General features: G+C 27.2%; 38 protein-coding genes, 1 tRNA gene and 1 other RNA gene (2 of these 40 cut by a window edge). 20 read left to right on the forward strand and 20 right to left on the reverse strand.

Annotated elements, in window-relative coordinates; translation table 4 throughout:
• Positions 1-700, reverse strand: the 5' portion of a protein-coding gene (gene asnA, locus ACWXVQ_RS00300) for an aspartate--ammonia ligase (protein WP_456013160.1). 281 nt of this gene lie to the left of the window's left edge; only the first 700 of its 981 coding nucleotides appear in the window; the start codon lies at positions 698-700; its stop codon lies beyond the left edge, outside the window.
• 71 nt (positions 701-771) lie between these two features.
• Positions 772-1,968 (reverse strand): phosphoglycerate kinase, encoded by a 1,197-nt coding sequence (locus tag ACWXVQ_RS00305; protein WP_438340731.1) that lies wholly within the window; start codon positions 1,966-1,968, stop codon positions 772-774.
• Positions 1,969-2,095: 127 nt separating this feature from the next.
• On the opposite strand from ACWXVQ_RS00305, the gene ACWXVQ_RS00310 reads away from it, so the two are divergent.
• The 3 genes from ACWXVQ_RS00310 to tuf all read left to right on the forward strand — a co-directional run bounded on the left by ACWXVQ_RS00310 (position 2,096) and on the right by tuf (position 4,596).
• Positions 2,096-2,494 (forward strand): hypothetical protein, encoded by a 399-nt coding sequence (locus tag ACWXVQ_RS00310; RefSeq protein WP_456013162.1) that lies wholly within the window; start codon positions 2,096-2,098, stop codon positions 2,492-2,494.
• Between the two features lie 18 nt (positions 2,495-2,512).
• Positions 2,513-3,085: a diadenylate cyclase gene (locus tag ACWXVQ_RS00315; RefSeq protein ID WP_438340733.1), complete on the forward strand. Its 573-nt coding sequence runs from the start codon at positions 2,513-2,515 to the stop codon at positions 3,083-3,085.
• Positions 3,086-3,402: 317 nt separating this feature from the next.
• Entirely contained in the window at positions 3,403-4,596 is a 1,194-nt protein-coding gene (gene tuf, locus ACWXVQ_RS00320) for an elongation factor Tu (protein ID WP_438340734.1), read from the forward strand.
• Between the two features lie 53 nt (positions 4,597-4,649).
• Here the strand turns inward: tuf and rmuC are convergent, their stop codons facing one another.
• Positions 4,650-6,044, reverse strand: coding sequence for a DNA recombination protein RmuC (gene rmuC / locus ACWXVQ_RS00325; protein WP_456013164.1), 1,395 nt, complete (start codon positions 6,042-6,044; stop codon positions 4,650-4,652).
• 122 nt (positions 6,045-6,166) lie between these two features.
• On the opposite strand from rmuC, the gene ACWXVQ_RS00330 reads away from it, so the two are divergent.
• From ACWXVQ_RS00330 to ACWXVQ_RS00380, 11 genes are all read left to right on the forward strand, one after another.
• Positions 6,167-6,913, forward strand: coding sequence for a hypothetical protein (locus ACWXVQ_RS00330; RefSeq protein WP_456013165.1), 747 nt, complete (start codon positions 6,167-6,169; stop codon positions 6,911-6,913).
• Complete coding sequence (locus ACWXVQ_RS00335) at positions 6,913-7,809, forward strand: Cof-type HAD-IIB family hydrolase (protein WP_456013166.1); 897 nt, start codon at positions 6,913-6,915, stop codon at positions 7,807-7,809. Before ACWXVQ_RS00330 ends, ACWXVQ_RS00335 begins: the two co-directional genes overlap by 1 nt.
• Position 7,810: 1 nt before the next feature.
• On the forward strand, positions 7,811-9,064 hold the full coding sequence (locus ACWXVQ_RS00340) for a hypothetical protein (RefSeq protein WP_456013167.1): 1,254 nt from the start codon (positions 7,811-7,813) through the stop codon (positions 9,062-9,064).
• 259 nt (positions 9,065-9,323) lie between these two features.
• Entirely contained in the window at positions 9,324-12,161 is a 2,838-nt protein-coding gene (gene uvrA, locus ACWXVQ_RS00345; protein WP_456013169.1) for an excinuclease ABC subunit UvrA, read from the forward strand.
• Positions 12,162-12,228: 67 nt separating this feature from the next.
• Positions 12,229-13,185 carry a prolipoprotein diacylglyceryl transferase gene (gene lgt, locus ACWXVQ_RS00350; protein ID WP_456013171.1) on the forward strand — a complete coding sequence of 319 codons (957 nt, stop codon included), beginning with the start codon at positions 12,229-12,231 and terminating at the stop codon, positions 13,183-13,185.
• Positions 13,186-13,220: 35 nt separating this feature from the next.
• Entirely contained in the window at positions 13,221-14,135 is a 915-nt protein-coding gene (locus ACWXVQ_RS00355; RefSeq protein WP_456013173.1) for an NAD(P)/FAD-dependent oxidoreductase, read from the forward strand.
• Positions 14,136-14,140: 5 nt separating this feature from the next.
• On the forward strand, positions 14,141-15,688 hold the full coding sequence (locus ACWXVQ_RS00360) for a hypothetical protein (protein ID WP_456013175.1): 1,548 nt from the start codon (positions 14,141-14,143) through the stop codon (positions 15,686-15,688).
• A gap of 12 nt (positions 15,689-15,700) precedes the next feature.
• Positions 15,701-17,254: a hypothetical protein gene (locus tag ACWXVQ_RS00365; RefSeq protein ID WP_456013176.1), complete on the forward strand. Its 1,554-nt coding sequence runs from the start codon at positions 15,701-15,703 to the stop codon at positions 17,252-17,254.
• Between the two features lie 205 nt (positions 17,255-17,459).
• A complete protein-coding gene (gene rpsD / locus ACWXVQ_RS00370; protein ID WP_438340744.1) occupies positions 17,460-18,062 on the forward strand; it encodes a 30S ribosomal protein S4 in 603 nt (200 codons plus the stop codon).
• A 127-nt stretch (positions 18,063-18,189) separates the two neighbouring features.
• Positions 18,190-18,285, forward strand: an RNA gene (gene ffs, locus ACWXVQ_RS00375) — signal recognition particle sRNA small type.
• A 10-nt stretch (positions 18,286-18,295) separates the two neighbouring features.
• Positions 18,296-18,913, forward strand: a complete 618-nt coding sequence (locus ACWXVQ_RS00380; protein WP_456013177.1) for a hypothetical protein — start codon at positions 18,296-18,298, stop codon at positions 18,911-18,913.
• Between the two features lie 696 nt (positions 18,914-19,609).
• Here ACWXVQ_RS00380 and ACWXVQ_RS00385 read toward each other — a convergent pair.
• Positions 19,610-30,832, reverse strand: coding sequence for a hypothetical protein (locus ACWXVQ_RS00385; RefSeq protein WP_456013178.1), 11,223 nt, complete (start codon positions 30,830-30,832; stop codon positions 19,610-19,612).
• 195 nt (positions 30,833-31,027) lie between these two features.
• Between ACWXVQ_RS00385 and ACWXVQ_RS00390 the strand changes: the two genes are divergently transcribed.
• Entirely contained in the window at positions 31,028-31,942 is a 915-nt protein-coding gene (locus ACWXVQ_RS00390; RefSeq protein WP_438340751.1) for a gamma-glutamylcyclotransferase, read from the forward strand.
• Positions 31,943-31,945: 3 nt separating this feature from the next.
• The gene (gene uvrC, locus ACWXVQ_RS00395) at positions 31,946-33,640 is read left to right on the forward strand and encodes an excinuclease ABC subunit UvrC (RefSeq protein ID WP_455966017.1); all 1,695 of its coding nucleotides are present in this window, start codon (positions 31,946-31,948) and stop codon (positions 33,638-33,640) included.
• Positions 33,641-33,702: 62 nt separating this feature from the next.
• Here uvrC and ACWXVQ_RS00400 read toward each other — a convergent pair whose 3' ends face one another.
• Positions 33,703-35,397: a S41 family peptidase gene (locus ACWXVQ_RS00400; RefSeq protein WP_455966015.1), complete on the reverse strand. Its 1,695-nt coding sequence runs from the start codon at positions 35,395-35,397 to the stop codon at positions 33,703-33,705.
• Positions 35,398-35,855: 458 nt separating this feature from the next.
• Between ACWXVQ_RS00400 and ACWXVQ_RS00405 the strand changes: the two genes are divergently transcribed.
• A tRNA-Arg gene (locus tag ACWXVQ_RS00405) sits at positions 35,856-35,931 on the forward strand.
• Between the two features lie 132 nt (positions 35,932-36,063).
• On the opposite strand, the gene ACWXVQ_RS00410 is transcribed toward ACWXVQ_RS00405, so the two are convergent.
• From ACWXVQ_RS00410 to ACWXVQ_RS00445, 8 genes are all read right to left on the reverse strand, one after another.
• Positions 36,064-39,354, reverse strand: coding sequence for a hypothetical protein (locus ACWXVQ_RS00410; protein WP_456013180.1), 3,291 nt, complete (start codon positions 39,352-39,354; stop codon positions 36,064-36,066).
• Positions 39,355-39,620: 266 nt separating this feature from the next.
• A complete protein-coding gene (locus ACWXVQ_RS00415; RefSeq protein ID WP_456013181.1) occupies positions 39,621-41,750 on the reverse strand; it encodes an MSC_0620 family F1-like ATPase-associated subunit in 2,130 nt (709 codons plus the stop codon).
• Positions 41,734-42,207, reverse strand: a complete 474-nt coding sequence (locus ACWXVQ_RS00420; protein WP_438340756.1) for an MSC_0621 family F1-like ATPase epsilon subunit — start codon at positions 42,205-42,207, stop codon at positions 41,734-41,736. The genes ACWXVQ_RS00415 and ACWXVQ_RS00420 overlap by 17 nt, the downstream gene beginning before the upstream one ends.
• Positions 42,207-43,115, reverse strand: a complete 909-nt coding sequence (locus tag ACWXVQ_RS00425) for an MSC_0622 family F1-like ATPase gamma subunit (protein WP_455993965.1) — start codon at positions 43,113-43,115, stop codon at positions 42,207-42,209. The genes ACWXVQ_RS00420 and ACWXVQ_RS00425 overlap by 1 nt, the downstream gene beginning before the upstream one ends.
• Before the next feature lies 1 nt (position 43,116).
• Positions 43,117-43,626, reverse strand: coding sequence for an MSC_0623 family F1-like ATPase-associated protein (locus tag ACWXVQ_RS00430; RefSeq protein WP_456013183.1), 510 nt, complete (start codon positions 43,624-43,626; stop codon positions 43,117-43,119).
• A complete protein-coding gene (locus ACWXVQ_RS00435) occupies positions 43,613-45,094 on the reverse strand; it encodes an MSC_0624 family F1-like ATPase-associated membrane protein (RefSeq protein WP_456013185.1) in 1,482 nt (493 codons plus the stop codon). The genes ACWXVQ_RS00430 and ACWXVQ_RS00435 overlap by 14 nt, the downstream gene beginning before the upstream one ends.
• Positions 45,094-47,892 carry an Ig-specific serine endopeptidase MIP gene (gene mip / locus ACWXVQ_RS00440; RefSeq protein ID WP_456013187.1) on the reverse strand — a complete coding sequence of 933 codons (2,799 nt, stop codon included), beginning with the start codon at positions 47,890-47,892 and terminating at the stop codon, positions 45,094-45,096. The genes ACWXVQ_RS00435 and mip overlap by 1 nt, the downstream gene beginning before the upstream one ends.
• Positions 47,893-48,032: 140 nt before the next feature.
• Complete coding sequence (locus ACWXVQ_RS00445; protein ID WP_456013189.1) at positions 48,033-48,911, reverse strand: DegV family protein; 879 nt, start codon at positions 48,909-48,911, stop codon at positions 48,033-48,035.
• Positions 48,912-49,182: 271 nt separating this feature from the next.
• Between ACWXVQ_RS00445 and tyrS the strand changes: the two genes are divergently transcribed.
• Entirely contained in the window at positions 49,183-50,415 is a 1,233-nt protein-coding gene (gene tyrS / locus ACWXVQ_RS00450; RefSeq protein WP_444705085.1) for a tyrosine--tRNA ligase, read from the forward strand.
• Positions 50,416-51,112: 697 nt separating this feature from the next.
• Here the strand turns inward: tyrS and rplS are convergent.
• From rplS to rpsP, 3 genes are read right to left on the reverse strand one after another with little or no spacing between them, the layout of a single operon-like run.
• The gene (rplS, locus tag ACWXVQ_RS00455) at positions 51,113-51,463 is read right to left on the reverse strand and encodes a 50S ribosomal protein L19 (protein ID WP_438340763.1); all 351 of its coding nucleotides are present in this window, start codon (positions 51,461-51,463) and stop codon (positions 51,113-51,115) included.
• Positions 51,453-52,130, reverse strand: a complete 678-nt coding sequence (gene trmD / locus ACWXVQ_RS00460) for a tRNA (guanosine(37)-N1)-methyltransferase TrmD (RefSeq protein ID WP_438340764.1) — start codon at positions 52,128-52,130, stop codon at positions 51,453-51,455. The genes rplS and trmD overlap by 11 nt, the downstream gene beginning before the upstream one ends.
• A 2-nt stretch (positions 52,131-52,132) precedes the next feature.
• A complete protein-coding gene (gene rpsP / locus ACWXVQ_RS00465) occupies positions 52,133-52,393 on the reverse strand; it encodes a 30S ribosomal protein S16 (protein ID WP_438340765.1) in 261 nt (86 codons plus the stop codon).
• Between the two features lie 194 nt (positions 52,394-52,587).
• On the opposite strand from rpsP, the gene ACWXVQ_RS00470 reads away from it, so the two are divergent.
• Both ACWXVQ_RS00470 and ACWXVQ_RS00475 read left to right on the forward strand, forming a co-directional pair.
• A complete protein-coding gene (locus ACWXVQ_RS00470; RefSeq protein WP_438340766.1) occupies positions 52,588-52,992 on the forward strand; it encodes a cytidine deaminase in 405 nt (134 codons plus the stop codon).
• 12 nt (positions 52,993-53,004) lie between these two features.
• On the forward strand, positions 53,005-54,057 hold the full coding sequence (locus ACWXVQ_RS00475; RefSeq protein ID WP_455966316.1) for a helix-turn-helix transcriptional regulator: 1,053 nt from the start codon (positions 53,005-53,007) through the stop codon (positions 54,055-54,057).
• Between the two features lie 77 nt (positions 54,058-54,134).
• Here ACWXVQ_RS00475 and ACWXVQ_RS00480 read toward each other — a convergent pair whose 3' ends face one another.
• The 4 genes in view from ACWXVQ_RS00480 to ACWXVQ_RS00495 are tightly spaced (at most 37 nt apart) and all read right to left on the reverse strand, a layout consistent with a single transcriptional unit that may run on beyond the window.
• A complete protein-coding gene (locus tag ACWXVQ_RS00480) occupies positions 54,135-54,716 on the reverse strand; it encodes a hypothetical protein (protein WP_456013191.1) in 582 nt (193 codons plus the stop codon).
• Positions 54,717-54,753: 37 nt separating this feature from the next.
• Positions 54,754-55,227 (reverse strand): hypothetical protein, encoded by a 474-nt coding sequence (locus ACWXVQ_RS00485; protein WP_438340769.1) that lies wholly within the window; start codon positions 55,225-55,227, stop codon positions 54,754-54,756.
• A gap of 10 nt (positions 55,228-55,237) precedes the next feature.
• On the reverse strand, positions 55,238-57,586 hold the full coding sequence (locus ACWXVQ_RS00490) for an OppA family ABC transporter substrate-binding lipoprotein (RefSeq protein WP_456013193.1): 2,349 nt from the start codon (positions 57,584-57,586) through the stop codon (positions 55,238-55,240).
• Positions 57,587-57,608: 22 nt separating this feature from the next.
• A protein-coding gene (locus ACWXVQ_RS00495) for a hypothetical protein (protein ID WP_455966310.1) crosses the window boundary here: on the reverse strand, positions 57,609-57,671 show its final stretch. 888 nt of this gene lie beyond the right edge of the window; only the last 63 of its 951 coding nucleotides appear in the window; its start codon lies beyond the right edge, outside the window — the gene reads right to left on this strand; its stop codon occupies positions 57,609-57,611.

Raw genomic sequence — 57,671 nt, forward strand, 5'->3', positions numbered from 1 at the left:
TTGGATCATAGACAATTAAATCACCATTAAGCATCCAATCATCATAGTCCTTAGCTCTTTTTGAATGTGGCTTATTATCATTTAATAGATAACCAATTTGGTAAATAAAAATAGCTTTGTGTTCTTTTGCTATCTCGTATTCTCTCTCCTCAGGCGAAATATTTGGATAGAGATTATATAGTTCATTTGAACTAATAAAGAAAATTTTTTCTGGAAGTTTTGTTGCGAAAATTTGATAAATTTTATTAATTGTTTTTTCTGTTTCTTTAAGGCATTTATATATTTTTTTAACAACCTTTTTAAGAAAATTAATATTACGATCCTTTTTATTTATAACTAATTCTCAATCTCATTGGTCGACATAAAAAGAATGGGTTTTATCAATATTTTCTTGTTGTCTTATTGCGTTCATATCAGTATAGATACCTTCATAAACGTTAAAATTATATCTTGCCAGGGCATCTCTTTTTCATTTTGCTAGTGAGTGAACAATTTCGATATCTTCATTAATATTTTTAGGTCTAAATATAACTGGTTTTTCTCCTGAGAGACCATCATTTAAGCCACTACTACTTCTTAGAAACATAGGTGCCGATACTCTTGTAAGATTTAAGGCTTTTCTTAATTTATGTGAAAAAACGTCTTTTAGTTTTTCAATCGCAAACTGAGTTTCTTTTAATGTTAAACATGTTTTTTTCATAAAAGAATTTTAACAAATTAAACAAAAAAGTCCATTGAAAAATGAACTCTCTTTTAATTTATATTAAACTATTACTCTTTATCTTGAATTGCTTCAAAACCGGGCATTTTATTACCTTGAATGAATTCGATAGAAGCTCCGCCACCGGTTGAAATAAAACTGAATTTTGATTGGTATCCTAGTTTGTTAATAGCAGTTACTGAATCACCGCCACCGACAACAGAGTAAGCTCTTTCATTATTTGCAATAGCTATAGCAATACCTTTTGTTCCATTTTCAAAGTTTTTGAATTCAGTTACTCCCGCAGGTCCGTTTCAAAATATTGTTTTTGCGGAAGCGATAATTTCGTTAAATAGCTCAACTGATTGTGGGCCAATATCTAATCCCATATATCCATCAGGAATGTTGATATTATCTTTTGTTGTAAATAAAGGAGTTTTATCAGCAAATTCATCAGTGTAAGCATTGTCAATTGGTAAAACAATTTTGTCCTTATATTCAATTAAATATTGTTTTGCCATTTCTACTTTGTCATCTTCACAAATTGATGTTCCCACTTTGTGACCCAACGCTTTTTGGAAGGTATATGCCATTCCACCAACAACTAGAACTTTATCAGCAACATTGAATAATTTTTCAAGTACCTTGATTTTGTCACTAACTTTTGCTCCTCCAATAATAGCAACATATGGTCTTTCGAATCCATCTAATATTTTAGATAAGTGTAAAACTTCATTGTTCATTAATAAACCAAGTGCTGATTCCTTGATGAATTTTGCAATACCTGCCGTTGAAGCATGAGCACGATGTGAAGCACCAAAGGCATCATTAACATAAACATCTCCTAGGCTAGCTCAATATTTTGCTAATTCTTCATTGTTTCCCGACTCAGCCTTATCATTTAAATCCTCAAAACGAGTGTTTTCTAAGAAAATAATTTCTCCTGGTTTTAGGTTTGAAGCTGCCTTTTTAACTTCTTCACCTCTAGTTTCAGGAATAAAGTCCACTTTTTTGCCTAGAATTTCAGAAAACTTTTCTACAACAACCTTCAACGATTTATTTAATTTGTCTTCAGGAGCTTTTATTCTTCCTAAATGTGAAAGCATAATTAGTGATGCGCCATGGTCTAAAATGTACTTGATTGTTGGCAATGCTGCATCGATTCTTTTCGTGTCCATAACCATTCCGTTAGAAACAGGGACATTAAAATCAACTCTTAGAATTACTTTTTTTCCTTTAAGTTCAATATCCTTGATTGTTTTTTTCATTTTATCTCCTATATTTTTTAGTAATTTAATATAAAATTTTTATTAATATATGTGTAATTATAATAAAATAATCTTAATTAATAATCAAACATATTAAAATGATGATTTATTGATTGTTAGGAGAAAGATGGCTCAAAAACAAAAAGATACAAGAACCCTGAATTATGATCCTGAGAGCGATAATATCTCAAGAATCATTACTGAATTTCAGTCATATAAGAAGAATGCTAAATTTTTTAAGTATTATTCTGAGATGGAAATTTTTAATTATTTTCAAAAGATGAGATTTATGAATATTATGGATGAAAGAAATAAGGAAATAATTAAGCAAGCCCAGAATAGACAAACACAATTGCAAATGAAGTATCAAACATATATTGAGTTCGATAGATGATCTGATTCTCCACAGGCAACACAAGCAAAACCAATTAGTAAACTAAGAAGAATTTTGGCAATTATTTTTGTAATAATTATTCAAATCATTGTCTTGATAATAATTATTAAATTAGCAAATGGTAATTCATAAAATTAGATGAGGTTTTTAATGGTTGAATATATTATTTTATTTTTTGTAATCTTTATTTCGGTTGTTTTATCAGTTAATTATATTATTAACATTGTAAATGCTAAGAAGAAAAATAAGTCTATTAAAAAGAGTCTTGGAAGCTCAACTAAAATTAGAATAATTTATCAATTGAGAGAAGCGCTAGAGAAGCTTTCGGCAACAAAAACTGGTGCAATTATAACAATTGAAAATAATGATAATTTAGACCCACTAAGAACAGATGGAATTATTTTGGATGCGAATATTTCTTCTTCGATCTTAATTTCTATTTTTAATAAACATAGCCCCTTACATGATGGCGCGGTTATTATAAGAAATAATAAAATTTACTATGTTGCTACATTTTATAAAATAACTAAGAAGTCAATTGATAATAAATATGGTGCAAGACATCGCGCCGGAATGGGAATTTCTGAAATGAGTGATGCTTCAACATTAATTGTTAGCGAAGAAAACGGTGGTATAACGCTTGCTGAAAATGGCGTACTACAGTCTGTTCCTTTAGAACAATTGCAAATAGTTTTAGGTAGAATTTTAAGAGATTCTAATTAATAGCTATTAATTTAGTATTATTATATTTTGTGATTTTTTGATAATTAAAAATGAAAAAACGACTTAAATTAAATTGAAAAATTTATATTACTTTTTTAAAGTTTTTATAATAAAAGTTTAAAAAAATTTTAAAAATTTTTATTTTTGTTAAAATTATTTCATTACTTATTTACTTTAAAATTCAATGTTAAACGTCTTAATTTGGACAGGACATAGATGAAAGGCTATGCTTAGGTGGTTAAACGCGTTTAATCTTAAAGATTTTAATATCTATAAAAAAATTAAAAATTTATATAGTTAACTCGAAAGGAAAGAAAATGGCAAAAGTAGATTTTGACCGTTCAAAAGCTCACGTTAACGTTGGAACAATTGGTCACGTTGACCATGGTAAAACAACATTAACAGCTGCGATAGCAACAGTTTTATCTAAAAAAGGTTTATCAGAAGCTAGAGATTACGCTTCAATCGATAATGCCCCAGAAGAAAAAGCACGTGGTATTACAATTAACACCTCACACATCGAATACCAAACAGAAAAGCGTCACTATGCACACGTTGACTGTCCAGGTCACGCTGACTATGTTAAAAATATGATTACAGGTGCCGCTCAAATGGATGGTGCAATATTAGTAGTTGCTGCTACTGATGGTCCTATGCCTCAAACACGTGAACACATTTTATTGGCAAAACAAGTTGGTGTTCCTAAAATTGTTGTTTTCCTAAACAAAATTGATATGTTTAGTGATGATGAAAGAGAAGAAATGATTGGTTTAGTTGAAATGGATATCCGTGGATTGCTAAACGAATATGGTTTCGATGGAGACAATACACCTGTTATTGCTGGTTCAGCTCTTAAAGCATTACAAGGCGACGCCGCTTATGAGCAACAAATTATGGACTTAATGGATGCTGTTGATACATACATTGAAGAACCAAAACGTGAAACAGAAAAACCATTCTTAATGGCTATTGAAGACGTTTTCACAATTACAGGACGTGGAACAGTTGCAACTGGTAGAGTTGAACGTGGTGTTTTATCACTTAACGAAGAAGTTGAAATTGTTGGATTAAAGCCAACTAAGAAAACAGTTGTTACCGGTATCGAAATGTTTAGAAAGAACCTAAAAGAAGCTCAAGCTGGGGATAATGCTGGTTTATTACTACGTGGTATTGATAGATCAGAAATTGAACGTGGACAAGTTTTAGCAAAACCTAAAACAATCGTTCCTCACACAGAATTTGAAGCTACAGTTTATGTTCTTAAAAAAGAAGAAGGTGGACGTCACACACCTTTCTTCCAAAACTATAAACCACAATTCTACTTCCGTACAACAGACGTTACAGGTGGAATTGCATTCATCGGACAACGTGAAATGGTTATGCCAGGGGATACAGTTGAATTAAAAGTTACTTTAATTGCACCTATTGCTGTTGAAGAAGGAACAAGATTCTCAATCCGTGAAGGTGGTAGAACTGTTGGTGCCGGAACTGTAACAAAGATTACAAAATAATTTTAGTTTGAAAAATATGCTGCACAATATGTGCAACATATTTTTTTATTTTTTTAAATGTCATCAGAAATTAGGGCATTTATTTTATTTTTCTTCTTTTCAGTGGTTTCCTTTATAACGGGGGCAGGAATGCCTAATTCATTAGAGTTTTTGCTAATTTTATTAATGACTTCGTTTGTATATTTATATGCTTTTCCAATCTTTTTAGATGCTTGTCCAATAGAATCTAAACCATCAATAATATTGTTATTAACAGCATTGTATTTATTTTGAATTTCGATAAATAAATCTTTAATTTTTTCAATATCTTTTGCAACTCTATAATTTTGGTTTTGAACAGAGTAACTATATATAAAAGCCATCATAAAACTTGGGCCTATTATTAATATTTTATAATCATTGAATATTGCGGGTATAAAGTTATTGTCTTGAATTAATGTTAGGTGTATGCTCTCAGATGGCAGAAATAATATGGCAAAAGGTGTAGTATTATGATATGGCTTGATATATTTATCTCTAATACTTTTAGCCATTTCTTTAAGTTTATCTTTTAATTTTTTAAGAGCATCCTTTTTATCTACTTCATTTTCCTTATCAATATATTTATTTCATGTATCTAAAGGAAATTTGCTATCAATCGGAATAATGATTTCTTGTTCTTTGGCATCAATAATATTTTTTGACCTAATAACAAAATCTACTTTTTCATCACTTTTTGGATCAATTTTATATTGCTCAAATCAGAGATTATTTTTAAGTGACGGAAAATGGTTTTCTAAAATTTGTCTTAATGAGAATTCGCCAAAATTTCCTACAGTTTTATTGTTCGAGAAGGCTTTGTTAAGATCAATAACACTTTTTTGAATAGTGCTAAATTCAGTCATGCCTTTGTTCATTTCATCCATCGAGCTCTTGATATTATTAAAATGTTCATTGATTTGTTTTGTTAATTTATCTTCAAAGTGTTTATCTATTTTTGTTTTAATTTCTTCAAATCACTCACGATTTCTTTTAGTTATATCTTCAAGTCTTGTATTAACATTTTCTCTTAAAACATTTGATAATTTATTTAGATCTTCATTTTGAACCTTATTGCTTTCTTTTATAACACTAGCTATTCGAACCAAATTATTGTTGATTATTTCATTATAAGACTTTCCAAATTCATTTATTGTTTTGTTTAATTCATTTTTTAAATTATTTATTTTATCACCAATGATTTCAGCTAAAAAAGCTTTTTGATTTAGTTCTAACTTATCTAATTTTATTTCAATATGGTTATTAATTTCATTTAGATGGTTTTGGATTTCATTTTTTATAATTTCCTCAGTTTTTGTTTTTGCCTTTTCAGCTCTTAATCTTTGTGTGATTAAATAAGATAATGTGGAAACTATTCCTATTAGTGCTAATGCACTAATTACAATCAAGGCAATTAAAAGATTATTCATATTTTTACCTCCTTATTTTTAGAATAATGCTATTAATAATTTAAACATAAATAATGTAATATTTTTTGGTTATTTCAAATATTCAAAAAATAGCCTTAATTATTATAAAATTTATTGTAATTATGAAGAAAATGCAAAAAAAAATATTTCTATCATCATTAGTTACATTACCTGTTTTTGCAACTGCACCATTAGTTGTTTCATGTAAAAATAAAAATCAAGTTGAAGAAGATAAAAGCCTTGAATTTAGTGCTATTAAACAAAAATATGAAAAGCTTAATTGAGATGATTTTCTTTTGGCTAAAAAAGTAAAAGATGAAAATATTTCTTATAAGGATTATACTTATGAATCATTCTTTGAGTGGGGTAGTGAAAAAGGGTTAAACGCCTTGGATAAAATAGAAATAAATGGTGAAAGTTCTGATTTAACATCAAAAGAGTCACAAGCGTTGGATAATAATATAACTGCTAAAAAATATATTTCTAAGGATTTTATTGATCTTGTTGATAACTATAATAAAACAAAAAATGATGATGAAAAATTGATAGTAATTTTGAGAAGTCAAAAACTCCCCTTGCCTGAAGCAGCCATATTAGTTTGAACTTGGTTAACAAAGAAAAAATATTTAAAAGAAGCCAAAAAAATTGAGGAATTAAAAAATATTAGTAGCAACAAGATTGTTCTATATGGCCATTGGTTTTATAATAGAGAATATGATAAAAATAATGATAGCAATAAAAAGTGGAAAATTGTTGGATATGTTGTCCCCACAATTAGCTTTAGTGCATTATTTTTATATATAATAATAGCAATATTGGTTAAGCGCAAGAAAATAGCTTTTAAAGCTAAGAAAGGAAGAGCTAAATAATGTATGCAATAATTAATAACAAAAAACCTGTTATTTTTAGTGATGTAGATGGTACGCTGTATCGAAATTTTGATTTAAGACCAGATACCGAATATGATATTAGGTTTGCTATTGATAATGGTGCTGATTTTAACATATGCACCGGAAATCCGGTGCAAGAGCGCATGTTAAATTTAGCTAAAAGACTAAATGTGAGATATCTTCTTTGTTCATCTGGTGCTGAAATATATGACGTGAAAAAAGCAGAGATTATTAAGAGTTGAAATATTGAATTCTCTTATTTAGAAGAAGTAATTAAAATTGCAAATGAGTTAAATTTACAAGTTATTTTTTGAGATGACAAAAATTATTTTTATCTAAAAGATGAAAAGATTATAATTGACGAGGTTATAAATTATCATTTTGTTAGTGACAAAAATAAGAAAATGATACCTAAATTATGGAAAGGTGAGTTTATAAAACCTATTAAAATTGAGTTGTATGCCATTGACGATCAGCCATCAACAACACTATATGAAAAAATATATGATAGTATCAAACACCTAAAAGATAAAATGGAAATTATTGTGACCCATTGCAATATAGAAATTAATTCGTTAGGAGTTAATAAAGGAAGTGCCGTTAGATGAATGGTTGAAAATATTTATAGCAATGAAGAAGTAATGCTAAAAGAAGCTATGACTATCGGAGATAGTAATAATGATACCCCGATGTTAAAACTTACTGATTATTCATATGCAATGGATAATTCATCTAATGAAGTATTAAAAACTGCTAAACTTTTTACAAGTGATGTAGCACAAAATGGGTTAGGAGAAGCTATTTTGGACTATTTATATCGATTAAAGAATATTACAAGAAAATATATGTTTCATGAATTTATAAAGGAGAAGTAAAATGAAGGTAACAAGAATTGGACAAAATTATATTTTAAAGGTTAATAATATTAATAAATTATCTCCTTTTTTTAATGAAACTAATGTCAAACTAGTTGACTTTTTGGGCGAAGATCAGCCGTTAGAACTAATTATATCTGATAATTTAACATTTGAGGAATTGGGTAGATTAATTCTATCTTTCTATGGATATAATAAGAATCCATATTATCCAATCTTTGATACAAGTGAATTCGATGAGAAAGAACTTAGAGAAATAACTTTTGAAACAAGAGCTCAAAAAGGCTTGATTGTCAATGTTGATGACTTTTTATTCAAAAAAATAGAATATCTTGATAAGAAATCAAATTATTTTACAGCAATATTATCCGATTTTTCGGTTGTTTCGTTTGAATTTACTCTTAAGAAGGGCATTAAATACGCCGGAGTATCATTGGCCGAAAGATTTAGCGCTATGCTAAAACAAAACACAGATGCGGTATTAAAACATTCATTAAAATTTAATAAAACAAATAGGGTCGAAAATAGTAAAAACACAAGCGTTTTTGGTATGCAACTAGCAAAATCTTTATATGATAATAATTACGTATATGCTTTCCATAGTTCTCTTGTTCCTTCCTTTGGGGAAGTTTCAGCTACGACGGAATTTTTTGATTTCGGTCTTCTTTCAAGATTAGAACTTTCAACCATATCTAAAGAAATTTCATCAATTTTTGAATGAAGAAGTAAAGATAAAATATATCAGTCATACTTTGAATACATTGCCCCTAGTTTAAATGACCATGAGTTGCTTAATATGGGTTCAATAGGTAATTTTTTTGGTTCGAAAGAATTATCAGAATCTGAACATAATGATGTAAAGAAAATTCAAGAAATTCTAAGTAATCCTGAAAAATATGCAAAATCTGAGAAAGAAATGATTGAAAAAGTTAAGAATGGTGATTTAGACTTGCCTTTTGATACTTCAAAAATTCAAACTCGTGATGATTTGAGATACGCATTTATAGAAAGTTTCGTTGAACCTTTAATTGATATGGGAATTGATGAAGCAGAAATCGTTCAAACATTGAAGGAATTTGTTGCTCAGGTTAAACAAGGAACTTTTGTTCCTGGTGTGCCCGCAATGAACATTACGGACTTTGAAGATGAGTCATTTATAAGAACTGTGCTTGAAATATATAGAGAAAAGAAGTCAGGAAGAGAAAAAACAAGAGAGCAAGAACAAGAAACAGTAGATGAAGATGAAATAAATTAGGTTAGTTCTTATAATATATTATTTTCATTATTTGCTTGTATTATAGAAATATAAAAAAATGGGCCTTAATTAAGCTAAAAATGGTCTATTTTTTTAAATATGATAATAAATATTCTTAATTTAAAATGGTAAACATTCATTATTAAATAATTAGAAATCAAACAATCCATCATGAATATCGCATTTTATTATAGATATTCATTTTTTAATTTTTTATTTACTATTTAAAAACACTAATTTATTAATATAATTCTATATTATGAAACATAATAATATTATTATTAAAAATGCAAGAGAAAATAATTTAAAAAATGTTAATCTTGAAATACCAAGAAATAAATTTGTCGTTTTCACCGGGCTTTCAGGGTCTGGAAAGAGTTCGCTAGCATTCAACACCATCTATGAAGAGGGGAGAAGAAGGTATGTTGATAGCTTATCAAATTATGCTAAACAATTTTTAGGTGGAACAAAAAAACCTGATGTGGATAGTATTGAAGGATTGAGCCCTGCCATTTCTATTGAGCAAAAAACGGTCCACAATAATCCTCGTAGTATTGTTGGCACAGTAACGGAAATTTATGATTTTTTGAGATTGTTATACGCAAGAATAGCAAAACCTTATTGTCCAAATCATAAAATTGAAATTACAGCGCAAAAAAGCCGAGATATTATTAATTATGTTTTGTCGCAAAATGAGGGTTCTAAAATATTTATATTATCTCCAATAATTAATAATCAAAAGGGCTCTTTTGCTACTACGTTAGCAAAACTAAAAAAGGACGGTTTTCTCAGAATAAAAGCTAATGGTACTATTTTGGAACTAGAAAAAGACCCAATTTTGGATAAGAATAAAAGGTGAAACATCGACTTAATCATTGACCGCTTTAGTTTATCAAATGATAAAGAAACAATGTCACGTGTTGCTGAGGCTGTCGAGATTGCTTTATTTTATTCTAATGGATTGGTGACTATTGAGGTTGTTGGAGGACAAATAAACACATATTCAACAACACATAGCTGTAAATACGGCGATTTTAATATGCCAAAAATTGAACCACGACTTTTTTCATTTAACTCACCAAATGGAATGTGTTATAAATGCAAGGGACTTGGTGTCTTGCAAAAAGCATCATGAGATTTAATATGTCCAGATAAAACAATGTCAATAAATGAAGGTGCAATATTAATTTATAAAAATATTATTAATTCTCGCAATCTTGAGTGGCAGGAATTTGATAGAATGTTAGGATACTATGGTATTCCAAAAGACGTGCCAATAGGTGATTTATCTAAGGAACATATAAATATTTTAAAATATGGCTCGATGGAGGAAATTTCCTATACTATTATTTCTGAAAATGGAATTAAATATGAACGTAACAAAAGGATTGAAGGTGTTTGTGAAAAAATTGAGCGTAAATACCTTGATACTTCATCAAATGAAATGCGAATGTATTATTCTCGTTATTTGTCTGATACTCAATGTGATGAATGTTACGGAAAAAGATTGAATAAATTTGCCCTTGCTACTAAAATTAATGGTTTGGATATATATGAATTATGCAATATGTCCATTGAAGAACTTAAAGAATTTATTAATAATATAATAATGACTGACCTCGAAAAAGAAATAACTAATCTTATTTTGCAAGAAATAAACCATAGAATAGATTTTCTTATCAATGTTGGATTACAATATTTAACCCTAAATAGAAAAGCAGAAACGCTTTCTGGCGGTGAAGCTCAAAGAATTAGGTTAGCAACACAGATTGGTGCTAATTTAACAGGCGTTTTATATGTTTTGGATGAACCCTCAATTGGTTTGCACCAAAAAGATAATGAAAAATTACTGAATTCATTGCGAAAAATGGTTAATTTAGGTAATTCCTTGATTGTTGTTGAACATGACGAAGATACAATAAGACATGCTGATTTTATAGTTGATATTGGTCCAAAAGCTGGTGAATACGGTGGAGAAATTGTTGCTAGTGGCAATATTCAAAAAATAATGAGTACAAATGAGAGCATTACTGGCCAATATCTTGCAAAAAAGCTTGAAATTAAGGTGCCAAAATCAAGGCGTTCTGGTAATGGTAAAGTATTAACATTAAAAAAAGCTACTGCTAATAATCTAAAAAATATAACGCTAAAATTTCCGTTAGGTAAATTTATTGCAATTACTGGTGTTTCTGGGTCTGGTAAATCTTCCTTAATTAATCAAGAATTGGTTAAGGAATTGGAAAACACGATGAATAGAAAGGCTTATTATAGCCTTGTTAAAAACGAAAAAATTAATGGATTTTTAGAAGTCGATAAGTTAATTAAAATTGACCAAAGTGCAATTGGGAGAACACCAAGATCTAATCCTGCTACATATACTGGTGTATTTGATGATATTAGAGAAATATTTGCTAATTTAGAAGAATCAAAAATTAGAGGATTTACTAAATCAAGATTTTCATTTAATATACCCGGAGGTAGATGCGATAAATGTGAGGGTGATGGAGTTATTAAAATTGAAATGCATTTTTTACCCGATGTATATGTGACATGTGATCACTGTGATGGTCAAAGATATAATTATGAAACTCTTGAAGTAAAATATCATGGAAAGTCAATAAATGATGTGCTAAATATGACTATCGAAAAGGCATATACATTCTTTATTCAAAAATCTAAAATTAGAGATCAATTGCAAACATTAATTGATGTGGGTTTAGGATACATAAAACTCGGACAAAATGCAACAACATTATCTGGTGGCGAAGCACAACGAGTTAAATTAGCAACTTATTTGCAAAAGAAACCTACTGGTAAATCGTTATATATTTTAGATGAACCAACAACTGGCCTTCATTCTTATGACGTACAAAATTTATTGAATGTTTTGAATAGAATTGTCGATAATGGCGATACAGTTATAGTTATTGAACATAACCTCGATGTAATTAAGAGTGCCGACTATATTATTGATTTGGGCCCTGATGGAGGTAAGTATGGAGGCAATATCGTTGCAACTGGAACACCTGAACAAGTTGCTGATGTTAGCTACTCATATACTGGTCAGTATTTAAGTAAGATATTAAAATCATCATAAAAATTTATTAAATTAAAATATAATTTTATATAAATTATATATAAGTAATTCTTTATTATTTTTTATTATGAAGGGAGAAAGTATGAAGGATTATGCAGGCGTTAGTCTTCAAGTTGGCCCTTTTCACGTATATTCTTTAACTTTAATGTTAGGTATGATATGTGCAATACTGACAGTTGCTTATTTCTGAAGAAGAGAAAAATATTCCTTTGAGCAATTAGCAATTCTGATTTTTATTGCTCTGCCTACCGCTATTGTTGGTGCGAGATTTATCTTTGTCATTCAACAACTAATTGAACATAGAGGATGACCAAATGGGCCTTGATATACAATATTTTATGTATGACAAGGTGGTTTATCTATTCATGGTGGGGTTATTACTGCTACAATTTGTTGTGTATTATACATTGTATTTTCAAAAAATCCAAAGAGGATAAATTTAAGAAAAGCATTTTCTATTATTTTACCTGCCGTTTTCATTGGTCAAGCTATCGGTCGTTGAGGAAACTTTGCTAATCATGAAGTTTATGGACAAATTATGTCTGAAACATCGTTTGCATTTAAGATATTACCTAAGTTGATTAGAGACCATATGTTTATTAATGGACACTATCGTCTTCCATTATTCCTATATGAATCAATTGCTAACTTATTTGCTTATATCTTGCTTGTTTGAATTTTAAACAATTACAACTGATTAAGACCCGGAACCACTGGGGCATTATATATTATTTTTTATGGAATTCTACGTTTCGGAATGGAACCATTACGTCAAGATAATTATGGTATCTATAAGGTAATTTCAGCTTTATATATGGTCGTTGGTACGGTTTTATTAATTCTATTCGAATTTGTAATTAAGCTAAACTTTAATGTTTATAAGGTGTATAAATATAAGAAAGAATGAACTCATAAAATATTCTACTTTATTGTTTATGAACCTAAAAATGGCAACAAAGGTCTATTAAGAAGAGATCTATTAAGTCGTAAAGAAGCAGAGGATCAAAAAATAACGTTAGCCTAAAAAACTAATGTTTATTTTTTTAAAAAAGGAGAAAAATGAAAAAAGTATTTGATGTTTTAATTATTGGTGCAGGTCCGGCTGGTTTAACAGCAGCTTTATATTTATCTAGAAATGAGTATAATGTAGCTTTTATTGAATCATCTGTTCCCGGCGGTAAAATCGCCCAACAATCTAAGATTGAAAACTATCCTGGTTTTGATTTTATAAGTGGTTTTGAATTAGCAACAAGTATGTTAAATCAAGCAAGAAAAAATGGGGCCAAATATATTTATGGAAAAGTTGTAGAAATTAGGAACATTAGCGATAATGAAAAATTAGTTATTTTAGAAAACGGCGATGAGTATTATGCACAAGTTGTTGTTATTGCTAGTGGAATGGCTAATTTAGTACCAATATCAATTGAAAATATTGAGAAGTTTAGGGGACGTGGAGTTTCTTATTGTGCTGTATGTGATGGCGCCTTATATAAAAATGAACCATGTGCAATTATTGGTGGTGGAAACTCAGCATTTGAAGAATCGACTTTTTTAGCAGCAACCGCATCAGAGGTGCACATTTTTGTAAGAGACATAGTTAGAGCTGAAGCAAAAATTATTAACGATGCAAAAAAGCATGCAAATATTTATATTCATTATAACTCTGAAATATTAAAACTTCAAGGTGAAGATAAATTAGAAAGTATTATTGTCAAAATTGATGGAAATATTCAAGAAATGAATATTAAGGCAGTTTTTCCTTATATTGGTTTTAAGGCTGCGACATCGTTTATTTCTAACAAAGAAATGTTAGATGAGCGTGGTTTTATAATAGTTGATAAAAATATGGAGACGCAATCCAAAAATATCTTTGCTGTTGGTGATGTTGTAGCTAAGGATATCAGACAAATTACAACTGCAACTAATGACGGCACTATTGCGGCAAGAGTTATTTCCTCACGTATTATCAAATAATAAGTATGTCAAAGAAAACAATTTTTAAAATTATTCCTACGATTTTTTCGCCACTTAGCGTGGCTTTTTGTAATTCTTGTCAAGTCAGCGAAGATGATAATGTTAATTTAATGGTTCCGTTTGTAGAAACCCATGAAAAAAAAGCATTTGCCACTATTGTAGAGTTAGTTAATAAATTTAATGATACCCTTGATTCAAAATATGCCAATCACAAGATTAGAATTCGCAACTCATTTGACAAAAAAAACATTAATAATAAAGTTATTTTAGAGCTAAATATCAAAGATAGTAGAACACCTTCCTTAATTCTTTCCTACCCTTCTATTGTTTCGGCTATTCATTATAATAACCGATTAGTTGAACTAACCGATATTGCAAAAAAGAGTAATATTGAGAAAAAGATTTTAGATTATAATAATCGTCTTGGTTTTGATAATCGAAATGAAATTTTTAGCCTACCTGTTGGTATTAGTTCAGAGATGCTTATTGTCAATAAAAGATTATTAATTAATTATTTTTATTTAATTTATGACAAAATCAAAGAATCATCAGAACCTTTTTTAGCTAGATTTAAAAATTTTAAAATTATTAATATAATAAGAAGTTTTATACCAACTATTGCAGATAAAAAAAATGAGGAATTAATTAATTATTTAAGTAATAAAATACTTTGCTATGATGATATGTTTAATGAGTTTGTTGATCTTATAAAAAAAATGGAAATTAATGAGGATAATACAAGTATTTTATTTGTTAAACATATCGAAAATTATATTTTTGAGACCTTATTTAAAAAAGCTGGATCTGACTTTAATAATTATTTTCTTAAATACAATCAAGATTTTAAAATAGATTATGCCAATATTTTTAAAATAAATAGGAATGAGTATGAGGAATTTAGAGAAACTCTTATGAGCTTCTATACTGCCCTAAAATCAAAAAAAATTGATATTGATGTTACAAAAAAAATAACTATTGAAGGGCTACAAGACCAACTTTTTACGTTAATAACAACCAGAGCATATAAGTATAATTTAAAATATTTCTTAAATCATCAGGATGATTTTTTGATTTTAGATGTGCCTCATCGTAAAACTAAAGAAGATAAAAAAGGCTCATTTTTTATCCAAGGTTTATTTCTCTCTGCAATAAAATCGGCTGTAGGCGCGAAAAATGAGGTCATAAATCTTTTTTTAGATTGAATGTATAATCAAAATAATAAGCATGAGCAAATTGTTGATGGGAGGCCTCTTTATTTAACGCCAATTGAATATTTGAGCTATCAACTTGATTATATTTTTCCCACAAAAAATTTTAAAAATGAGATAAAAAAACACAACTATTCAAATATTGCGAATGATTTAGTTTTAAAAAATATCTTTGATAATGACCTGATCCCCTTTAGTGATCTCATCGATATAAAAGAATCTAAATTTAGGGAATATATTAAAATATTAGTTGAGAATAACCTTATTGAAAAAATAAGAAGGGATATATCACCAAAACAAGCAATAGATGAATTTCTTGTTAAGCTAGAAGAACTTATAAAATAAAGGATAAAAAATATGAAGCTGAAATTATTTCCTAATTTCTATGAATCTACAAACAATAAAATAAATAGCAATTTCGTTAGTAGAAACAATCACATTATTGCTAAAATTAAGGCAGGATATGATAACTTTAATGAGGTTACTATTAAATTATTAGGATTTGCTATTAAGAATGTTTTATCTAATGTTAGCAAGGATAAAAAATCAATTTTAATTGCAAATGATGGCAGCCATAAATTTTTAGCTTTTTTTGAAAATGAATTAATTGAAAAAATCAATGGTGATCATATAGACTCATATGGTTATGAGAAAAATGAACCTGTTAGCAGAGCATTTTGTTCATTTACAAACAGTGTTAGCGAAGCTTTTGTGGTCATCATATATCTTCATAAATATGATAATAATAATTTTGCTATTTCGTTATATGGTAAGAATAATGAACCATTAAATCATAAAATAATTGAATATATTCTAGACGAATATACAAAAGTATCAATAGACTTAGTTAAGGATAGCAATACGCAAATGCGTAATTTAAATTTTAGGAAAATATTAAAAGAATACACTGATTTTCTTTTAAGTAAAAACTTTACTAAAAACGCTAATCATATTCTCAAAATAGGTGTAATTTCCAGTGCACTACAAGATTCATTTGTTAAGAAAATTCTTGGAAAAAATGATATTGCTTATACAGTTTTAAAAGATACATTTAAGCTTGATAAGCCTAATTATTTGAAATTTTCAATTTTTAAACTTGCATTACTTAAAAATGTCGATTATATTTTTAAATTTTCGTTTGACTATGAAAAGGTCTATTTATATAGAAGAAATAATAAACAAAAATATTTTATTCAATATGATTTGGTTGATATCTCTGACCTTGTGATAAATTATTTATCCTTTATTAATAATTACACAAATACAAACAATGACTTTAAAAATCTAAAAAGTATTGCTACATCAAATCTTTGTAAGAAGGAGAATATTACAAACATAGCTAATAAATATAAAATTAACCTTGGTTTTAGTTGAAAATTTGATTCAAAAAATATAGAAAAACCTGATTTTATGTTTTTTAATGAAGATTATCAGGTTTATTTTAGCAATGATAAAAAAATCAAGTATGATGCATTTTTATTTTTTAATATTTTAGTTGATATGTTAAATTATTATCAAACTCAAGAAATGAGATATGATGATATATGTGACCAAAATTTGGACCTATCAAATAAATTGATTATTAGTGAATTTGTTTATGATTGTCATCCATCAAATGTTGTTGACTTTGAGACTAAATTATATATGCAGGATTCAATTGCCCAATTAAAAGTTAGCACAATTGAAGATGTTAGAAAAAATTTTAAGGATAGTGATACAAAGTATGTTGCAAAGTTTAATTTTGAGCAAAGAGAATGAATGGCTATTAAATACGATGCTAAATACGAAAAATTAATTTTTGTGATTCAAGAAAAAAATAATACTAGAGGTAATATTGCAAAAAAAATCAAGAAGTTTATGTATAAATTTACAATTAAATATGATAAACCATTGATTAATTTGGCTGAATAAATATTTCTGCGAAAATAATTAGTTATTGACAATAAAAATAAGGTATAATTGTAAAGCATTGACAACAGCATAAATAATATTATTTAAAAGTTTTTTCTTTGTTTTATAAATTTGATAGTAAGGAAGCTGTTTAACCGAAATCATTAGAGAAAAAAATATAAATTAAGAATTATTTAATTGTCTTTGCATATTGAAAGGAAAAAATATGTCAAGATTCTTAGGATCAATTTTTAAAAAATCTAGAAGATATGGGACATCGCTTCTAGAAAATAATAAAGAATTCACAAAGGGTAAGAAGAGAATGACTGCACCTGGTCAACATGGTGCCAAAAGATCAAAACCTTCTGATTACCAATTGCATATGTATGAAAAGCAAAAAGTTAGATTTATGTATGGTTTAAATGAAAGACAATTCAAAAATCTATTTACTATTGCCGCTAGAAAAGATGGTGTTACAGGTATTAATTTATTGCAACTAGTCGAATCTAGACTAGACAACCTAGTATTTAGAGCAGGATTCGCTCGTACTAGAGCTCAGGCTAGACAATTTGTAAACCATAATCACGTAGTTGTTGATGGACATAAGGCAAACATACCTTCGATGATTATTAAACCAGGTTCTGTAATCGAACTTAAATCTTCATTAGAAAATAATGCAAATGTTAAAGACGCTCTTGAAGTTATGACAACCGCTGCATGATTAACTCGTGATGGGAATAAGTTTACATATACAAGAATGCCAGAAAGAAATGAGTTTGCAAAAGAAATTGATGAATCATTAATTGTTGAATATTACAACAGACGTTAAAATTTGCGCTTCGGCGCATTTTATAATTCATTTTGGGACATTTGTTAATGTTGCAAATAATGTAGTTTATTCGAAGCGTTTTTTTGTATTAATTTAATATAATAAAATGCTTGCAAATATAGTATAATAATAAAGCCATGAGAACGGTAACCTTGTAAATTGGTCAGGATAGAGATATAGCAGCCATATCGAGAAGTGCAGTGTCTTGTGGTTTTTATTTTAAGGAGAAAGAAATGATTTGCACACGTTTATTAAGTCCTATAAAAAATCAAGAAGATTATGATATATTACCAATTCTTGATTTAGGTGATTTTGTTATTTATAAAAAAATTGCAAGATCTCCATTTTATAATTCTATTGATTATGAATCATACATAAGCAATGAAGAAACTCAATATAATTTCTACTTTGAGGAAAGTTTATATTTCATTTGTTCTTATGAATTGTTTTATAGTCAGTTTAATAAAGATGCTGTTTTTGTTAAAAATATCACTGCCAATAAAAAAATTTCTTATTTTAAATTAAAGCAGTTAAAAAAAATTCGTGAAATAATAAACAATGATGGAAAAGGCGGAACATTAATTACGTTTAAATATAAAGAAAATAATTTTTGACCATTTTATGTTTTTTGCGATCAAGAAATTGCTGAGAAAGAATTTAAATATCTATTAGAAACAGTATATAAATGTGACGTTAATGCAAATATTCAGCTTCATGAAAATTATTTTATTAAAATAAAAACCGCAAATGATGCTTTTTTAAACAAAGAATCATCAGTTTATCATTATGTCCATAATATTATTGGGATTAATATTGAAAAAGCCATTTATGACTTGGAATCAATAAATTAAAAAGTCCAAATGGACTTTTTAATTTATTATTTTTGGTACCTTATTCCTAATTGAGGGTCTGTTTTTAATCAGTTACAAATTATTTTTGAAAAAGAAGATTAAATAATTAAAACATCCAAACAACATATTTGGAAGAAAATTTATCAAATTTTGTCATGTTGTTTGGTTGTTTTTGCATAATAAATTTAGATTTGTGCAATTGCTATACTCAAATCTCTTACTAAAAGGTAAGCCTAAGATTAATTTACACAAAATTTTGTATACTACTGAAAAAATTCTTTTATTTTAACTTAATAAACTCCATAAAAATGGAATATTTATTTTTTTTATACTTAAAGTGGGAAACACGGGAATTGTTCATCTATATACAAATCTTTTAAAATTTTAGTCATTGCCAAATATTGCCTGGTATAAGCAACGAATGATATTTTTTTATCATCTTCTAATAATATACATATTTATTATCATCTTTTCTAATGATTTTGACATTTTTAGGCATTTGAAATCTTTGGTCTTTTAGTATTATTTTTGCCTCATTTTTATTTAGTTTATTTATAACTAAATTATTATATATTCGAGGTCAAAAAAAGTAAAAAATGCTGATTCTTTTAATAAATCAGCATTTTCCCCTTATTTTATTGTTTGGTTATAAAAAAATGTTAAAAGTTTAAGTTATTAATTTATGAAAATCATTAATTAATGTTGCAATAAAATATTTTTTTCAAAGAACGGTGCATGTCTTTGAGGAAATCCGTCTTTATCTAATAGAACGTCTTTTAGTAGCGTATCCTTATATTTTGTTTTAAACTCATTTCATAGTTTTTTAGCAACTTCTTTTCTTTCATCAATAGTTAGAGCAATTTTATCAATTCATATATATTTGTTTTCTTGACTAATTACATTTTCTGATGCTTCAGCAACCATTGAAACTCAATATTCAACAAAATCAATTTGTGAACTTGATCTTCAGAAATCCCTTGTATTAGTTCTTTTTCCGATTAGGCTAGAATCAATATCAAGAGCTACTTTTTCTTTGCCGTTTATATCAGGAGTTTCCTTAAATTTGTTAAATTGCGCATCAAGTCTTGATTTTTCATTTTCATCCAAGAATGGATTTAATTTTAAGTCTTTAATAAATTGTAGATAGTCATAATCAAGTTTCTTTAATCTTCTTGCATTAAAGAATATATGTTTTAGATAATCATTTTCTGCTTTTATGGCTTGTTCGCGTGTTGTCCCTTGATTTGTAAATATTGATTTAATATGCTTAATATGATCGCTCGCAACATTTACTGGGAATGGGCCGGCTTCAGGGGGACTTTGTGTAGAATGTTTTTCAACTCTTTCAATAAAGAATACTACTCAATTTTTTGTTTTACTATCATCTTCTCAACGCTTAGCAAAATTTTCTACTTCCTGTTTAACTTTTTTATATTGATCTATGGTTGTTGTTTGATAAAGTATTTTATTTTGCAACGCCATTCCTTTATTTCTGAATTCACTTTCAGCTGCATGATTTCCTATTCCTTTAATTAGTTGTATTTTTGCAATAATTGAGAATAAGGCTTTCTTCATTTCACTAAAATCCTGGAAGGTTTGAGTATAATCGCTATTTATTATGGTTCCCCCGTTTGCATGTTGCAATTTTAAGTCATTAAGTTCTGCGGCTTTTTGACGATCTATATCATTTTTTATAGCATCTAGTTGTTGCTTAGTAGTTGCGTCAGTAATTCTCTTGTTTAGCATTGATAATTCCGAACTATTTAAACCTCCTCTACCAGTTTGACCATTTCCATTTGGGTGGCTAGATAGGTCAAATAGTTCAAGTTTTGAAACTTCATCTTTTAGTTTATCTTTTTCCTTAATTAAGTTAAGTTGTTGCTTAACCATATCTAGGTCTGATTCACTATCAATGTGTTTTAGTTGGTTTATTAAATCTTTTTTGTCTGCTGAATCTTTTTGTTTTTCGATTTCTTTTTGAATATTACCTTTTTTCTTTTCTAATGCTTCACGATGCTTCATAATAGCTTTACCGGTAATATGTTTAATACCACTATTTTGGCCATTGATACTTATGGTGCTATCAAGCTCTCTTTTTAAATTTTCTTTTTCATTATTATCTGTTAATTTATCAATAGCTTCAAGCGCCCTCTTAACAGCATCTTTTATCTTCTTATTATTTTCATTTAATCTATTAATTTCATCAATTGATTGTGCTTGATCAATTTGATGTTTTAGAGTTTCTATGGCGTGTGATTTGCTTCCACCAGGATAATTAATTTCGTCGACAATTTTCTTTGCATCTTCCTTAGCTTTTTGAAGTTCCTTAGACTTTTGCATAACTTCTTTTTCTTTTTGCATTTCTGCTTCAGCTTTAATAGTTTTAAGGTTTTCAATACTATTTGTTGGGTTATCTAGTCTATCTTGCAGTTTTTTCTTTGCATTTTGATCAGTAATTTGTGAAATAACTTCTTGAGCTAAACGCTTTTTGTTTTCATATTCTTGTTTATATGATCTAACTTTTTGCAATAGTGCCGAAATTTTAGTATGATCAGTCTTAGAAAATTCTGTTAAGAATTCATTTTTCTTTGTCTCTGTTTTAATATTGTTTATTTCATTTTTTAATGCATCAATATTTGTTTTTAGTGTATTAAGAGTCGCTTCCACAGTGACTTTATTTGAATAATCAATATTAGATGTTAGTGCTTGTTTAATTATTGCTTTTGTATTTAGTGAATCAGTTCTTAATTGCGATGAATCTTCTGGATATGCTAATTTATCAATAAATAAGTTGAAGTTTTGTCTTGTAGCATTTGTCACAAGCGACTTAATGTCATTGATGGTTTTAGATAAATTTGTATGATCATTAGGAACTTGTATGTTATCGATATTTCTCGTTATATTATTTTTTTCATTTTGAGGAATATTGCTTAAAGTGCTAATTTTTTCTTTTGCAAGACGTTTATAGTTTTTTATTATTTCATCTTTTAAATCATTTTCATTATATACACCAATATAAGTTGTTGTTGTAGGAACAGTTTGATTTAATCTTGTTATTAAATTATCCTTATCTGCACCGTTATCAAATGAATTATTAATTACATCTTTGTATGTTCCAATCTTATTTGCTCAACCATCAGGCAACGCGTTGTTAGCTTGGTCTATATTTTGTGCTGAATTTAGCTTTTGTTTTATTTTTTGAACTGCTTGTGCGTTATTTTGTGAATATTTCAGATTTCCGCCATTTGCATTTAATTGATCTTTCTTTGTTTGCATATAGCGACTAAAATTAGTTATTTCAGTTTGTTTTTGGTTTAAGCTTTGCATATCATTTAATTTATTAACAGCACTTTTTAGAGCATTTTTAGCTTGGGTTGCTTCATTTGAATTTGGTTGAGGATAAGGAATTTGGTCAATTAATTTATTAATCTCCTTTTTCTTATTAGCAATGCTTGTATCGCTATCTTGTTTTGTTTTCTTTTGTTTAGCTTTATTTAATTCATTTTCTAGATTTCTAGATATTTCTTCTAATTGAGCTTTTGTCTTTGCTGCTAGATGAGGTTTATTTTGCGAATTGTATGTATTAAGAATATTTTGTAGTTCTTTCTTAATTGTGTTGTATTCTTTTTTATTTAGGTTTGAGGTTATATAAGTGTTAATTGCATCTGCTTTTTGTTGAACTTGAGTTCTTAATTTTTGTTTTTGGGTATTAATAGCATCAAGAGCTTTTTTGGCAACATCCTCAGCCGCCGTTAAACTTCTATTAGCATTGATAATTTGAGCATCAGTTAGTTTAGTAGTTTTATTAGCTGCTGGTTGTGCTGAACTAATCGCATTTGTAAGCACATCTGTTGAACTTTTTAATGCTGGTTCCTTAGCCATCTCGGTTTTTGTAGCATTTGCTTTGGTAAGACTCGCTTCTAATTTAGCAATTTCAGCATCAGTTTTCTTATTTGCGGCTACTCTTTGTGTTTCGGCGTTTGTTGTTGCCTGTTCTAAGGCTTTAGTCTTATCTGAAATGCTTTTAATTGGGTCAATCTTTTCTTTGGATTTATTTGTATTAATTTTTTGTTGCAATTGACTAATTATGGTGACTAAATTTGCGCGGTTTGGATCTTGTTTTAATGAATTTAATTTTGCTTTTGCATTTCTGAGTTTTTGGTCATGTTGAGCTTGCGCAGCATGAAGTCTATCATTAAAATCATTTATTGCACGGTTTGCTTCATTTTTTAAGTTATCAATTACTTGTTTTTGCTGAATATATTTACTTTGATCATTATCATTAATAATTCTTTCTGCTTCTTTAATAGCTTCTTCTAAGCGCTTTTTAAGTTTTACCATTTCAGGGTCACGAGTAATAATACGCTTTGCAACATCATTTATTTGATTTTTAGCATTTATTAGATTTTGTTTATTTCTTGCAACAATCTGGGTATCTTTTTGAGTTTTATCTCTTTTGGCTTTTTCAAGTGCATCATGAAGTTTTGACTTAAGTTGTTCTAAATCGCGTTTTGTTTTAGAATTAATATTTGCTTTATCATTCTTATTATAAGCATTTAAAACTCGTTCTAATTCAGTCTTAATTTGATTATAATCACTATTATTAGATAAATTTTGGGTTATATATTGTTGAACATTATTAGCGTTTGTCTGAATTTCACTTATCAATTTTGATTTTTGAACATTGATATTATCAAGTGCAGCTTTTGCAACTTTTTCAGCATCAGCAAGCGCCTTATTAGCTTCTTTTATTTGGGCATCAGTTGCATTTTTACTTGCGTTTTTAATACCATTAGCTGTATTGATTGCTTGTTGCAAGGTTTGTTTTTGACTATTTAATTCTGGCTCATTATCCATTGTGGTTTTAGTTGCATTAGCCTTCTGGATTGTTTTTTCAAACTCAGTAAGTTCGTTATTGGTTTTTTGATTTGCAGTGGTTTTTTCTGTTTCGGCAGTTTGAATAGCATTTTGCAATGTTTTTGTTTTATTGTCTATATTTACAATGCTGTCATTATCATTAATGCTTTTATTGTTATCAATAACTGATTGCAATTTACTAATTACATTAGTTAAGTTTACAGAGTTCTTGTCCTGATTTAATTGGCTTATTTTAGATTCTGCTTCTTTAACTTTTTTATTATGCTCAGTTTTTGCGTGTTGTAATTTGACTTCAAATTGCTTCTTCTTTTGTTCAGCTTCGGTTTTTAGATCTTCTAATTTTTGTTTTTGAGTAACATAATTACTTGCTTGATTATTATCAAGAATTTTTTTTGTTTCTTTTATTGCTTCATCAAGTTTTGCTTTAAGTGTTGTCATTTCATTATCATGACTAGTAATCGAATTTGAAATACTTTGTAATGTATCTCTTGCTTGTGTAAGTGATTGTTTATTAGCTTCTTTGATATCATTATCTTTTTTATTTTTATTTTGTTGTGCCTCAGTTAATGCATTGCTCAATTCAACTAATGTACTTTCAAGTTCATTTTTAGCCTTTGAATTTAACGCATTTTTATCTTTGTATTTATTATGAGTTGTATCTAATTTATCTTTGATTTCTTTGTATTCAGGATGGTTTTTTAATGTATTTGAAAAGTTTGAAACTTCATCTATTTTTTGAGAAATTTGGTCTCTTAAGGTAGTTTTTTCAGTATTTATATTTTTGAGAGCTTCTTTTGCCACATTATCAGCCTGAGTTAATGTTTGAATTGCACTTTCTATTTGAGCATCGGCTAATTTTTGATTATTATCTTTTGCTTGTTGAGCAACTCTTATAGCTTCACTTAATGTATCCTTAGCACTATTTAGTGCAGATTCATTTGCCATCATATCTTTTGTTTTATTTGCGGCAGTTATTGCATCATTTAATTTATTTAAAGCTGCTTGTGTCTTTTGATCTGCTGCATTTTTGGCTTGATCTGCTGCCTGTATCGCATTTTGCAACGAATCTTTTTTGTTGTTAATATCCTGAATTGAATCATTAATATTAGCATTTTGATTATTGTTAATTTGTTGTTGTAGGTTATTAATTACATCAGTTAGGTTTGCTACATTTAAATCACTTCTTAGATTATTTAATTTTTCTTGAGCTTCTTTTAATTTTTGGTCATAGTCAGTTTTTGCTTGTTTTGCTATGGCATCAAATGATGTTTTTTCTTTTTCAGATTTTTCTTTTAAATCATCAAGTTTCTTCTTTTGTTCAACAAATTTATCTGTTTGATCTTTGGAAATTGTACTTTCAGCTTCATTAATTGCGTCGTTTATTTTTTTCTTGAGGTCTAACATTTTTTTATCATTACTTGTTATTGAATTGACAAATGTCTTTAAATTATCTTTTGTGGTTGTTAATTGTTGTTTATTAAGAGCATTTATGTCATTATCTTTTTTAGCTTTGTCTACCTTAGCATAGGATAATTTTTTATTTAGATCTTTTAATATTTCATCTAATTCAGCTTTTGTTTTAGAACCAAGATTATTCTTATTATTGTTATTGAAATTATTTAATTCTGTAGTTAATTTATTTTTAATTTCATCATATTGATTTCCATTTAGGTTATTTTTGTAATCCTCAATTTCCTTGGCTTTTTGGTTTATTTGCGTCTTGATTGAGTCTTTTTGGCTATTTATGTCTGTTATAGCTTGTTCTGCTGCTGTTTTTGCTTCTAATAAGGTTTTATTTGCATTTTCTATATCTTTATCAGCTAGTTTTTTAGGTGTGTGATTTTTTATACCCTCAGCTGTTTTGATTGCTTCACTTAATTTATTTTTAGCATCCGATAATAAAGGTTCAGAATTCGTTGAATTTAGCGTAGTTTTTGATTCATTGATTGTATTTCCTAATTTTGCTAAATTTGCTTCAGTTTTCTGATTTGCAACAGCTTTTTCTCTTTCGGCTGTTTTTATTGCTTGGTCTAAATTATCCTTTTTAGTAGTAAATGATGAAATTGGGTCTCTGTCTTGGGCATTGTTATTTTGATTTATTGTGTTTTGCAAATTTTGAATTACAGTATTTAGATTTGCTGAGTTAGCATCATTTTGTAATTTAGATACTTTATTATTGGCTTCTTGTAGCTTGTGTCTATATGCTTCTCTTTCGGCATTTAATTTTTTAGTAAAGTCACTTATCTTTTTATCTGCTTCAGTTTTTAAACTTTCGATTTTTGAAATTTGCGATATATATTTATTAAATTCGTTTTTGCTAATTATGCCCTCAGTCTCAGCCACGGCTGTATTAATATCTTGTTTTAGTTTTGTCATTTCAGGATCACGACTTGTGATGCTATTACCAACGCTTTTAAGGGCTTCTTTTATTTTTGTTAGCTTTTGCTTATTTTGTTCTCTAATTTCTAAGTCTTTTTGTTGTTTTTTATTCTTAATGTCTTGTAGTTGTGAATCTAATTTAGATAGTAAATCGGTAAGTTGTTGTTTTGTTTTATTTGATAAGCTATTTTTTTCATTATTTACATAATCATTTAAGTGTTTTTCTAATTCGCTTTTTATATTTGCAAAATCATTTCCTGCTAAATCGGTATTTATATAATCACGAATTTCTGTTTCTTTTTGATTAATTTGATTTTTAATTTGGTCTTTTTGATCATTTATCTTTTTAATTTCTTGTTTGGCAATATTTTCTGCTTGTAGTAATGTTTTTTTAGCTTCATCGATTTCGTTATTTGCTAATTTTGGAGTTTGATTTTTTGCTGTTTGTGCTATTGCGATTGCTTGCTCTAAGTTAGTTTGGGCACTACTTAATAATGGCTCAGAAGTCATTGAGTCTTTTGTAGCACTAACATCTGTTATTGCTTTTTGTAGTTGTGCTAAATGCTCGTTAGTTTTTTGTGCCTCAGCATTTTTTTTGTTTTCTGTAGTTTCTATTGCTTTTTGTAATTGGTCTTTTTTATTATTAATTTCTGATAGTGGTAGATTATCATCGATTGTTTGATTATCTGCAATTGCTTGTTGCAGTTCTTGAATAACATCATTTAAGTTAGCAGCATTTTCATCTGCTTGAAGTTGTGAGATTTTATTTCTTACGTCAAGAATTTTTTGTGCATGAGCTTCTTTGGTTTTTTGTAATTCCTTAGCAAATTCTGTTTTTGTGGTTTCTGCTTTTTTACTTAGGTTCTCTAGTTTTTCTTTTTGACTAACATATTTATCTGATTCTTCATTTGTAATGATTGCTTCTGATTCGCTGATTGCTTGGTTAAGTTCGTTTCTTAAATCAATCATTTTTGGATCTTTGCTTGTTATTGAATTTGAAACATTTGCTAATGCTTCTTTTGCTTCTGCTAGAGCTTGCTTATTTTTAGCTCTTATTTCTGCATCTTTTTCGTCCTTCTTTTGTTTAGCAGAATCAAGATGCATATTCATTTGTGTTACTAAATCATCTAGTTGCTGTCTAGTTTTTTGCCCTAGAAGATTTTTATCATTTGCCTCATAAGATTTTAAAAAGGCATCTAGATCATTTTTAATAGCTTCGTATTCGGGCTTCATTAAAACATTGTTAATATAATTTTGAATTTCAACTTCTTTTTGAGCAATATTTGTTCTGATACCATCTTTTTGCTTATTTGCTTTATCGATGGCGTCATTTGCCGCATCCTCTGCTTGCTTTAGTGTATCTTGAGCTTGTTTTATAGCGTTATTAGTTAACTTTGGATTTTGCATATGTGAAGTTCTAGCAACTTCAATTGCTTTTTCTAACACTGTTTTTTGTGTATCTAAATCTGGTTCTTGCTCCATTGTGTTTTTAATTTGTTCAGCATTTTCGATTTCTTGATTTAGTTTGTCAAGAGCAGCTTGTGTAATAGCATCAGCTTTTTCTTTTTCTGCATTATAAAAACTTGCTAAACCATTAAGTTCAGCTGTTGCAGCATCAATATTTTTTAAAGGACCGTTTTCATCAATAACATCATTTTGACTAATCTTTTCTTTGATTTTAGTAATGATGTCAGCATAGTTAGCGCTATTAGGATCACTTTTTGCTTGTTCCAGAACGCTATTAGCACTTTCTTTAGCCTGGTTAAATCTACTTTTTGCTTCTGTTAATTTTTGTTCAAAATCAATAATTTGTTGTTCTGCGCTTTGCTTTAGATTATCAATAGTTTGTTTTTCTTGAGTATATTTATCTGTTTGTTCTTTTGCGATTATTTTACGTGCTTTTTGGATTTCAACATCTAAGTTGTGCTTTAGTTGCATCATTTCGTCATCATTACTTTTGATGCTATCTTTTATAGCCTCAAGTTGGTTTGTTGATAATGAAAGCTGTTCTTTATTTTGTGTATTTGAAAGCAACTGTTTTGCATTATCTAGTGCGCTTGTGATATTAGATAATTTTTGTTGTAATTCTTGGATAGTATTGTTATAACTTGGATAATTATTGTCTTTGACTAATTTTAGCGATTCTAATAATGGGGTTGTTATTTGAGGATATTCATCTTTATTTGCATTAGCAAAATCGGTTATTTCAGCAATCTTGTTATTAATTTTTTCGATTTCTTCATCTTTATTAGAATTAATTTGGATAATTTTTGTTTCCGCTTTTCGATTTTTATCCTTAAAATCTTCAACTAATTGTTTTAATTCATCAATAGCATCCCTATTGGTTGGATCTTCGGTTTTGGTTATTAAATCTTTTAGATCTTGTTTTTCAGGATTATATTCATCGGTTGGCATTTGCGATACAAAGTCATTTGCTTTTTTAACTAATTCATCCAATTTAGTATTTAATTCGCTAAATTTTTTATTGATTTCTTCTTTTTCTTTAGGTATTTTATCAACTATTTTTTTTAGATTAACTTTAACATCATCTAATCTCGCGACACCAAAATCGCTAACATTTGGCTCAATGTTAGTATTATAATCTTCTAAAACTTTGTCTAATTCCTTGATTAATGTCTTATATTTTTCGGAATTTTCATTTTTTAGCCCATTTTGAGCACCAATTAGTTCATTCTTTTTGCTAATAATGTCTTTTTTTAATTCGATAATTTCTTCAATTATTTTCTTGCGTTCATTTTCATCAGCATCACGGAATCTTTTAGCCTCTTTAATTGCTTTATTTAGCTCGTTAAGTTTTTCAAGAACATTGTAACTATTTGAGTTAGCATTGCTATTTGTTGCTTCAGCCGAATTTATTCTTGATTGTAGATCCTTTTTAGAAACATGATAAGTTCCGTTGTCCTTAAATTTTTCTTGTTCTAGTTCAGTGTTAAGTTTTTTAGCTTCAACTAGTGTGCTTATAGATGCTTCCTTAGATTTTTGAAGGTAGCTATCTTTTAAAGTTTTAGCACCGTTGTTATATTCAACCTCAATTTCATCTACGGATTTTTGTTCATTATCTAATGTTTCCAGCGTTTTTTCAGCATCTTGTATGAATTTTTCAAATTCATTAGTTGAACTAATAATATTGTTTTCTTTGGTATATTTAAGATTTTGTTTTGCAATGGCAATTTCTCTGGTCAAATTATCTCTTGCGACTTGCTTTTGAGTTTTTGTTAATAAACTATCAAGTATATTTTTATTTGTAACTAGATCGCCTAACAAAGTATTAGTATTATTGTTTCGCTGTGCATTTTCAATGGCATCGCTAATTTGATCTCTATTATTTTCATATTCATCAGAAGATTTAATTTTATCTAATTGTTGATGTCCTTTTTCAATTAAGCCAGTTATTTCACTAATTAATTTGTCTTTTTGTTTTGTAATTAAATCACTTGCTTGTTCTGATTTGTTGTTTAGATTAGCTAAAGCTTCTGTAATACTATTTTTGTCAAGTTTTTTTAGAGCTTCATTACCTACATTTATTGCATCTTTTAATTCGTCCTCAATTTTTTGAGAACTAAATAAATCACTAGCTGATTCGATTTCTTTTAATAATTTTTGTGAAGAAGGTAATTCTTGGGTTAAACCGTCAATAGCTTCTTTAATTTGCTGTGCATCACTTTTTAGTGGTTTAGCCTTTTCTAGAATATCTCTTAGTGTAGCAATTTCATTATCTTTGCTCATTTTATTTTTTATGTTGGTTATTTCAGCGTCTAATTTTTTGGCTAAATTTTTATATTTGTCATAATCGAGGGTTGTGTTCTTATAATTTTCGGCATCTTTTACTAAGTCATTAATTTGCTTTATTAGGTTTTGTTTTTCTAATGATAGGGTTTTTTGGAATTCTGAAATTTTTTCATGTAAAGAATTTAGTGCTTTTTGTCTTTCCTCTAGGGTTGCATTTGGATTATTAAGAATTTTTTCAGCTTCTTTGATTGCTTTTTCAAATATACCTTTATTTTTGATATCAGAAGGAAATTTTGAATCAATGTTTTTTGCATTTAAAATTTCATCTGTCAGGTTAAACAACACTTGGAGATTGTTTTTTAATTCAATAGCTTTGGCTTTTACTTTTGCAAGTCCATCTTCATTGGTTGCATTATTGTATTGATTTTCCAAATTTGTTTTTTCTTGATTGTAAATAGCTATATATTTGGTAGCAAAAGGTTTATTATTGTACTTAGATTCATAGTTTGCAAGAAGATCACTAAATGACGATTTTTCAGAAATTGCTTCACCATTAAGTAATTCAAGATTATCATACTGACTTTTATAATTCTTGAAATTAATTTTAGATGATTGTAATTTAGTTAATATTTCATCTACTTTTTTGATGTCTTTTATATTTAATAATTGTTCTAGCTCATTTAGTTCTTTTTCAAAGGTTGCATAAAGATCGTGAGTATATGTTTTTTTATCAATTTCATTTTGTTTCTTCCACTCATTCATCTTTTTTATTAATGCTTGCAATTTTGCCATTGTATGATTTCATTTTATTGTTTCATTTAAAAGAACATAGCCCGTTCCAATTGTTGCCCCAATTGAAACACCAGTTATTATTCCGGCTACAACTTTTTTTCTTCTATTTGTTTTTTTCATAAACACCTCAATAAAATATTTTTTGTATAGTTTTTTATATTAATTTAATATTTTAGATAAAAAAAAAAAAAAAAAAGAAAGAGGCTCAAAATTAGGAAATTTTTAAATATTACAAGCTAAAATGGGCTTAAAAAAATAATATTAAATATAATTAATAATATCTACCTAAAATTGGTTTATGTTTAAGGAGTAAAAATGGAAAAAGACAACAAAATTTATTTATTTTCATATGGAACTATTCAAGATGAATTGTTCTATAAAAATTTATTGTCGCCTGATTGCGTAAGAAGACCCGCTTTATTAAATGGCTATGCTAAGTGTGTTGATGAAACTGCATATTTTTTATTAAAAAAAGATATTGCCCATCAAGTTAAAGGCACTCTTTTTGAAATAACAAAGGATGAATTATTTATGATTGATAGATGAGAAATGTTTCCGCAATATCAAAGATTTCAGGCCAATGTTATTGCCACTGATACAAACGAAATTATCGAAAACGTATATGTGTACACTAAATTAGAATTTGGTAAATATTATCTAGCAACCGATGACATGGGATTTTCAACTTCGCCTAATGAAAATGAGCAAAATTTAAAAGCTTTTATCACGTTAGAACAACAAACAGAATTATTTCCGTTGGTTGATAATGCTATTTTATATGAAATTTCCGATGAAGAATTTGAAAAAATAATTCATCTTTCGCATCCGTATGTTGCATTGATATTGGATGACCAAAAATTTAAGAATTATTTGGTTGACCCTTATGCAGTTTTAGGTATTAAAATTCATGATAAAAAATATGCTTTATTAATTTCGTTTGGTAGAAAAAATTCATTAAATAGTATTTTTTATTATCATGCTATAGAAAATAAAATTGAAGGGGTAGAAATTATTAAAGATATTAAACCACTTTATAAATTTAATATTGATTTCTTATTAGATAAAAAGCCAATTAAGTACATTAATTTAAAGTTAGATAAAACAATCGAAAAACCTAAGTTTGGTGTATTTGAAGATATTGCCTATGAAATAACCCTTAATGATTTTGATATCGATCCATTTAGAAGATTAGATATTATTATTCATACTCTTGAAGAAAATATGAAATAACTAATGATTGATAAAGAATTAATTAAAGACGTTTCAACAAAACCTGGTGTTTATTTTTGAAAAGATAAAGATGGCAATGTTATTTATGTGGGCAAAGCCAAAAACCTAAAATCACGGATGTCACAATATTTTGACAAAAATGTTCATAATTCATTTAAAACTAGTGCAATGTTAAAACATATTGCTTCTTTTGATACAACCGTTTTTGATAAGGAATCGGAAGCCTTGATGTTTGAACGAGCTAGTATTAATAGATATAAACCTAAATATAATGTAATGCTTCCCTCTCATAATAATTATCCTTATATTTGTATTATAAAAAAAGCCAATAGTATTGATATACAACTTAAAAATGAATATAAAAAACGTGATGATATTATTTATTATGGTCCGGTTGTAGATGGTGAAAAAACACGTCTATTAATTAAATATTTAGTCCATTTATTAAAAACGCAAGAAGGATTAATTATTAAAAAAATGACTCCGGTAGAGGTAGATAAAAGATTCGCAAAAGCAAAGGAAATAATAAAATTTAATAAAGAATTTAAACAAGAATTAATTAGTAAAATTAGAAGCGCCTCCTTACAACTTGATTTTAGAAGGGCGGAAGAACTTAAAAAAATTCTTGATTTTATAAACGAAAAGAATAATATCCAAAACATTAGATTAAAGACAAAAAAATCTATTGATGTATGGGGCGTATATTTATATGATAATATTTTGTTTGCTTCTATTTTACAATATCGTTATTCATTGTTAAATAATCGCCAAGACTTTCAATTTTGTTTTGAAAAAAATGAAGAAGAATTGGTATTTGAATTTATAGAAAATTTTTATAAAAACAACCTTATTCCTGATCAAATAATTATTGATGATAAATATAAAAATCAGCCTTTTAATAAAGAAATTAGAAATTCGATTATTAAAAAGAATTATAGTATAAATTCTAAATTACTTGATTTAGCTAATGCTAATGCTAAGAATGATTTAAGCAATAAAATAAAGAAAATAAAAGATAAAACAAAAAGCAATGATATTCTCCAATCTTTAAAAAATATATTAAATATTGATTGTTCAAGGTTTGCAATATTCGATAATTCGTTTCAATCAGCAACTAAAGAAGTCGTTGGCAGAGGGATGATTTTTGTTGATGGAATTAATGTTAAGAAATTTAATCGTTCTTATATACTTTGCAAAAATGAAGATGCTAATTCTGATTACCATTATATGTATCAAAATATTAGTAAGTTTTTTTGTGATCATTCAATTGATGAAGATATTAATTTGATTTTTGTTGATGGCGGTGAGATTCAAATTAATGCTGCAATTAAGGCCTTGAAAAAATTTCATAAAAATGTGCCTATTTTCGGACTTGTAAAAAATAATCACCACGAGTTTGCGAGATTAATTAATGATAGTGGCGTAGAAATTAAAATTTCAGATGCTAAGGTATTTAATTTTTTATCGCAAATTCAATATGATGTCGATAAGAGTGCTAAGGCCGTTTATAATAAAAGACACAATAAAATAATTACAGATAGTCTCTTAACAAAAATAAAAGGTGTTGGGCCTAAGATAGAACAAAAATTATTGGAAAAGTTTGGCTCATATCAGGCAATAATTGACGCAGATATTTTAGAATTATCTAAAATTATTAGTACAAAAATCGCTAGTGAAATTAAGAAAATAAAAATCTAAAAGTAGGAATTTTAAATTCCTACTTTATTGTTTAAAGAAAAAAATTCAATTTAAATTTAGATTTATTTAGGCAAAATTTTAGTTAGATAGTCTATATCATAAAAGTTGTTATATGGAATTTCAATGTCTGGTTTTACACCATCTTCTAGATTTATTTCTGATCCGTGATGTTTATATAAATAATTTAATGGTGAACTAGTTGATATTGATGTTCCATCATTCAAAACCAAGGGCAATACAGGCGCGGTCCCTCCTCCAGATTTTTGACCTATAATTTTGGCTACTTTTAGTTCCTTTATGATTCCTGAAAATGTGTTAGCAGCACTAAAAGTATTTTTGCTAGTTAATATATAGTAATTAAAGTTTTCAAATGCATCATTATCATAATAATTACCATCCTTGTTAGCATCAATTTTATATTTTTGTGTTTCTATAATACCAGAAAGTAGTGATTTACTATGCACAACAATGTCCTTATTTGTTAATAAACCAACAGCACGATACATTGCTCCAATATTTCCACCACCATTTCTAGAAATATCAATCACAACATTTTTAATATTTTTTTGTTTTAATATTTTTTGTAATGTATTTCTTAAAAATTCAAATGTGTCACTTTTGATATTTTTTGCATAAATTTCATTATTAGATGCTGTTTCAAAATTGTCGATAATAATATATGCTAAGTTACCATTTATAATAAAGCCATCTTGTTTAATTTTTTGCTCAAGTATGGCTCTTTTTTGCTCAAGGTATTCATTAACTTTGGCATATTCACTTCGTTCAGTTCCATATAATTTAGATGCATAATCATTGATTTTTTTACTATTGTTTGTGAATATATTTAACATATTAATTCTAGTATGCAAGTCATTTAATTTGTTAAAGAATAATTTTGCATATGCCTTGTTATATATATCGGGATTATTGTTTAATAATTCTTTTTTTATATCGCTGATATACTGTTGAAAGTTTGATATATTTTTATATGATTTAAGTCCATAAAAATTATCAAGGGTAAATAAGAGATTATCAAGGTTATAAATTCGATCCTGTGTTGTTTCTTTATCCGCCGACCATGAACCTTGTTGATATGAGTAAGCGTCATTTTCATCTTCCATTAGTGAAAAAAATTTACCATAAACCGCATCGCCATTATAGTAGAGATTGTAATAGTTTTGACTACAAAATAAGGTATTAAAAATACTTAAAGGAATAAAAGTTCTTCTCCCCTCTTTAAAAATATCGATGTGATAACTTCTTAAATCAAATTTGATAGGTCCGTTTAAGTCGTTAATATTTTCAATTTTTGAGCCTTCATAACTTATGAAGCGTGAGTAATTAGTCAAATTGCTTTGCTTAACAAAATTAAAAAATGCTTCGTTGCTAACACTAATAATATCACGATCTGCGTCAATATACATTAATTGATTATTTGAAACTAGTTGTGTTGCATTGATGTCATAAGTCGGTATTTTTCTAATTAGCGAAGTATCAACGAAACCATTTAAAACACCTAACATTTCCTCAATAGCAACATATGGTTGATGAATTTTATTGTCAAGAAAATATAAGTTTAGATTTTTATTTTTTATTGAATAATCTTTTGATGATAAATTTATAAATTTTGTTTTCTTGATATTAAAAATTTTAGAAGGACCATTGTCTAAATAATCAAAATCACTATAACATGAAACAGCACTCAATGATATTAGTGGTAATGGTGTACCTAATAGAAATAAGAACTTTTTCTTCATATTTTAATTCCCTCTTAATTCCTTATAATATTGAAATTTTACGCTTTTATTAAGGTTCATTATCAAAATTATTTATTTACTTATGCAATGATGTGAAATAGATTAATTTAATTAGTTTCTTTATAAAAACTTATTGATTTTGAAAAATTTATAAGTTTGTGTTGCTCTATACAAAAACAAAATTTTTTGATATTTGAAATTAAATATTTATTTTCCCAATTTTATGATTTAAAAATACAAACTCAACTTAAATTAAGATAGATTTATGATTTTATTTAATTGTTTAACTACAATTTTATCAAAATTTTGCATCTTTTATTATAGGATAATAGCCTATATAAAAAGCTCATATTTTGATATCAAAATTCATTTTATATGTATTGTGATAATTAATGCAAAAATAAATTTTATAAAAAGCGTTCTTAAATTTATTTTAGTGCTAAAATATTATATGCAACGGTCGTGTAGCTCAGGGGATAGAGTACGTGCCTTCTAAGCATGTGGTCGCAGGTTCGAATCCTGCTACGATCGCCATTTTTTTTATTCTTTTTTTATATTAAATTATTAATAAAACTTAATTTAATTGTTTTTAATACAAAACAAGAAAAGACCCAAATCTTTTTATTTAAATTTGAGTCTGATGTTTTTTTCTGATATTTTTATTTTTTAGTTATTAGTATGGGTTTGTGGTTTATTGATTAGTTGTTCAAGTTTCTTTGATTTTTCAACTAATTCTTGACTTGTTTTTTCTAATTCTTTTTTAGCATTTGTATTTGCTAAATTTGCTTCTTCTTTTTCCTTTGTTTTACTTACTAAAGTTTGGTTTAGGTTTGTGATATCTTTATTTATAGTTTCTAGTTTTTCTTCTTGTTCACTTATATCTTGTGTTGTTTCCTTTAAGACACTTTGAGATTCGCTAAGTTGTTGTTTGGTTTTTTGCAACTCGTTATCTTTATTTTTTAATTGCTCAATTGTGTTATCTAGATTTTGTTGTGCAATATCTAAAAATGATATTGTATTCTCTTTATTATTTTGAGTTTTTTGTTGCTCTAATTTTGCAAATTCTAATGCTTGGTTCTTATTGTTTAGTTCTTTTTGTTTTTTGTCTATTGTTTGTATTGCAGTTTGAAGTTGAGTTTCAAGATTATTTTTATTTTTCAAAGCTTCTTTTAAATCGGCATTATTTTTTTGTTTAGTCAATGTTATTTTGCTTTTATTTGTTTTAATTTCCTGAATTTTCGCGTTCGCTTCTTTTAATTTAGTATTAGCTAATTCAAGATCACTAGTTTTTTGTGTTACATCTTGATTGGCTTGATTTAATTTACTTTCGGCCTCGTTATTTGCTGTTTGCAATGCTTGGTTTGAAATATTTAGTGGTGTTAATGATTGGTTGGTTTTATCAATTTCTATATCTATTTGACTTATTTTTGCTATAACTTCATTTATTTTCTGATTTATTAAAATTTTATTTGTTTCTACATTCCGCAATGCATTAATGGAGTTTTGTTCACCTATTGTTTTTGCATTTAAGTTTTTTATATTACTTTCATATTCTTTTTTAGCTTCTTGTAATTCTGCTATATTTGATTGTTTTGTAACATTAGCATCCTGAAGTTCTTGCTTCGCAGCATTTAACTCTCTTTTTATCCTATCTATCTCGTTATTTTTTGCTTGAATAGAAGATTTTGTTTGTTCAAGTTCACGCATTGCGTTATTTTTTTCACGTTCAGCATTGTTATATTCTTGTTGAATATTATCTTTTTCTTTAGTTTTTTCGGCAAGTATTTTTGTTTTTTCTTCTAAATTATTTTCGATTTTATTATATTTTTTTTCAACTTCATATAATTTACTTAACGCTGATTTTATATCATTTAGATCATTATTGATAAGTTTTTTTTCATCATTTATATCGCGGTTTATTATTTCTAAAATTTCTTCTAATCTTATTCTAACAAGATGTCTAAGATTTGAAAATTTATTAATTACTTTTTTTAGATCAATAATATTATTTATTTGATTAAAATCTACATTGCCATCAAATTTATCCCGAGAAGATTCTTCAAATATTTCTTGTAATAATTCATTTTTTTTAGTATTGCGTTGCTCAACAAAATCATTACCATCTTCAAGGGATTCAAAACTATCTTGTATTTTTTTAATAATTTCATTTTTATTTTTTTTATATTCATTTTTAAAGGAGTCTAATGTTTGCTGCTCGATTTTGTATTGTTCTAAAGCTTCATTATATTTTTGCATAGCTTCATTTAAAATATTATTGATTTTTTTTAACTCATCTTGCTTTTCCCGCAACACTTGCTCACTGTGGTGTTTTAGTAATTGAAGATTTGATAAATTAGTTTCTTCTATTTCTAATTCTTTTTCTTTCTTAGATAGAGCAACTGATTTATCTTTAATTGAGTTGTTAGTTTCATCTAATTTATTTTCAGTTTCTGTGACTTTTTGCTTACTTGTATCTAATGCAATTGAAGCTTCGCTTTTTTCTTGCGATTTGGTTGTTTTGGCGGCGGTTTTTTTCTTTATTTCTTCTGTATATTTTTGTAGTTCTTGTTCTAGCTTTGTTTTTTCTTTTTGCAGTGAAATCTTTAGGTTATTTTGCTGTTGTAATTCTTTATTTTTTAGAGCAATATCATTTTGATTCTGTGAAAGTTTTTGCTTAGCTTGTTTTGCTTTTTCTATTGCACTCTTTTGAGACTCATTTGCCTTTTTTAATGCATCAATCGCACTTTGTAAATCATTTGCTAATTGCAAAATTTTGATTGATTCCTCTTGTAAATTATTGTTGATATTTAAAAGGTTTGTATCAGCCTCTTCTTTTTTAGTTTCTAGTTCTTTTATTTGTCTGTTTGTGTTTTCTAGGCCTTGCTTTGTTATTTTTTGCGTTTCCTGAGCTTGCGCTAGTTCTTTATTTGCCTCTATTAATTCATTGTTTTTAGTTGAAATTTCACTTTGTTTTTGTGTTAAAAGATGATCGATTTGTTTGATCTTTTCTTGTAGTTTATTGATTTTCTCTTGATTGTCATTTTTTTGTGCTTCTAGTTGATTTCTAACATCAGTTTGTGCCTGAATTTCAGATTCTTTTTGGCTAATTATGTTGTTAATTCTTTCTAGATTTTTATCAGCATTTTGTTTTTGGTTATTTATTAGTTCTTTTTTATTTTTTGTTTCTTCAAGCTCTTTGTTTATTAAAGAAATTTCGTTTTGTTTTTGGACTAAATTTTGGTTAGCCTCATATGATTTTTGTGTTGCATTTTTTTGGTTATGGTCAGCTTGCTTTAATTCAATAATTGCCATTTGAAGTTCTTTGATTATTGCACTTAGTTTTTTTGAATCAATAGAAGGATTTGTTTTGGGTGAGTCTTTATCTTTTTTTAGATTTTCATTCTGTTTTTTTAATTCCTGGTTTTTTGTAAGTGAATCTAAGAGTTTTCTTTCTAAATCTTCTTTAATTTTTTGCGCTTCTTTTAATAGTTTATTTGTTCTTTCTTGTTCTATTGCTTTCTTATTAAGTTCAGTTATATTGTTTAATGTCTTGAATTTATGACTTAAAATAGGTTTATTTTTAAAAATTATTTGAAATTCATAATCAGTGCTAGATTCTAAAGGAACTTCGTTTCTTTTCTCACCCCAAGAAATAGTTTCATTATTTTTGTTTATAATGTATTTCTTTTCAAGAAAAGCTTTTGGATTATTTTCGGGAAAGATTCTTGCTGTAAATTCGGTGTTTTCATAATTTTTATAGTTTTTTAGTATAAATGAAGCTGAGTTACTAGTTATTTTTTGTTTGTTTATTTCTAACTTATTTTGGTTATTGCTAACTAGGTATGCTGTTATTATGGCGCCAGTTGCTAATGTTGCTGCTATCGCTAGTTCTGCTCCTAGTAAAACTCTAGGTGTTTTTTTCTTTTTTGTTTTAATTTCATGTTTGTTTTCAGTCATATTTAAACCTTTTCTTATGTTTTGGTATTTAATTTTTTTACTAATATAATAATGTTTTTTTTTTTTTTTGAATTTCGGGTTATGAACATTGGGCAGGGTTATAAATTGGACATCAAATTTGAACTTATTTTGCTATTGAAATGTGAAATTTACTAGCTTTTTTGAAAATTTAGCCTAGTTAATTTTGCTTTTTTTTTTTAAAAAAAAAAAAAAAAATAGAGTTTTAATAATTGCATAACAATTTATTATTAAAACTCTATTTTGAATTAGATTATTGACATTACAATAGAAAGAACAAGAACAAACAAGATTATGCCGATTACTGAAATTGAAAGTTTTTTTAATTTTATAGTACCGAGTTTTTTGCTTTTTATAGCAATAAAGGTAATTGCAATTATTGTTAATAATGCACTAATTGCAAATATTGCATAACCAGCTTGGTTTAAAGCTTTCTTTCCTTCTAGATTATTATCTTTAATTTGAATTTCCGCTTTTAGATATGAATTTGTAAATTTTTCTTTGTCCTCTTTTTTATCTGGCTTTTTATTATCGATTAAAGCAGCAAGAATATCAAATCTTTCAATAATGTTTTTGACTTGTTTAGTGTAATTATCATATCAGCTAAAAATATTAATAGTTCTTGAACCAGTTGAAGAAATTAAACGAGATATTTGTTTATTTATAAGGTCATAATATTGATTTATTAAATTTAAATCAAATCCATTTTGAGCAAAGTTTTTCTTAATAATGTCTTTATTTATCTTAATTATTTCTTCAAATTGTATTAAAACAGCTTTAAGAGAGCTAGCAAGACTACTAAAATAATCTACACCATTGATTGTTGAAGAAAATAAACTAGTTAATAATAGATAATTTGAGTTTTTAATGTCGGCTTCGATAACAGATTTGTTATTTTCGTTTTTTAAGAGATTTTCAGCAGCTTTTGTGATTATATCGTTAGCAGCATTTACATACGATTCTTTATTAGTGATTAAAACCCCTGTACCAACCATATTATATAAAACGCTACGTAGCGTATCATTTCTTAAATCATTATAGTTTATTTTGTCATCAATTCCCAAAGCGGTAAATATTTTGCTAAATAGTTGTTTATTTTCTTTAATTATTTCTTCATATGCGTAATTAAGTGATTCTTGTTCCGGAGAAGTATCAATATTTATTTTAATTACATAATCACGACTCTTTTTAGGATCTACTCTATCGCTAATTCTCACTGTTGCTGATAATGAATTTCCCCCTTCACTTTTTAGATTAATTACGCTATATTTAAATCTAGTGTTAATGGCATTATCAAAAAAGAATATCTTTTCTTTTTCTTCTGCTTTTGAACTATCAAAAAACGTTTTTAGATTGTTTGCTGTTTTAGATGTGTAAATTGAAGAAACATTAGGTATTAGCGAAGGAAGAGCTTGAATTTGCTCTTGGGTATCAATTTCTTTTTGTTGTTTATCCCCGGGAATTATTGGCGGTTTTCTTATTGGTTCATCTTCTTTTTTATTTTTTTGTTCATCAAGAATGAATTTTTTATTCTGATCAAGATCAAATTTAACAAATTTCTTATGCAATTTCGAAACAATGTAATCTTCTCATGATGCAAAGTCTTTGGGCTGAGTAAAACTAAAACCATTAATTGTATTTTCTTTTTCTTTGAAGGTGCCGAATTTAATATTAATTTGTTCTCCTATTTTAGGAATGTCTACCTTGTCAAAAAGCATGTTTGGAAGTTGCTTTTGCAACGCACCAAAGTAATCCTTTATTAATTCATCAAGTCTTTGTTTGGTAATTGTATTAAGTTGTTCTTTATCTTTTGTAATTTTTCCATTTGGCTTAATTTGTTCTTCATAGTTAGTTTCTTTAGTTTTTCCGACCTTTATGTTATCAAATTTTTGCCCTTCGTATTCAACTACAGATGGAATGTAATTTTTATTAGTTGACATTACATATGGAAAAACAATTGTGAAACCAAGGTTATTCATATGCTTAGTTTTTAATGCATCTTTGTTTTTTTCAAGATACTGTTGTAGGACTTGGATGTAGATGAGTTTTTCTAAATTAGGTTTAAAATCCTTGTCTAAATCTTTCAACAATTTTCCTTTTTCATTATCAAGATATTTAATAGTAAAGTCAATTATTTTTTCAACATTTTTTTCCACATTATCTTTTGTAAATTTGGCAAAGGTATCAAAGTCGAGAGCTAGGCTAGGTTTTTCTGGAGCTTTTGGTTTTTGCTTATTTGGATCAGCGGGTTTTTGAGGCGCATCTTGTTTGAGTTCTTTTGTTTCATCTTGACGATTGTAGGCAGAAATAAGAGCTAACGAGGGAAGCGGGATCACACTGATTAAACTTAAAGAGAATAATTTATTTTTTAATTTCATAATTTTCCTCCTTGACTAATTTTAGTTTTTGCTCCATTTTTAGCATATATAGCCTTTGCTTTAAATGTTTTTCTTCAAGAAATTGGTCAAGACTTAGTCCAATTTTTTGCAATGATTCATAGTAATTAATTTTGGTTGTTATTTCTTTGATTTGCAAATTATCAAATTTTATCTTATTGTTTTGTTTGTATAATTCTAACTTACTAAATGAATTAATGTTAATTTCGTTTTCTTTGATGATTATATTTGCGTTAATTAAAAATAAAAATAATTCTTTTTCTTGATCAAGGTCTCTAATTTTAATAACTGTGTTTTCAAATGCCATCATTGAATTCGAATTAGCAAGACCCCACTCATCCTCTTCATCAATATTGATAAATAATATGGCATTTCTGATTGATAGATGTTTATTACCAATGAAGTGAATATTAATTTTAAATGAATTATTATTAATCATTATTTAATACCCCCAAAACCTTCGTTTGCTTTTGTTAATAAAACAATTTCTTCAATTTCCTTTTCGCGTTTAGTACGAATTATTTTTTTCTTAACCTTTGCAATATCTTCTTCAATTTGATTAATAATTTTATTGGTTGTAACAAGGTCATTTTTGGCATTGTAGAAAAATGATTCAATTAACAATGAATATATAGCATTTTCTAAAATGATGTTTATTTCATTTTCAACAAAATCCTCAATACCGGGATAAATTTTATACCCAGAAATATCACCAACTGAATTTTGTTTATCAACTTCATTTACTAGTTTATTAATGTTGAATTCATCAATAGGAAGAACTGTAAAGTGCCCGTTATAATTTTTGTTAGTATTAAGAACAAAATTAACTTTTGAATAGTTATTATCTATATATAAGGTCTTAACTAATTGACTAACTCTTCAAGCAAGATTGGTAGCCTGTTTTTCTTCTTCACTAAAGGATTTTATTACGTTAAACTTGTTTTGATTACAAAATTCACTAGCTCTTTGGCCAATTGTTATAAAATCATCGTGTTTAGGATTTACATTTGTAAGTAGCTTTTTTTCATATCTACTATATGAATCTGTTGAGTATTTTTGGTTCTCGGTCAAATAAATCCAAAGTACTGATCGTTTTTTAAATATATTACGTAGTTTTTGAATAGTTTTATTATTATTTTCAGAATCATTAATTAACTTATTTTTTATTGTGTATTTTTCCTTAATAGCATTGATTAAGTTGATATTTAGCAATGCATTAGAAATATTGAATTTTAGCTTTCTCGTAAGCTTCATTATCTCGATCAAAAGAATATTTTTGGAATTATTTACCTTTGTCAATATTCCTTCAAGGTTTTGTAATTTTTCTTCTCATTTTTTTAAATGCATACTATCATCCTATAATACTTTTTTCGTTGTAAAATATGTTTAATAAATTAGATTCATTATCTGTTTTAACAATAATATTTTCAATAATTTCAACAAAGAAATTCTTATTTAATAATTGCTTTATCTCTTCATTGAAGTAAAGTGCTATTTTTGATTTAAATAGGTTAGTTTCAGTTCTTAGATTAATTGATTCAATATTTGTTGATGGAAATTGCTTTATAAATGGTACTAGGTAGTAATTATTCAATCTTTCGTCCAATTTATAAGATAAAACAAATTCATCAAAAATAATTTCATATTTTTTATTTTGAGCCTGTTTTAGATAATTAAACAATTTTTTAACATCCATATCCTTTGATTTTGTTTGAGCTTTTAATTGAATTGTTGACATTAATTTATCAAAGGAGATAAAGTTAGGTTGTTTTTTTAGTTGCATGAAATCATAATTAAATACTTCTAAATCATTTTGTACGGCTTTTAAAATATTTTGTTCTTTCCTACTTAACTTCATTTGAAACTCCTTGGTTTATGACATTATTTTTCTTCGTAATTACTGTTAGAGTTCAAATTAGATTTATAACAGTTGATATGTTAAATAAAACAGCAAAACTTAAAGTAGTGATTACAAAAATTTGGTCCAGCGAAAGTTTTGAAGGAATATTGTAGAATGATTGATTATTATTTGAAAGTAGTAATGCATTTAAACCATTAATTATTAGGGTAAATATTACTAATAAAACTAAACTCTTCAATATTATTGAAACATATATAGGTTCATTTGAAGTTTTGTATTTATAAAGCATTAATATTAAAATGCTGAATATTGAAGAAAATAAAAGAGTAATATTTGTGACAATAATTTCTTGATTTTTTAAACTTACAATTGCGGTTATTATTCAAATTAGTGTAAAAATAAAGCCGGTAAAAATTGTATTTAATAAAACTCCTTTAATTTTTAGTGGTTTTAGAAAACTTACTAGGACATAACTAATAAAAAATAGGACAATAAATATTAAGCCAATAAGATAAATATAATTTCTTGATGGTTTTTCAGCATCAATGACATTTGAACTTGTTTTATAAAATAGTGCACGAATAAATCAAATTACAGTAGTAAAGGCAAAACCAATATAAAGAAGTAGTCTTTCTCTAGATTCATTATTTTTTTGTTGTTTTGATGCAGTTCATAAAATTCTTTCGATATTAATCCCAAATATTAGCACTCCTAATGTAACAAAAATTAGAATTAAGTAAAATAGATTAATTCCACTTTTTTGTGAAAATAAACTTATAAAGAATTGATGTACAGGGTTATTATCTAGAAAATCAAATTTTTGCTCATCTTTTTCGATGGTGAATATTCATGCTGATATCGTAGCCATAAATCCTATGACTAAAATTGATCGAGAAATAATTGAAATAATAAGAGTTTTTTTGTTTTTATAAAATAAAGGATTAGTTTTTTTCTTTAATTTGTATGTATAAATTGCATAGGCAACATCGACAATTAATAATATAACTGATAAGAATGATAAATAGTAGTAACTTAGTGTTTTTTCACTAAACATCGTAAATAACAATATTACAGAAATAATTGATAGGGTTGAATATATGATAAATCAAGGTATATATTTTTTAGCCGATTCTTTATGGGTGAAGATATTAGAAAAGTTTTTGCTAATTGTGTATAAAAAGATACTAATTAATAGTGAAATTCTGAATATAGCGAGGTAATTAATACGTTCCAATGATAAACTTGAAAAGTTTAGGAAGTATTCGGGGGTATTTGTAAAAGGAGCGAAAAGTTTTGTTGAAAAAATTGTTATGGGGGCAAAAAATAAGATTAATCCTGATAAAAAAATAAACAAGGAAATGATAGTAATTTTCAAGATTGATACTAACAGATTTTTTCGCTTATTATTGAATAATGACTCAAAGTCATCATATATGCGATTTTCTTTGACTGTGGAATTTTGCATTATCTTGTGGTTCCTTTCTTAAATTTAAATTGCTCTGGAATATTCTCATCACCTAATCCGTTTGTAAATAGGTTGGTTTTTTGTAGATTTGGATAAAGATTTTTTAGAGCTTGTCTATATGATTTTGTTTGATCCTTGCCACCACCATAAATTAAGTCATATTCTGGAAGATTATATGTTCCAAATAAACCTTGATAATTAAATCCTTCTGATCTAAACGCAAGAGCAAGCCCGGTTCTTGCATATTGATTGGTTGTATGGTGAATAGCGACTAATTCATTATTTTGGTTTCTAATTGATGAACCAGATGATCCGCCAGCTGGTGCTCATCTTCTTGGGAGATAGTTAAGACTCATGCTGATATATTTTTTGTTTTCATATTCAAATAATTTATCACCATTGATTGGTGCACTAATAAAAGAATCTAGAACCCCAGGTTTGTCAGCGAATGAACGATAACCAATTTGATATGATAAATAATTTCCTCTATTTAGCACATCACTAGGGAATGAAGATGGCCCGTTTTCAGAATTGGTTAATTTTGCATCATAAAAGTCATAATTAGCATTAAATCATAAACTAAATGAATAACCAAACTTTGCCCTTTCTCTTTGATCATCATCGATGTATGCTTTTAAATAGAAATCTTCACGGGCGCTTGGCCATCCAACGGCAAATAAATGATCAAGACTAGGTGGAATCTTTCCGCTTAACGGATAATCTATTGCTTGATAATCCACAAGATATGATTTGCTTCTAAATTTGATATGAGATTTTTTATCATTGGCATAATCATTTGTAACTTCTTTAGCTAGATTGAAATCTTTTTTAGCCTTTAAAGCTTCAGTTAAGGTTGCTGAATTAGAGGATGCTGAAAAATCTTTAATTTTTTCAAAGTCAATTTCAATAACAGCAAAATCAGCAAATTCTTCAACACCTTCATAAATTTTCTTTTGACGTTCTGATAAAAAATCAGTTGGATGAGTGCTTAGGTAGTCAGTTGCATTAAAAATGGTTCTAATTGCATCTTTATTTTGAGTTCCAAAAGTTGTGATATTGTCATCCATATCTGATATTCTTAGTTTTGCTCCGCTATGAATGTCTTTATTAATTCTTGTTAATGAGAATCCACTTAAATCCTTAGTTATAGCCCTTGCAACGTGGGCATTTGTTCCAAAATATCATTTAGTTGGATATTTTCCTGTGCTATCTGGTTGAAAGTCTAGAATTCACATAGTACCAGATTCAACATTATTTTCCTTCTTTGATTCAGCACGTTTTTTGTATTCATTAATTTTTTGCTCTAATTCCTTAATTTCTGCCGGTCTTGTATGTTTTTCGAAATGAGTTATTCTATCATCATATTCTTTAAGACTTTGTGTTTTTTGCTTGTTAAGACTTTCCACAAGATGTTCATCAGTATTTTCTTTTATTTTTTTATCTCAATCTGCTTCAACTTGTTTTTTATCTTCTTTTAGCTGAGTAATTTTTTCTTGAATTTTTTTCTTGAAGGTTTCTTCATTTTTTTCATCTTGTCAGAATTTAATTAAATCATTAGATTCAGAAATTTCTTTTTCATAAGTTTTGTAATTACTTATTGAAATTGAAAATGTTTGTTTAGCTATTTTTAGATACTGTTCGTTAATGATTGTTCTTGCGACACCGATGGTTTTAAAAATATCTGGTTTTCCTAATGAATCAATTAAACTAGGTTGCTTACCAACCTCAACACCATTTAATTCCAATCCATCTAATGTGCCATCTTGTTTGTATGTAGGGACACTGAAACCTTTGTAGGCGGAATTTTCATAGGTATCTAATTTTAATTCTTGCGCTTTTTGATCAAATTCTTTTTTCTTTGCATCGCTTATATTTAGGAAAGCTCTGAAATCTTTTAAATTATTAATACCGTTTTTCTTATAATTATCTTTCAGTCTTTCTACATATTCATTGTTATCTTTTTTATAACGATCATATTGACTTAATTTTTGATATTTTTGAATTTCACTTTCTTCAATTTTTTCATCAGAAACTCTTCCATTAGGTCTATTACCTTCACTATCAACATTGAAATTATTTTTGTTTAAACCTGATAGTTTAAATTTGTAATTTTTTTGCGTGTTAGTTGCTTTGTTTCTAAATACAAGTCTAATTTCAGCTTCGCCAGTGGTGTTGGCCTTATCTTCCAAATCAATATTAAAGACACTAAATTCAATTTTTTTGTTTATCGCATCATCTTTGGCTTTTATAACCAGTGATGCATATTGTTTTTGAAGTTGACTAGGAAAGATTTGCTTTTTTTCATGATAAGGGAAGAGATTTTTAAAAGATAAAACAAAATTAGTCTCAATATCTTGGGAACTAGTTAATCTATTAAAATCAGCTAAAAATTGTTCATCAGAATATTTAAGAGTGCTATCAATTTTTGGTTTACCATCGTTTTCTTCGTTAATTTTGCGAATATTTTCTAGTTCACTAGAAATTTGATTGTTTAGTTGAGATAATTTAGTTTTTGCTTTTTTTAGTTCAATGTTACTAATGTTATTATCTTCAAGCAATTCATTAATTTTTTTAATTTCATTTTTTGATTCGATATAGGCCTTGCTTTTGAAATTTGTTTTATTTTCATTTTCAACATTTTTTAATAAACCTTCTAATTTAGTAAGGGCTTCTTTAACTAAACGCTTCTCTTTATTTTGCTCATTTTCACATGAAATTAAGCCTAGAGTAGGCAGAAAACTTAATACCGATGATGATATTAAAATATTTAGCAAAGTGCGTTTTTTCTTTGTATTCATAATCTTTCCTTTCAAATGCTATATTTTTATAATTTATAGTTTAAGGTTTTAATTTATAAATTAAACTTGTATTCAATTATTAGGAATTATATACTACTTTTATTTAAAAAACGAGTTTTTTACTCGTTGTTTAAACCTAATTATTTTTTTAGTAATGAGTTGAATTTTTTTTGGGTTTCATTATCTATAGAAACTATCGAAACTGCTACGGCCCCAATTCCTGTATGAATAGAAACATCGGCTGGTAACTTGTATGTATAAATTGGAATCTGATCATTTATGATGTTTTTAAATTTTGTCAAAAGCTCCTCAATCATTTCATTATCTGAATGAAGAACAAAAAGCACTTTTCCATCAGGAGTGTCTTTGTTTTTATTTCACATATCTGTAACAGTTTTTTCAAGTGATTTAGTAAATACGCGCCCAATTGAATCCTTTTCTAATACACCATTGTCAAAAGCGATTAGTGGAACTATTTTTAATAATTTAGCTATTGCAGCAGCGCCTTTTGAAAGCCTTCCACCTTTGACAAGAGCGTCGTTAAATTGTGGAATTAAGATTAATCTTTCATTATTTATTTCAAAATGTTTTATAGCATCTTTAAAAGAAACACCTGAATTAATTTGAGATTCAAATTTAAATAAATCTTTTAGAATCAAGAAGGAAATTCTTTTTGATTCAACAATATATACTTTGTTGTTATCTTGAAATTGTGTTTTAAGAAATGATGTTTGTGATGATAAAAATTTAGAGATAGGATAAACTAAAATTAAATCATACTCATTTAAGTATTTGTTTATCTCGATATCATTAATCGCTGGCGAAGAAGCTGCAGTGGTGGCATTAATTTTTTTATTTTCTCTTCACATTTTAGCATAATCATCAACAACAATGTCTCTTCCGATTTGATATGTTTTACCGTCTATTTCGCATTGCAATGGTATAAATCCTCAACCAAGCTCATTAGCCTGCTTTTCCGTTAATCCAGATGAAGAATCAACAATAATTTTTATTTTCATACATTCCTCCTAAAAAATGGTTGTAGCAAAATAATTTAGTATTATATATAAATAATTTAAAAAAAAATTATAAAAACCCATAAAATAAGTTGATTTATTAAATTTTTTATATTTATATTTATGTTTGCCATTAGTACTTTTTCGTTTTTTAATTAGTATAAAAAGTTTTAAAAATTAAAAGTTAGCTATAATTTTAAAAATATTAAACAATAGAGTTTTAAAATAATCATAACCAAACTAGTTGGTCTTAACTTAAGGAGTTATTTACATTATGAATTTTTTAGAAGAGCTTAAAAACAGAAAAATACTAAATAATATTTCTAATGAAGAAAAGTTTTCTCAAATTTCTCATGATTCAGGAATTTATATTGGTTTTGACCCCACCGCCAAAAGTCTTCATTTAGGAAATTATTTGCAAATTGCTACTTTATTAAGATTTAAGAAACAAGGCTATAAGGCTTATGCAATTCTAGGAGGGATTACTGGGATGATCGGTGATCCAAGTTTTAGAAAGAGTGAAAGAAGCTTCCTTGATCAAAAAACCCTTATCAACAATAAGGAATCAATAAAAAAACAACTAGAAAATTTTGGTTTATCAGTGATTGATAATATCGAATTTTATAAAGATATGACGTTATTTGATTTTCTTTCACAAATAGGAAAAATGATAAATGTAAATTATTTATTAGAAAAAGAAAGTATTGCAACTCGATTGGATAATGGATTAACATTTACTGAATTTAGTTATCAGCTTATTCAAGGTTGAGACTTTAAGAACATGTTCGAAAAGTATGATGTGAAGATTCAGGCTGGCGGTTCAGATCAATGGGGTAATATTACAACTGGTCTTGAGTTTATTAGAAAAATTTATGGAGAAGCTGCTTGTGCGATTGCTTTAACAATTAATTTATTAACTGATGAAAATGGAAATAAATTTGGTAAGTCAACTGGCGGCGGCTCCTTGTGGTTAGATAAAAATATGACAACTCCTTATTCTCTATATCAATTTTTATTAAATCAATCAGATTCCAAAGTGGATGAATATTTAAAGACATTAACTTTTCTTAAATTAGATGAAATTCAGAATATTATGAGAGAGCATGAGCAAGCTAAATTTAAAAGAGTAGCGCAAAGAATTTTAGCATTTGAAGTGGTTAAGGATATTCATGGAATACAATATGCAAATCAGGCAAAAAAAATAAGTGAAATTTTATTTGCAAATAGTAAAGAGGAATTATTAATTAGCGATATTGAAATAATTAAAGAATCCCTTAAAACTTTTAGTGTTAAACACGGTACTAAATTTATTGATTTTATAAAGGAAAATAAAATCACTTCTTCAAATAGGGAAACTCGAGAATTTATAGCTAAAAAATCCTTTATGCTTGATAACGAGATTGTTGAAAATGAAAATATCGTAATTAATTTTGATAGATATGATAATAAGTATGCAGTCCTTAAAAAAGGAAAAAAAGAGTTTTTTATTTTAATAAATGCAAATTAGAAGAAAAAATATTCTACCCTTAAATTTAATTAATGAAATAAAATTTAATTTATTTGATTTGTTTTAGGCAAAATAGCAAAAGTACAATTGATATTTGCAAAAGGTGGAAATTACTATTAAAGATTTTGCAGAAATAAAATAGAGGATGATTATAACATAAGATATTTTGGAGATAAAAGACTAGATAATTTTGAAAAATACAAAGAAATCTCGAACCTTAATTTTTTTGTTGTTAACAAAGCCAAGAGTATATGCTGATTTTAGCTGTGAATAATTTTTTATAATTTAAATATGAAGATAACTGATGTATGCTAGGCAGTAATTTTCCAAACTTATATTATGGTTTGCAAAAAATAGAATGCCTAGCAAAAATTTAGTAATTGCTTTTGTAATAATTTTTAGATTAAGAATATGTATTTGCACAAGTTAAATAGCAATCCTTAGAAGCAAAATAGAAGTATTGATACTTATTTTAAATTGCTATTTTTTTAATACTTTTGGTAATAAAGCTCCTTGTTTTGAAAATATTGATATTAATAAAATTATTTTAGCTATTGAAAAACTGTGGATACGATGTTTTGCAATTAATTTACTAAGACAGCAAGATTAATTATTTTAAGGGTGATTGCTGAAAAAAATATTTTTGTTATAAAAAAGCATGTTAGGTGAAACATGCTTTTTTAAGATACAAGAATAACTATTTTTTAATTTCTTTCAATCTTGCGCTTTTTCCTTTAAGACCTCTCATGTAGTAAAGTTTAGCTCTTCTAACCTTATTTTTTCTAGTTACTTGAATAGCAGAAATTAAAGGAGAGTTAATTTTAAATACACGTTCAACGCCAATACCATATGAATCTTTTCTAACAGTGATAGATTTATTGATACCTTCACCATATGCAGCAATAACTAGCCCTTCAAATACTTGAATTCTTTCTTTATCGCCTTCTTTAATTCTAACGTGAACTCTAACTATGTACCCTTCTCTTATTTCGGGAAGATCTGTTCTAATTTGGTCTTTTTCTACAAGTTCTAATAAGCTACTTCTCATTTTTTATCCTTTCGATAATATCTTTACGATTTTTTAGTGTTTTTAAATAAGCATGTTTCTCACGTCATTCTTTTATTAGTTTATGATTACCAGAAAGTAATATTTCAGGAACTTTTAGTCCTTTATATTCTGCTGGTCTAGTGTATTGGGGATAGTCAAGTAGCCCTTCGTTTTCAAAACTTTCGTTTTGATGGCTCCCCTTGCGCAAAACTCCGGGAACTAATCTAGCAACAGCTTCGCAAACAACCATAGCTGCAGTTTCTCCGCCTGTTAGAATATAATCTCCAATTGATAATTCTTCATCCACAAAATTTAAAACGCGTTCATCAAAACCTTCATAATGGCCACACACGAGTGTTATTTCATTATGCTTAGCAAGTTCGTGTGCTTTCATTTGGTTGAATTTTTGTCCTTGTGGACTAATTAGGATTTTATAACTATTGGGTAGTGTTTCAAGAGCGAGATCGATAGGTTCGACTTGTAGAAGCATTCCATCACCCCCACCGTATATAGAATCATCAACCTTATTTCTTTTTTCTTTTGAAAATTTTCTAAAATCAATAATATTTAATTCTAGGTGCCCAAGACGTATTGCTTTGCCTATAACACTATAGGTTTTAAATGCTTCAAAATGTTCTGGGAATATTGTGAGAATGTTTATTTTCATAACTATTTGTTTTTTGATTCGATGTATTTTTTGTAGAAATCGTTCTTCTTTAAAAGAGTTCTAACTGTTTCAGTAGGCTTTGCTCCGTTGTTTAAGTATACAGTTGTTAATTCTTCATTTAGATATAAATTTTTTGTATGAGGATCATAGTATCCTAATTCATCAATAAATTTTCCATCACGTGGTGCTCTAGCATCAGAAGCAACAACTTTATATGTAGCATGGAATTTTTTTCCGGTTCTTTTTAGTCTTAATTTAACCATAAGTATTCCTCCTTGAAGTTTTTATATATTTTTAGTATATTTAAATTTTAATAAAAAAATTTTAACATAAAAAAATAAATGTTAAGTAAAAATGCTTAACACTTTAATTTGATTTTTACATTTGATATAAGCAAAGATAATTTGTATTATTTAGTTTTATAGTTTTAAAAACTATAAATAGTATAATTATTATTATGAACAAAGAATTATTAAAAGAAAAATTAAACTATTCATTTGCACCATATTCAAAGGTTAAAGTGGCAGCTTTAGCTATTGATAAGTTGGGCAATGAATATTATGGAGTCAATTGTGAAAATGCTGCGTATCCTAGTGGACTTTGCGCTGAAAGATCTGCACTTTTTGGTTCGGTAGCATATGGCGCAGAAGTGGGGACATTTAAGGAAATACATATAATTAGCAATTTGAATAAAATATTATTCCCATGCGGTGCCTGTCTACAAGTAATGTCTCAATTTTTAGATAAAGATTCCAAGGTAGTATTGCATTCTACTGATCTAACTGAGGAAAGACAATTTTCGATGAATCAATTAATACCTAGCGCAGTAAAAAATGAAGACATTATCCACGCTGCAAAATAAAATGGGGATTTTATGGAAACTGAACATGTTTGTGATTTAAAACATCTTGATTTGCATGGAAATAATTTTGGAGAAGAAATTTCTTATTATTTAGAAAAATTTTCAATATCACAAAAAGAATTGGCACAACGTTTAGGGCTTAGTGCTCAATATGTCTATATAATCATTAATAGCAAAACGAATGTTAATTTAAGTATTGCAATTATTGAAGGCTTGGAAAATGTTTTTAATTTGGAATTAGGTACGCTATCTGAGGTTTATTCAATATATGCTAATAAGGAAAAATCTAATCTACAAGATGCTGAAAAACTTTTGGTGCAATATGGAGAGGACTTTATCATTAAGAATCCAAGTTTGCCACTGGTAAGTAATATTAAATTAACAAAGGATATGCCTATTAGCAAAAAATTGATGATTATGAATAGGTTTTATGGCGTTGCTAATTTAGATAATTATACCCAATATTTGCGTGAAAATGCACTAGCAGATGAAAGTATTTATGCCAACCCTAATAGTAAGGTTTGAATTCGATTTTGTGAGTTATCGGTTTTAGAAACAATTAGTACTAAAAAAATTGGTGTTTTTAGAAAAAATAATTTTGAAGTTGTGTATAAAAGAGTTGTTAAATTAATATGCGCTAAAAATTTAAACTTTAAAAATAAAATTGATGAAATACAAAATTATTTATTGACTAAAGGAATTATTTTGATTACAATGCCTTTTATCGAGAATAGCGATATTGCGGCCATTACTTTTCAAAAAGGAGCTAGAAGACTTATATTTGTTTCGGATATTTTTAATTGTGAAGCATTTATTTTTAACTATATTTTGCATGAATTAACACATTGTTTTTTTGTTAATAAAAACGAAAATGAAATTGATGATATTTATATTGAGGCATATCATAAAATTAAGTCTGAATATAATTTTAAATATGAGGGTATTGATGATGCTCTATTGGCTTTTGACAAGTGTAGTGCAGTGCAACATGATGATCGCAAGGGTGAGGTTTGCGATATAACTAAGAAAGTTTTTTATAAATACGAAAAAGTTTCTTTTAGTTAATATTTCTTGTAAAATATTCATTAAATGAAATAATTAAGAAATAAAATAGGATCTGAATTAATAGATCCTATTTTTATTTAATTGTCTAAATCCAAATAAATATACTCAGTGGCCTCAGTGTTCATTTTTCCATTAACAATTATATCTAGGCATTTTACAGAATATCTGATAGCAGGTTGCTTCTTTTCGAGACCTTCAAGTACAAATTCCATCTCTATAACATGACCAGAAAGATATTTTAAGTTTCCTAATGTTGATGTAAAAGATAAATATTTTTTAAAATTTTCATTTGCTTTAACATTTTCGAACGTTCTTGAAGGGTCATTAGCAGCTTTTGATGTAATTCCCCTATCAATTGGATAGGAATCGGCTCTAATTTTTTGCAATATTTTCATTAATTCTTCACGAGGTAACTTTTTACCTTCATTTGTTAGGGTATATGAAAATGAGTTTTTTATTTCGCCTAATTGTGAAGTCGTTAGAAGTTTTGCTTTAGGACGTTTTAAAGGGTTTATTTTGCCTGTTGCATTATTTTGACTTTTGTCAAGCAAAAGCTGATTGTTTTGGCTATTTGTCGGTCCTCCACACGAAACAGCTATTAGCGGAAATATGATTCCACTAAATGAACTAAATATTAGAAATTTTTTTATCTTTTTCATATCTATATTATACCACTCCATTTTTTAATGTTTTAAATTAATCAGTTTGCAATTTGACTATTCCATTAGCTTCTTCTTGATAATTTCTATCGACACATTTTATAGTGTATTTAATTATTGGTGTTTGTCCATCAAATGCCAGTTTGAATTCATATATATGTGCTGAACCTAAACCATTTAATTTATGATATTTAAATGAAAAGTTTTTTTTAAATTCAGCATCTCAATTAATGATTTGAAAAGTATTTATTTTAGTATTATATTTTGATTTTGTAAACTTATCTCATAAGGCATATAATTTTCCTTCTTCATTTAATTTTTTGCCCTCGGGTTTTAATGTGAATTCAAATTTGTCTTTTATTTCTTGGATTTGTGAGTCGGTTAATAATTGTACTTTTGGTTTATTTGGATTTTTTTTATCAAAATTACATGATAATGTAACAATTGGCAGTGTGAGGATAGAACTAGTAGCAATTATTGATAAGAATATTTTCTTCTTATTTTTAATCATTTTTTTCTCCTTATTTAATTTTTATATCTTGTAAATAATTTAAGTTATTTCAACCAAGTGGTTTAATGATGTTATTTTGATAAATAATTTTAGAAAAGCTATTGATGTTAATTTGATTTATAAGATTTATTGAATAACTAATTAGATTATTAATTTCATTAATAAGTTTTAATTGGTTTTCTACTTCTAAATTACTTAGATAAGTGATAAATAATGTTTCTTGTGTTTTGCTCAAACTATTTTTGAGATTTATATTATTATTCACTAAAAAATTATGCAATGAAATAATCTGTTCAAAACTAGTTAAATAATCTTTCTTATTTTTAGATATAAGGTCAATTAATTTATTTAAATTATTTTCAAAATTTGTTAATTGTTTGTATAAATATTCTGGTGTTGTTCCCTGGAATAGTTTAAATGTAGATTTTTTGTATATTGATTTATTTCTCTCAAAAAATTCTTGATATTTTTCAAAGTTATCAATTTTAGTTATATCTATGTTTAGCCGGCGGTCGATAGAATTAAAAATCTTTTTAATCAGCAGTATCCTTTTGTTAATAAATTGATTATCCTTGGTGATCATTATAGGAATATTTACATAAATATTTTTATTTGAATTAGATGTTTTATAAAAATTATCAATTATATTTCTTAGGTTAGTTTCAATAAATTTAAATCATGTTGATTTAATCTTGTCTTCAACAAAAACAATTAATGGATCATTTAGTCTATTTTTATTTTGGTATTGGAATGTATCACTTAATTTTTTATTATTTGCTCCAAAAATAATAGGTTTCGATATTTGATTATATGCATCCTTTAGTTCACTTATTCCAATAGCATTATTAGAAGCTAAAATATCAAGATTTTCTGGTGCTTGACTTAATCATAGATTTTTGTCATCCTCAATTAGGCTATACTGGTTTATTAGGTTGTTAAATAATGATTGAAATGTCAAATTATTTTTGCTAAGTTCTAGTGAGTTATTATCTTTTAATCCATAATATAGTTTCATAAAGTTTTTATTCATATATTTCGTTTTTATATCAGGATTTTGGTTAATGATAATATTGTTGTTAATTGAATATCTATTATAATTTTTTTGATATGAAAAATTATATTTCTTATAGTTTTCAAGAATATAGTTTTTTTCATCTAAATTAAGGTCTTCATATTCTATTTTTGAAATAATATTTTGCTTAAAAGCATTTAATGATTGGAGTGAAAACGTAGATTGCGATAAGGGTAACGAGTTGTATTGAATGATTATTTCTTTAAGATTATCATCTTCATTTTTTTGATAGTTTTTATTTATTTTTAAGGTAGTTTCATTAGCATTCATATGCGAAATAAAATAATTACTTGCATAAAATCTGTTTTGGTAGGTTTCACCATAATTAAAAAATCAATCAAGATTTTTTAGGGGATCTTTGTAACTTGATTCTATTATTTCATAAGGAATTGCATCTAGATAATTTTGAATAATTAGGATATTATCAAATATTTGTTTTAGATTTTTAAATGATCCGTCCCTGGTTTTAATAGTAATTTTATTATTATCAAAATTAAGTAGTGCATCAACATCAATATCATTTTGAATTAGGTAGTTATATAAATCGAAACCATCATTTTTTTGTAGTTTTTTATTGTTATATTTTGAAAGATCAATCTTATGCTTTGCAGCAAAAGAGTGGCGATATTCTTTGTTTCGTAACAATTTTGATAATAACCCCAGTTTAAATGATTTGTGGTTAATATGGTTATTGGTATTTATAATATTGCCTAGGTAATTAATCCAAACATTGTCTCTATTTTTGATGTCTATTATAACTTTATTTGTGTTATTCAAATCTTTAGCAAAGTTTGAGTTATTTATTGATTTGATATCACTCGAAGGAACAAATAGGAAGGGTGAGTTAAAACCATTACCCTTATCCTTTTTAGGCTTAAAAATACCATTTTCTGGTTTGTTTGATTCATTTTCATAATCTACAATATCAGTATTATCATTACTATATTCATTAGTGCCTATTGGCGTTGTGATATTAATTTTGTTGGCCCATTCTAATTTATAATGAAGTTCTGAGGGAGCTAAAACAATATTGTCTCTAAAATCAATTAAGGGCTGTTGGCTTGATTTTATTCGTATTAGTTTTGCTGCTGTTGCTAGGTTAATTTTGTGAATATTTTTACTAGTATAGTTATCATCAAGGTAGCTAAAGCTAGCATAATCATTACCATAATTATTTTTTTCAATGAAACGATATTTATTGGTGTTGAAATTATTTTTTACACATGATATTGTAATTATGGGCATTAAACTGATTAACGGTGTTAATAAAATCATTTTTTTGTTCATTTTATTTCCTCCCTTAGTTTGTTTAAACATGACTATGAAAACTTAAAAGCATTATTGTTGTGACAATAGAAGCAGCAAAAATTAT

The sequence above is a fragment of the Mycoplasma sp. 527 genome (genome assembly GCF_053851595.1).